The sequence below is a fragment of the Kitasatospora aureofaciens genome (assembly GCF_019192735.1).
Classification (GTDB): Bacteria; Actinomycetota; Actinomycetes; order Streptomycetales; family Streptomycetaceae; genus Kitasatospora; species Kitasatospora aureofaciens_A.
Genome location: NZ_JAHTKP010000046.1, coordinates 1 through 57,671 on the forward strand (window position 1 = coordinate 1; position 57,671 = coordinate 57,671).

A 57,671-nucleotide genomic window follows, 5' to 3' on the forward strand; every position below is an offset into this window, starting at 1 on the left:
CGCCGCTGCTGTCCGGCCTCGTCCGTGCGACGCGGGCGGGTTCGCCTGCCCGTCGTACGGTCGGTCGGTCCGCCGCCGGCGACCAGAACGCGCTGGCCGCGCGTCTGGCCGCGTTGAGCCCGGACGAACGGCGGGAGACCGTGCGGGACCTGGTCCTGTCGCAGGCCGCCCTGGTGCTGGGCATGTCCGGGCCGGGCAGCCTCGACGCGGAACGTTCCTTCCGCGAGGTCGGCTTCGACTCGCTCACCGCCGTCGAACTGCGCAACCGGCTGAACAACACCACGGGCCTGCGCCTGCCGGCCACAGCGGTCTTCGACTACCCGACGCCGGCGGCACTGGCCGGGCTCGTGCTGGCCGAGTTGGTCGGTGAGGTCGATGCCGAGTCGGTGGGTTCCGCGCTCCCGGCGTCCGGCCGCGCACCGGTTGATGACGATCCTCTGGTGATCGTCGGGATGGCGTGCCGGTTCCCGGGTGACGTGTCGTCTCCCGGCGAGTTCTGGGAGTTGCTCAAGTCGGGCGGGGATGCCATCGGGGAGTTCCCCGTCGACCGGGGCTGGCCCGCGGACGTCCATGACCCGGACCCGGACGCGGTGGGCAAGAGCGTCTCGGGTGAGGGCGGATTCCTGTACGACGCGGGGGAGTTCGACGCGGAGTTCTTCGGGATCAGTCCGCGCGAGGCGGTCGCGATGGATCCGCAGCAGCGGCTGATGCTGGAGACGTCATGGGAGGCGCTGGAGGACGCCGGGATCGACCCGAACACGCTGCGGGGCAGTGCGACGGGTGTGTTCGCGGGCCTCTTCTACCACGACTACCTGCCGTCGCATTTCGTGCCCGAGGAGGTCGAGGGGTACCTCGGCACGGGTGGCACGGGCTCGGTCGCCTCGGGTCGGGTGGCGTATGCACTGGGGCTGGAGGGGCCGGCGGTGACGGTGGACACGGCGTGTTCGTCGTCGCTGGTGGCGCTGCACCTGGCCTGCCAGTCGCTGCGCTCGGGCGAGAGCACCCTGGCGTTGGCGGGTGGCGTGACGGTGATGTCGACGCCCGGCACGTTCATCGACTTCTCGCGCCAGCGCGGCCTCGGGGCGGACGGTCGCTGCAAGGCGTACGCCGAGGCCGCCGACGGCACCGGCTGGGGTGAGGGTGTCGGCGTCCTGGTGGTGGAGCGCATGTCCGACGCGCTGCGCAACGGGCACGAGGTGCTCGCGGTCGTGCGCGGATCTGCCGTGAACCAGGACGGAGCGTCGAACGGTCTGACGGCCCCGAACGGTCCGTCGCAGCAGCGGGTGATCCGGGCGGCGCTGGCCAACGCGGGTCTGGCCGCGGGTGATGTGGACGTGGTCGAGGGTCACGGGACGGGCACCAAGCTGGGCGACCCGATCGAGGCGCAGGCGTTGCTGGCGACGTACGGCCAGGGGCGGCCGGAGGACCGTCCGCTGCTACTCGGTTCGGTGAAGTCGAACATCGGCCACGCCCAGGCGGCAGCCGGCGTGGCGGGGATCATCAAGATGGTCGCCGCGATGCAGCACGGTGTGGTGCCGGCGACGCTGCACGTGGATGCGCCGTCCTCGCACGTGGACTGGGACGCGGGTGCGGTGCAGTTGGTGACCGAGGCGACGGCCTGGCCGGATGCCGGGCATCCCCGGCGTGCGGGTGTGTCGTCGTTCGGGTTCTCCGGCACCAATGCGCACGTGATCATCGAGCAGGCACCCGACCAGGATGCTTCAATCTCCGGTGCCGACGGTGTGGCGTTGCCTGTCGTGCCGTGGGTGGTGTCGGGCCGGTCTGCGGCTGGTCTTGCCGGTCAGGCCGAGCGGCTGGCGGAGGTCGTTCGGCAGCAGGCGGATGTGGACGTCGCCGATGTGGGTTGGTCGCTGGCGACGTCGCGCGCGGCACTGGAGCACCGGGCTGTGGTGCTCGGCTCGGATCACGACGAGCTGGTGGCCGGACTTGAGGCGCTGGCCGAGGCTCGTGAGGTTCCGGGCGTGGTCTCCGGAACCGTGGGTGGTGCGGGCAAGGTCGGGTTCGTGTTCACGGGCCAGGGCGCCCAGCGCAACGGCATGGGCCAGGGCCTGTATGCCGCGTTCCCGGTGTTCGCAGAGGCGTTCGACGCGGTCTGCGCCGGGCTGGCCGAGCACCTGGACGGTTCCCTCGGGGCCGTAATCCGCGGCGAGGGTGAGGAGTCCTGGCCAGGTGCGGGCAAGATCGACGAGACGGTATGGGCCCAAGCGGGGCTCTTCGCGGTCGAGGTGGCGCTGTTCCGGCTGCTGGAGTCGTGGGGAGTGAGCCCCCAGGTGGTGGCCGGTCACTCGATCGGTGAGCTGGCCGCCGCGCACGTGGCCGGGGTGTGGTCGCTGGAGGATGCGTGTGCGGTGGTGGCTGCTCGCGGCCGGCTGATGCAGCAACTGCCCACCGGCGGCGCGATGGTGGCTGTTGAGGCGACCGAGGATCAGGTCGTCGAGGCGATCGCAGGCCGCGCGGGCGTGGGCATCGCCGCCGTGAACGGCCCCAGGGCCGTGGTGATTTCCGGTGTCGAGGACGAAGTGCTCGCGGCGGCCGAGGAGTTGGCACAAGGCGGGGCTCGCACGAAGCGTCTGCAGGTCTCCCACGCGTTCCACTCCCCGCTGATGGACCCGATGCTGGAGGAGTTCGCACGCGTCGCCGCCTCCGTCAGCTACCGCGCGCCCAAGCTGACCATGGTCTCCGCCCTCACTGGCCGGCCGGTGACCGAGGAGGTCACCGACCCCGCGTACTGGGTGAAGCACGTCCGTGAGGCCGTCCGCTTCTCCGACGCCGCGCAGGCCCTGCGCGTCACCGGCGTACGGACGTTCATCGAGATCGGCCCCGACGGCGTGCTGTCGGGCATGGGCCCCCAGACCCGCACCGACGCCGAAGACGACGCGGCCACCGAGGCATGGCTCCCCCTGCTGCGCCGAGGCCGCGACGAACCCCGCGCGCTGCTGACCACGCTGGCGAAGGTGTTCGTGAGGGGTGTGGCCGTCGGCTGGGACAAGATCTACACGGGCACCGGCGCCCAGCGCGTCGGCCTGCCCACCTACGCCTTCCAGCGGCAGCGCTACTGGCTGACCGCGGCCGCCGGAAGCCGCGCCGAGGACCTCGGCCTCGGCACCCCCGCCCACCCTCTTTTGGGCGCAGCCGTCGAGCTGCCGGCGACCGGCGGCGTGGTGTTGACCGGGCAGCTGGCCCTGTCCGCACAACCATGGCTGGCCCAGTCGCTCGTGACGGGCCGCGTGGTGGTACCGGCCGCTGCGCTGGTCGAGATGGCGGTGCGGGCCGGTGACGAGGCCGGCTGCGGCCGGGTCGAGGAACTGACCGTCGAGATGCCGTTGATGCTGCCGGAGCGCGGTGGCGTCCGCATCCAGGTGACCGTCGGGGAGGCCGATCCCGCCGGGCGGCGGGAGGTCGCGCTGTTCGCGCGCGCGACCGAAGGGGAGTGGGTGCGGCATGCGTCCGGCACCCTGGCCCCGGACGGAACGGACGAATCGGACGGCGACGCTGTCGCGGACACTGCGGCGTGGAGTGTGCAGTGGCCGCCGGCGGGTGCCGAGGCGGCCGACGTGGACGCGCTGTACGAGCGGCTGGCGGCTTCCGGGCTCGGGTACGGGCGGGCGTTCCGCGCGGTACGGACGGCATGGCGGCGCGGCGACGAGGTGTTCGCGGAGGTGGCGCTCGCCGAGGGGACCGAGGTGTCCGGATTCGGGGTGCACCCCGTCCTGCTGGACGCCGCGCTGCATCTCGTCGGCCTGGAACAGGCAGCCGGTGAAGGCCCGTTGCTGCCCTTCGCATGGAGCGACGTGACGGTGCACGCGTCGGGCGCGATGGCGGCGCGCGTGCGAGTGGCGCCGTCGGCCTCGGGCGAGGGCGTGTCGGTGGCCCTGGCCGACCAGGCCGGGCAGCCGATCGCCTCGGCGGGATCGGTGGTGCTCGGGCCGCCGGCCGACGGCACCCTGGAGCAGGCCGCAGGGGTGGCCCGCGACGGGCTCTTCCGGGTGGACTGGGTTCCGGTCGCCGCGACGGAGGCGGCCGGGGAGCCGGGCCGTCCGTGGGCGGTACTAGGCGACGACGGCGACCTGGCCGTGCCCGGTGCCGCGGCGTACGCGGACGTGCCGGATCTAATCGCTGCGGTGGAAGCGGGCGCAGCGGTGCCCGACGTCGTGCTGGTCTGCTGCGTCCCGGGCCCCGGAACCGCCGGGGAAGGCCCCGAGGACGAAGACGAGAACGTCCCGGCAGCGGCTCGGGCCGCCGTGCTGCGCGTGCTGGATGCGCTACGGGACTGGCTGGCGGCCGGCGCGCTGGACGGATCGCGGCTGGTCGTGGTGACCGAGCGCGGCGTGTCCGCGGGTCCCGGCGCGAGCGTGCGGATGGACAGCGCGGGCGTCATCGGGCTGGTGCGTGCAGCAGCCGGTGAGCATCCGGAGCGGATCGTGCTGGCGGACGTGGAGGCGCTCGCGGACTCCGGGCCTCTCGTCGTGGCCGGAACGGCGCTGGGGGAGCCCGAGTTCGCGGTGCGCGACAGGACCGTACGGGTGCCGCGCCTGGCGCGTGCGGCCGGCGTGAACCACCACGGCGTACCGGGCGCCGCCCACGACGTAGCGGCCGCCCGCGACGTACCGGCCGCCACCCGCGCGGCCACGGTCCTCGTGACCGGCGCCTCCGGCGCACTGGGCGGCCTGGTCGCCCGGCACCTGGCGGCGACCGGACAGGCCGAACGGCTCCTGCTGGCCTCCCGCCGCGGCACAGCCGCCGCCGGCATGCCCGCCCTGGCCGCGGAGTTGGCCGGCGCCGGGACGAGCGTGCAGGTGGTGGCGTGCGATGTCGCCGACCGCGAGCAGCTGGCGGACGTTCTGAACGGTGTGCCGCTCACCGGGGTGGTCCACACGGCGGGCGTTCTCGACGACGGTGTCATCGGCTCGCTCACCTCCGACCGGGTCGAGCAGGTCATGCGACCCAAGGCCGATGCCGCCTGGCACCTGCACGAGCTGACCCGCCACCTGGACCTGGACACCTTCATCCTCTTCTCGTCGGTGGCCGGCGTCTGGGGCACCCCGGGCCAGGCCAACTACGCGGCGGGCAACACCTTCCTGGACGCCCTGGCCGCCCACCGGCGCCACCGGGGTCTGCCCGCCGTATCGCTCGCGTGGGGCCCCTGGGAGCAGGGCATGGCCGGCGACATCACCGATGCCGACCGCCGGCGGATGGCCCGCCAGGGCCTGAAGCCGCTGCCCGCGTCCGAAGGGCTCGCCCTGCTCGACGCGGCCGCCCACGCCACCGACCCCCTGCTGGTGACGGCCCGCCTCGACCTGCCCGCGCTGCGCCGTCCCGGGAGCGTCGTCCCCGCTCTGGTGACCGGGCTCGTCCGCCCCGGTCGGCGCACGGTGGGTAGGCCCGGCCCGGAGGCCGGGAAGAACCTCCTGAACCAGCTGGCCGCTCTCCCGCCCGAGCAGTTCGAGGGCGCGGTCCTGAACCTGGTCCTGACCCAGGCGGCCCTCGTGCTCAACCGGCCCGGCGCCGAATCCATCGAGGCCGCCCGGTACTTCCGCCAGCTCGGCTTCGACTCGCTGACCGCGCTGGAGTTCCGCAACCGGATCAGCGGCGCCCTCGGGCTGCGGCTGCCCGCCGCGGTGGTCTTCGACTACCCCACGCCCGCGGAGCTGGCCCGGTACCTCCGGGACCGGATCGCCGAGCAGGAGATCGACTACGAGCCGGTGCTGAACGAACTCGACCGGCTCAAGTCCCTGCTGACCGCGATCGCCCAGCGGGGCGGCCAGAAGGCGAAGATCACGAGCCGTCTCGAATACATCCTGGAGGAGTTCCGCGGTGCGGACGCGAACAGCGCGCCCGCCGACGAGGACGTCCCATCCGACGAGGACATCATCGAGGCGACGGACGACGAGATCTTCGACCTCATCGACAAAGAGCTGGGGATCTGACAACGAGCTGGGGATCCGCGTGGTCGGGCACCAGCGGCAAAGCCGGCGGACTCAACGGACCGGTAGCTCAACGGGACTGGCAGCTCAACGGGACTGGCAGCTCAACGGACCGGTAATCGGTAGAGGAGTGACGTGATGATTTCCGCGGAAGGGCGTACGCCTGCGGATCCGGGTGACGACGCGGGAGTCTCCCCCAGGGAGGAGGCGCTGTGGCTGTTCGAGTCGCTGGTGCCGGGCACTCCCGTGAACAACCTGTCCGCGGCGTTCGCCGTCGCGGGGCAGGTGGACCCGCTGCGGCTCGACGCGGCGCTGGCCGTCGTGCTGCGGCGCCACGAGGCCCTGCGCACCGTCTGTCGCAGCGACGGCACCCGGCTGGTCAAGCGCGTGGTCGGCCCGGACGAGTTCCGGCTGGACCTGGTGCAGGTCGTGCTGACGGGCGAACCCACCGAGGCCGACCTCGCGTCGGTGACCGCCGTGCCGTTCGGTCTGGACGGTGGGCCGATGCTTCGAGCGGTGCTCTTCCGCTCCCCGGACACGGACGTCCTCTGCGTCACGGCGCACCAGTTGGTCTTCGACGAGGTGTCCGCCTCGGTGCTCCTGGCGGACCTGGCGTCCGCGTACGAGCATGCGAACGAGAAAGACGACGACGGAGTCACCCCCGTGCCCGGCTGGACCGAGCCCGCCCCGAGCCAGGAGAGCCTCGCCTTCTGGCGCGAGGAGCTGGCGGGCGCGACCACCGGCACCATGGAGCTGTCGTGCACCGAGCCCGAGCCGGACCGGCCGACGCTGGCGGCGGCGCAGCTCGACCGCACCCTGCCGGGTCGCACGGTGGCCGCGGCCCGCCGCCTCGCCGAGGACCTCGGCGTCCCGGAGTCCGCGGTCCTTCTGGCCGCCTACTACGTCCTGCTGGAGGCGCACGGCGCCGGGCCCGACCTGCTGGTCGGCTTCCCGGTCGACGCCCGGCCGGAGCACGCCGCGCGCACGATCGGGTACCACGTCACCCATGTGCCGCTCCGGCTGCGGGTGGACCGGGAGGAGAGCGTCCGCGACCTGGTGCGCCGCAGCTGGGAGCGGCTGCGCGCGGGTGTGGCGCACGCCGACGTGGCCGTGGACGCGCAGGCGGACCTCATGCCCGCGGCGCGAGACGGCCGGCGGTCCCTGCCCTTCCGGCACGTGTTCGACCACCGGACCGGGAGCGGCCCCGCCGCGTTCACCCTCGACGGCCTGACGGCCAGGCCGTTCCCCGCTGCGAGCGGCTTCGGCAAGTTCGACCTGCACCTCTGTGCCACCTCGACGGACGACGCGGTCTCGCTGCGGGCCGTCTACCGGACCGAGCTCTTCGAACGGGCCCATGCCGAGCTGCTGTTGGCGCGCTTCGAGGCGGTGCTGTGCTCGCTCGTGGACGACCCGGACCGCGCGGTCGGGGACGTCCGCTGGTGGAGCGACCGGGACCACGAGATCGTCGGGGCGGCGAACGACACCGCCCGGTCCGTCGAGCCCGCCTCGGTCCTCGAAGCCGTCCACGAGCAGGTCCTGCGGTCGCCGGACGCCGTCGCCGTCGTCGAGGGCGACCGTTCGGTCGGATACCGGCAACTGTGGAGCGCGGCCCACGCCATGAGCGCTCTCGTGCGGGGCGCCGGCGTCCGGGCCGGGGACGTGGTGGCGATAGCCCTCCCGCGCGGGCCCGAGCTGGTCGCGGCGGTCCTCGGGACCTGGCTGGCGGGCGCGGCGTACCTGCCCGTCGACGCGGCCCACCCCGAGGAGCGGATCCGCGGCCAGCTCTCCGACTCGGCCGCGAGGGTGCTCGTCGCGACCGCGGACGCGGCCGGGGACCTCGCGCGCTTCGCCGACGACGGCCTCGTCGTGCTGACCGCGCCGGCTGTCGAGCTCGCGCCGGATCCGGGGACGGCCGACGCCCGGCCCATGGCCGTGGACCTGGCGGCCTGCGCGTACCTGATGTACACCTCGGGATCGACCGGCCGGCCCAAGGGGACCCTGATCGACCATGCGGCCCTGGCCAATGTGACCGCGCACTTCGCCGAGCAGTTCGGTGCGTCGGCAGGTGACACGACGCTGTGGACGACGACGTTCGCGTTCGACATCTCCGGCCTCGAACTGTTCGTGCCGCTGATCTCCGGCGGCCGCCTGGTGGCCGCCCCCGACCGGGCCAGGAGCGACGGCCGGGTCCTGCGGGAGCTGATCGAGCGGTACGGGGCGCGGTTCGTCCAGGCGACGCCGACGACCTGGCGGCTCGTCATCGACCGCGTGGAGGACTGTCTGCGCGGCCGCAGCGTCATCATCGGCGGTGAGCCCGTGCCGGTGTCCCTGGCCCGGCGGCTCGTGGCCGCCGGCTGTGTGCTGCACCACGCCTACGGGCCCACCGAGACGACCATCTGGTCGACGTCACGCGTCCTCAGGGACGAACCGGAGGGCCGCCTCGACGTCGGCATGCCCATCCGCAACACCCGGGTCCACGTGGTCGACCGGCACGGTCGCGATCTGCCGGTCGGTGTCCGCGGCGAGCTCTGCATCTCGGGCGTCGGCGTGGCGATCGGTTACCACGGCCGACCGGACCTCAACGCGGAGCGCTTCGGCGAACACCCCGAGCACGGACGCTTCTACCGGACGGGCGATGTGGCCTGCTGGCGTGCGGACGGCCTGATCGACCTGTTCGGCCGGAGCGACCGTCAGGTCAAACTTCGCGGGAACCGCATCGAACTCGGCGAGATCGAGGCGACCCTGCTGGCCCACCCCGAGGTCGGCGCCGCCGCGGTGATCATGGTCGGCGACCCGAGCGCGGACGCCGTGCTCATCGGCTGCCTGGAGCCGGCCGCCGGCCCGGTCGACACCGGGAGCGTCTGGACGCACGCCCGCGCCCACCTGTCCCGGTCGATGCTCCCCGGGGACCTCGTGACGGTCGACTCGATGCCGATCAACGCCAGCGGGAAGGTCGACTACCCCGCGCTGCAGCGGATGTTCGCCGCCCGGCGCACGGTTCCGGCTCCGGCCCGGCCCGAACCGGACCACCCGGACCTGGGCCACCCGGACCCGGACGACCTGACGGCCGGGCTGACGGAGCTGTGGCGAAGCATCCTGCAGGACGAGAACCTCGACGCCGACACGGACTTCTTCGCGTCCGGCGGGAACTCCATGCTCGCCGCCCTGGCGATGCAGGAGTTCCAGAACATGAGCGGCGTGTCGATCAGCCTCGCCGAGATGTTCGAGCGGCGCACCCCGCGGGAACTGGCCGCCGCCGTCCGGGACTCGGCGCGACGGGAACCGGCAGCAGCCGGCTGACGGGTACGGTCGGCTGACGGGTGCTGGGGCGTGCGCGCTCAGAGGCCCTGCGGGATGTCCCGCAGGGCCTGCGCCGCCGCCACTTTGCCGAAGATCACTGGTCGCCGTGCCCGTCGGCGCCGAGATAGGCGAGGACGGCCCGGACCCTGCGGTTGGTGTCGTCGTCGTTGGCGAGCCCGAGCTTGGCGAAGATCGTGGTCGTGTACTTGCTGATGGAGCCCTCGCTGAGGAAGAGCTGGTTCGCGATCGCCGTGTTGGAGAGCCCTTCGGCCATCAGCGCGAGGACCGAGCGCTCCCGTTCGGTGAGGGTGGCGAGGGGATCGGCCCGGTTGGGCCGGCCCAGCAGCTTGGCGACGACCGTGGGGTCGAGCGCGGTGCCGCCGTCGGCGACGCGGTGGACCGCGTCCATGAACTGCCCGGCGTCCAGGACGCGGTCCTTGAGCTGGTAGCCGATGCCGCCGTGCCCGTCCGCGAGAAGCTCGCGCGCGTACAGCTGTTCCACGTGCTGCGAGAGGATCAGCACGGGCAGCCCGGGGATGGCCCGGCGGGCGGAGAGCGCGGCCTGGAGGCCTTCGTCGGAGAACGTCGGCGGCAGCCGGACGTCCACGATCGCCGCGTCCGGCCGGTGGCTGACCAGTGCGTCGAGCGTGTCCGGTCCCGTGTCGACGGCCGCGACGACGGTGTGGCCGTACGCCTCGACGAGGCGCACCAGCCCGTCGCGGAGCAGGAAGAGGTCTTCGGCTACGACAATTCGCACGGCACCGCCACAGTGATACGAGTGGGTCCTCCGGCCGGGCTTTCGATCTCCAGGCGTCCGCCGAAGGCTGTCATGCGGCGCTCGATGCCGCTCAGCCCGGACCCTGTGGATGCGGCGGCTCCGCCGATTCCGTCGTCGCTCACGGTAGCAGTGAGCGTCCGTGCCGCGTAGCTGAGTTCGACCTTGACCCGTTCGGCGCGGGAGTGCTTGGCGACGTTCGCCAGCAGTTCCGCGACGGAGAAGTAGACGGCCGACTCGACGGGCCGTTCGGGCCGCGCGGGCACCTGGCTGAGGACGTCGACCACCACGGAGGCGTCGAGGGCCAGGGCCCGGACGGCGTCGACCAGGCCGCGCTCGGCGAGGACGGGCGGGTTGATGCCGCGGACGAGCGAGCGCAGCTCGGCGAGCGCGGTGGCCGACGTGGCGCGGGCCTCGGCGAGGATCGCCTTCGCGGCCTCGGGGTTGGTGTCGACGAGCTGCTCGGCGGCGCCCATCGACATGCCCATGGCCACCAGCCGGGCCTGGGCCCCGTCGTGCAGGCCCCGCTCGATGCGTTCCAGTTCGGCGGCCTGGGTCTGGGTCAGGTCCGCGCGGATGGCCTCCAGTTCCTCCACCCGCCGCCCGAGCCGGGTGCTCGGGACCGGCCCGAGGAACCGGCGCGCCAGGGGGCCGAGGATCCGCCACGCGAAGGGGGCGCCGGCCAGGCCGGCAAGGATCACGGCGATGCCGTAGCCGGTGAGACCGGGCGTCAGCGCCATGTAGCCGCCGTAGCCGAGCGCGAGCAGCGGCAGGGCCGCGACCGGCAGCACGGTGACCGAGGCGGCCAGGGCCCACAGTCCGTCCCAGTGCAGCTGCGGGTCGTGGAACCGGGCGTGCACCTTGGCACGGCGGCGGGCCTCCGACTCGGACTTGTGGTACTCGTGGCCGTCCCACCAGAAGCCCGTGGCCATCCTGGTGACCGGCGGGACCGGGCGGTAGGCCACCTGGATGTCCAGGTCCAGCCACTTCGCCGCGCACCGGCGCGCGGCCTTGGCGAGCGCCCGGCTGGTCAGCGGGTGCACGACCCAGAGGGACACGGCGACCCAGAGGACCACCACCAGGGTCTCCCCGAGGGTCGCCAGCGCGCGGACGGCCAGGGGGGCGGACAGGCCCTCGGACCAGGAGTAGGCCAGCGCGGAGCCCCCGACCGCGACGGGCACCGCGACCAGGGCCATCACGCAGGTGAGCCCGGTCAGCACGACGGACCGGTACAGCCCGAGCCCGATCTCGATGCTCCACCGCAGGGGATTGCCTCCTGGAGGTGTCCTCATCTGCCATTCCTTCCGCAATGGTGATCATTGTGTCAGCCGGGACTCGATCGCTGGCCGGTACCGCCGAACGTACGCCGGGCGGTCCCGCACCGGGTACCCCGGTACGCCCCGCGGGCGGTGGGGCTAGCCCCACTCGCGGCAGCCCACGGACACCACGTGTCCAGATGCCGAATGGCCGGATACCGAAGACGGTCCGGCCATCTGAAGGGCAGAGCAGGTCCTCAGGACTTCACTTCTTGGGGAAGGCGGCGCTCAGCGCGGCACCGCGGGTGATGACGGCGACGCCGATCATGGCCAGGGCGGACAGGCCCTGGATCACGGCGTACCACGCCGGGCAGAGACCGGGGATCAGGTCGACGCCGATGATCGCGATCGGCATGATCGTGGAGAGGGTGCGCACCCGGTCGAACGCCTTGTACGACCCCTGCGAAGCGCGGACGGTCATCCGGTGGATCAGCGGGGCGACCGCGAGCAGGATCGCTCCGCGGATCCACATGAACGGGGTCGCCTCGTGGCCGGTGAACGCCATCACGGCAACCGTTCCGAGGACGATGGCGCTGACGGCACCGAAGAGCGTGATGCACTTCTTCACCGTGGCGAATGCCTCCTGGGTACGGGAGTCGCCGAGCTGCGCCGTCGCGGTCGTCATGTCGCTGGTGTTCGCCATGGTCCTTCTCCATCCGTGTCGTTGTGGTACCGACACTACGGATCGCCCGGTCGGCCCGACATGGGTCTGGCCGTACGGGTGGGTGGGGCCAGACCCACTCCTGGGCCGGTGGCCGGCTTCGGCGGTTCCAGTGTTCAACTGCCGCACGCCCCATGATGATTGGCGTTGTTACGATCCTGCGCAAGACCAGGGCCGGGTGCTCTCCCCCGTAGCACCCGGCCCTTCCCTTTTCGGCGCGAAAGCTGCTGGTCGACCGGGGACGACAGGCCGGAGAAGAACAGGAACCCCAACCCCAGAAATGAGGGTGATCATGAACGACAACGGTGGACCCAACGTGTTCCTCGCCGGCGCCCCGGCGCTCACCGGTGCGGAGCAGCTGCGCTACGTGGCGGATCTCGATGCGGCCAAGGTGAAGGTCCCGCTCGGCAACCGCTACGAGCACTTCGAGGCCAGTACCGAGACCACTCTCGTCGACGACCGCGAGCTGCGGGTCTTCGTCTGGACCCACAGCACGTACGTGGCCGAGTGACCGAGTGACCGCGCGACCGGGGCAGCGGCCCCGGTCGCCGAACGACCCGCACACCGAAGCCGTGCACCGCCCGGGGCCCCGGACGGTGCACGGCTTCCGGCGCCTTTCCTCGACGTTCGTCCTCCGTGGAGGAGGGCCTGCTCGGCCGGGCCGAGGAACAGCAGCCGAGGAACAGTAACGGCCCCGCAACTGCCCAGACTCGCTGGGCCGTTGCGGGGCCGTGGGGGAGGAAGGCAGCGCCGGCGCCTCCCTGGCCGAGGCGGGCCGTCAGCCGGCGGTCCGAGCGCGTTCGTCCTGGAAGTGCTCGACGAGGACCTGCATGACTTCCTTGCTCCGGTCGCTGATGAAGAAGTGCCCGCCGTTGAACACGCGGAGGTCGAACGACCCCGTCGTGTGCCCGGCCCAGGCCTTCGCCTCGTCGAGGGTCGTCTTGGGGTCGTTGTCGCCGGTCAGCACGGTGATCGGGCAGTCCACGGTGACCTCGGGCGCACAGCGGTACCCCTCGACCGCCGTGTAGTCGGCCCGGAGCGCGGGCAGCGCGGCCCGCATCATCTCCTCGTCCCCGAGCAGGGCCGACGCGGTGCCGCTCAGCCGGCGCACCTCGGCCAGGATCGCGTCGTCACTGCGGAACGTGTTCTCCTCCCGGTACGTCGAAGGCGCGCGGCGCCCGGAGGCGAACAGCCGCACCGGGCCGTGCCCGTCGGCTTCGAGACGGCGGGTCAGCTCGAAGCCGATGACGGCCCCCATGCTGTGACCGAGGAAGGTGAGCGGGAGTTCCGGCTGGCGTCGGAGCACCTCGTAGAGGCGGTCGACGAGGACCGTCAGGTCGTCGATGGGCTGTTCCATCCGACGGTCCTGCCGTCCGGGGTACTGGATGGCGAGAACGTCGACATCGGGGCTCAGTGCCGCCGAGACCGGAAGGTAGTAGGACGCCGAACCGCCCGCGTGCGGGAGGCAGACCAGCCGGGCGGCCGGGTTATCGGCAGGGTGAAAACGTCGGCACCACAGTTCATCTCCGGGCGAAGGCCGAGACATGCCACTCCAGAAGGTAGTCATATCGGATCGTTGAGAGAAGCCCGAACATAGCGAATTGCCGGAACGTCGGCAAGGAGATGGGGACGGGCCGCCGCCCGCGGATATCCGCTCAACTGTGAGAATGACGCAGTTGAACGGCGACCGGGCGGCGGTCCGGCTGGTATTCGTTTAAAGCGAGGGAGCGTGGCTGCCTGTTGCGTCGTCCCCATGATCCCGGTTACTGTTCCGAAATACGCGGCAACATTGAGAGGTGACGTACGTGGGGCACAAGTTTTCCCTGGTCCTCAGTCGGGAGATCACCGACGAGGAATCGACGATCCTGCAGGATGCGGGTTTCGCCGGCGCGGCTTTCTCGACCGATGCGCTTCCGACCGATGCGGAGGTCGCGGTCACGAGGATCGACTTCGACGATGATGCCGCACCCTCCCTGGCCGAGGCGATCGAGTCGGCTCTTGAGACGGTGAAGACGGTCTCGGACCTCACCGTTCCCGGCCTCAGCGTCCCGGCCGTGCCGCAGGCACCGGCCGAGGAGGCTGCCGCCGAGGAGGCGTAGCCGTCCGTCGCGAGTTGACGGACCGCCAGGACGGCGGACTGCGCGAACGCAGCGAAGCTCCGGTTGAAGGGTGACCTTTGAGGTCGCCCCGGCCGGAGCTTCGCTGCGTTTCGGTATCGCTGGGCGAGGCCGGCCGCTGCACCGGCTCGCGGCTCTCCGGGCGGCTCGGCGCCCGACACCCCAGTCCCCGTACTAGGGGACCCCTAAGACCGCGGGCGGCAGCTTCCAGGGCGGAGTGGGGGCTGTTAGCGTGCAGTTCCAGGTAATCCGATAAATGGCCTGAACAGCCATTGACTTACGGGGGTCGGTGCGACGTATCGGGCCGCCTTATCGGCTCTTCGGCTGCGGATCGAGCTGGAACGGGCAGCTTCAGCCTCACCGCTGCAAATAACTCGACGGGGTTGTCATGGGGGTGCAGTATGGGCCTTTTGGCTCACAGTGTAATGCCGACCATAATTGATGATCACTGGGATGGCGGGCCGGAGATCGTTCCGGTTCCGATCATGCAGATTCTGCCCGGTGATTCACCGCGCCTGAAAGGCGAGGACAAGGTCCACGTCCTGCGGCTGGCGGCGATCGAGAGTCCGCTGCCGCCGATTCTGGTCGACCGACGGACGATGCGGGTGATCGACGGAATCCATCGCCTGATGGCAGCCTCTCTCAAGGGGCTGAAGGTGATCGACGTCAGGTTCTTCGACGGCAGCCGCGAGGAGGCGTTCCTCAGGGCGGTCGAGGCGAACGTCGAACACGGTCTCCCCCTGTCGCAGGCCGATCGCACCGCGGCCGCGCTGCGGATCCTCAAGTCGCACCCCGCCATGTCGGATCGCGCCATCGCGAAGTCGACCGGCCTGGGGGCCAGGGCTGTCGCAGAACTGCGTCGCTCGTGCGACTCCGTGCCACCGTCGAACTTCCGCGTGGGGCGGGACGGCAAGGTCCGTCCGCTGAACGGCGCGACGGGGCGGCTGCGGGTGGCGGAGCTGATCAGGGAGAACCCGGAGGCTTCGCTGCGTCAGGTGGCCAGGTCGGCCGGCGTCTCGCCCGCGACGGCGCTCGATGTGCGCCGGCGGCTGGAGCGCGGTGATGAACCCGTCCCCTGTCAGAAGAACACCGCCAGTGCCGCGGTGGAGTCCCCGAGGGATTCCCTTCCGGTCCAGACCCCGTCCGTGGTGGGGCCCCCTTCGACCGTCACGCTCGAAAAGCTCATGCGCGATCCGTCGTTGCGGCAGAGCGAGTTGGGCCGGCGGCTGCTGCGGATGTTCAAGGAGAACGTGCTGGGCGCCAAGGACATGACGGACATCTGCGCCTCGGTGCCGTCGCACTGCATCGAGTTGATCATTCAGTTGTCCCGCCAGAACTCGCAGATCTGGGAGGACTTCGCCCACGAGCTGAACCGGCGGGCCCGGATCGTGAGTCCCGAATAGGGGCGACCCGGCTCGGGTGGGGCCGAGCCGGCATTCCGAGGGGTGCGGTGGTCTACGAGGGGGCGGAGCGCCTGCCGATCAGGGCGAGGAACGCGTCCAGCGCGGCCTGGTCGACGCGGAGGTTCCCGGCCGTGATCCGGTGATGCGCCAGCACGGAGGTGACCTCGCTCAGCGCGTTGTCGTTGCCGGTCACCACGACGTGGCCACCTTGACGGTTGACACCGCTCACGCCGGGCAACTGCGCCAGAAGGTCATGGTTGAACGGCGCGGAGGGGCGGAACTGGATCCGCTGCCCGCTCCGGACGCGCTCCAGCAGCCTGGCCGGCGTATCGGTGACGGCAACACGGCCCTTGTCCATCAGCGCGATCCGGTCGCACAGCCGCTCGGCCTCCTCCCATAAGTCGGTGACCAGCACAATGGTGACGCCACTGGCGCGGACGGCTTCGATCAGTTCCCAGGTGTCCTGCCGGGACTGCGGGTCCAGCCCGGTGGTCAGCTCGTCGAACACCGCCACCTGCGGGTTTCCGGCCTGTGCCAGAACAGCGGCAAGAAGCTGATCCCGCCCTCCGGACCGGCTGTCGCACCCGCTCCCGGTGGTGAGCCCGAGCGCGTCCATGAGCTGCCGCCAGTGGGCGGGGTCGCGATAGAAGGAGCTGTAGAGCGAGAGCGCCTCCGCGATCTGCAGACGGTCGGGTGCCCGGCCGTTCTGCAGCCGGGCATCGATCTGCTGCGTGATCTCGGCCCGCTCCAGCCGGGGATCGCAGCCGAGCACGGTGATCCGGCCGCCGTCCCGGTTCCGCAGCCCCTCGATGCATTCCACGATCGTGGTCTTGCCCGCACCGCTGGGCCCGAGAATCCCGAAGATCTCGCCTTCCTCGACGGTGAAGGACACATCATCGACTGCCACGAGGTCACCGTATGTTTTGTGCAGGTTCTGCACGTCAATCACCACGGACATCCTTTGTCCTTTCGACTGCCTGTCAGCTGCGGCGTCTTCCACCTGGAAAAGGTACGGTCTGGCCACCCTGCCAGCCACCCCGCTATGCCCCATGCGCAGTGGGCCTACCCCCACCCGATTTCCGTAGGCCGCGCGTGTTCGATTTTCAGACGCGAATTAATATCGCACCGAATGATCGATTCCGGGCACAAGTTGGCGATCGAATCGGGTGTGAGCCGCATGGTCGGTATGACCGTCCTGCGATCGGACGCCTTGTGTCGATAGCGTGATCGAGAACCCCTGACTGTTTGGCAGGTACCCCTCATTGGTGGGCGGCGTGCATAGGGGGTGGGGTGGCCCGACCCCTATGGGGTGCGCAAGTGGATTCTGCCCTCTGCTCGCGCGCCCTACTGTCGAGGAGGAATCACCCTGGACCGACCGCCGGAGGTGCCGTGAGCAGCATGCAGTCCCCAGCGGCCGAGCGGCCGACGGGCATGCCCGCCGTGGCCCGGGCGCGGGGGCACGCGACGGCCCTCGGGCGGTTGGCCGTGCTCGCCGCCCTGGTCCCGGCCGCGCTCGGACTGCTCGCCATGACCCTGGTCGGCCTCACGCTCTGGTTCGTCCCGCTGGACGGTACCGCCGACGCCCTCCTCGGCCTCGCCCTGACCGCCGCCGGCCTCGGCGTGGCGGAGCGGATGCTGCGGCTGCACGGCTACTGGACGCGCGCCCTGCTCGGCCCCACCGAGCGGGCCGGGTCCGCCCACCGGGTCGAGCAGGTGACCGAGGTCCCGCCGGACGCTCCCGAGGGCCAGGCCCCCGAGCTGCGCCGGATCGAACGCGACCTGCACGACGGCGCCCAGGCCCGGCTGCTCGCGGTGAGCCTGCGCCTCGGCGCGGTCGGGGCGCTCATCGACCGCGACCCGCAGGCCGCGAAGAAGCTGGTGACGGAGACCCAGGAGAACGTCACGCGGGCCCTCCAGGAGCTGCGCGACCTGGTCCGCGGCGTCTGCCCCCCGGTCCTCGCCGAGCGGGGACTGGTCGACGCGGTGCGCGCCCTCGCCCTGGACGTCCCGCTGAGGGTCGCGGTGCGGGCCGACGTGCCCGGCCGGGCCGAGTCCCCGGTCGAGTCGGCCGTCTACTTCGCCGTCAGCGAGGCGCTTGCCAACGCCGTCAAGCACGGCGACGCCCGGCACGCCACCGTCGAGTTCTCCCACACCGCCGGGCTGCTGCGGGCCGAGGTGGCCGACGACGGCCACGGCGGCGCCGACCCCCTGCTCGGCAGCGGGCTGCGGGGCATCCAACGCCGCCTCGCGGCGTTCGACGGTACGCTCACGCTGAGCAGCCCGCCCGGGGGACCGACCCGGCTGACCATGGAGCTGCCGTGCGTGTTGTCCTCGCCGAGGACCTCCACCTCCTGAGGGACCTCCGCCTCCTGAGGGACGGGCAGTCTCCTGAGGGACGGGCAGTCCCTTGTCCCTTCGCTCCGTTCGCGAAGCGGTACGGAACCAACCGCCACAACCCCACGGCAATGCGCCTAAGCGGGGCTTTAGTGCCCCGCGCGATCATCGGACGGTACGAAGGGCCCGGCACGTCGGGCCCGCAGTGCCGGAGATGATCCGAGGGGATGTCATTGTCACGCTTCGTCACCTTCACCGAGCTCGTGCGGGCGCGGGCCGCCGAACTCGCCGACGCGCCGGCCCACATCTTCCTTCGGGACGCCCCGGGCGGGCTGCTCGCCGAGACGCTCACCTACGCCGAGCTGGACCGGGAGGCCCGCCGGATCGCCTCGGTCCTCCAGGCGCACCGCGCCGAGGGCGAGCCCGTCCTGCTGCTCTACCCGTCGACCACCGAGTTCCTCAAGGCCTTCGTCGGCTGCCTGTACGCCGGCGCGGTGGCGGTCCCCGTGCCGCTGCCCGGCTCCGAAGGCGACGACAAGCGGCTGAACCGGACCGCGGCGGTGCTCCGGGACGTCGGCACCCGGCTGGTGCTCACCGACACTGCCGGCGCGCCCGAGGTCGCCCTCTGCCTGGCGGGCTCCTACAACGCCGGCGTGGTCTGCCTGGCGACCGACACCCCGGGCCTCGGCGACCCCGAGGACTGGCGGGAGCCCGCCGCCGCCGACCCGGAGGACCTGGTCTTCCTCCAGTACACCTCCGGCTCGGTCTCCGACCCGCGCGGCGTGATGGTCTCCCACCGCAATCTGCTGGCCAACCAGCAGGCCCTCCAGGAGGCGTTCCGGACCACCCCCGAGGACCGCTTCGGCGGCTGGCTGCCGCACTACCACGACATGGGCCTCATCGCCCACCTGCTGCACCCGATCTGGCTCGGCAGCTGCTCGGTGCAGATGACGCCCACCGCGTTCGTCAAGCGGCCGTTCCGCTGGCTCCGGGCGATCCAGGACTACGGCGTGACCGTCGGCGGCGGCCCCAACTTCTGCTACGACCTGTGCGTACGCCGGGTGACGGACCAGCAGATCGCCGAGCTGGACCTCTCCCGGTGGCGGCTCGCGCTCAACGGCGCCGAACCCGTCCGCCAGACCACCCTGAAGGCATTCGCCGAACGCTTCGCCCCCGCCGGACTGCGCCCGGAGGCCGTGTACCCGTGCTACGGGCTCGCCGAGGCCACCCTGATCGTCTCCGGCGGCGTCCCCGGGGCCGCGTACGCCGCGACGGCCGTCGACGCCACCGAACTGGAGCGCGACCGCTTCACCCCGGCCGACCCGGACCGGATCGAGCAGCCCTTCCGCACCCTCGTCGGCTGCGGCCGGGTGCGGGGCTTCGACCTCCGGATCGTCGACCCGGTCGCCCACCGCGAGCTGCCCGCCGGGGCGATCGGGGAGATCTGGCTGCGCGGCGACAGCGTCGCCCAGGGCTACTGGCAGCGCCACACCGAGACCGCCGAGACCTTCGGGGCCACCCTGAGCGACGGTGAGACCGGCTTCCTGCGCACCGGCGACCTCGGCGTGCTGGCGGACGGCGAACTGTACGTCACCGGGCGGCTGAAGGAGGTTGTCATCCTCAACGGCCGCAACGTCTACCCCCAGGACGTCGAGTGGGCCGTGCGCGGCCTCCACCCGGGGTTCGGCCTCGGCGCGGCCTTCCCGGTGCAGGCGGGCCGGGAGCAGCTGGTCGTGGTCCAGGAGGTCAAGGGCATCTCCCCGGACACCGACGCCACCGAGCTGCGCCGGCTCGCCCAGCGGATCCAGGCGATGCTCGGGCGCGACTTCACCGTCCCGGCCGGCAACGTGCTGCTGGTGCCGACGGGCACCGTCCGCCGCACCACCAGCGGCAAGGTGCAGCGCACCCTGATGCGACGGCTCTTCCTGGACGGCGAGCTGCGCGGCGACTACGAGGTGCTCGACCCGACCGTGCGCGCCCTGACCCGCGGCTGCGACGACCTGCCCGGCGACGACCTGCTGAGCGAGAACCTGTTGGGCGAGGACCTGCTGAGCGCCGGCCGGGGGCTGCGGCGATGACCGCGCTGCTGTCGCCCGCCCCGGCCCGCGCGCGGGTCGCGCAGATCGAGGCCGCGCTCGGCGACCCGACCGAACCGGGCAACCCGTACGGCTACCGCGGCCTGCTCGCGGCCGACCGTGCGGCCGTCCCGTTCGCGGCCGTCGAGGACCTGCTGGACGGGCTCGGCGTCAGCGCCGAGTACGTGCCGCAGCACCTCGGCGGGCGGCTGGACTCGATCGAGACACTGGTCCGGGTGATGCGGCCGCTGTTCCGCCGGGACGTCGGGCTCGGCATGGGCTACGGCATGCACACCTTCATGGCGGCCTCCGACGTCTGGATCACCGGCACCCCCGCCCAGCAGGAGTGGCTGGCCGACCTCCTGCTCGGCGGCGCGCGGGCCGCCATCGCGCAGCACGAGACCGCGCACAGCAACGACTACGTGCGCAGCCAGGTGGCCGCGCGCCGGGCGGGCGACGGCTTCCTGCTCACCGGCTCCAAGCCGATGATCAACAACCTGAGCCGGGCCGAGGCGCTGGTCCTGTTCTGCCGCACCGATCGCGAGCCGGGCAGCCGCAGCCACTCCGTGCTGCTGCTCGACCCGCGGCAGCTGCCGGCCGGGCGGGCCACCGTGCTGCCCCGGCGCCACGCCGTCGGGCTGCGCGGCTGCCTGTGGACCGGGATCGCCTTCGACGACTGCCCGGCGCCGGAGTCCGCCCTGCTCGGAGCGGCCGGCAGCGGTGTCGAGACCGCGCTGCGCTCCTTCCAGATCAGCCGCACCGTGATCGCCGCCATGGCCCTCGCGGCGGTGGACACCAGCCTGCGCACCGCCGTCCAGTTCGACCTCGACCGCCGTCTCGGCGGGTCGTACGGCTCCTGGACCGACCCGGCCAAGATCGACCAGGCGCTCGTCGGCGCGTTCGTCAACCTGCTGCTGTACGACGCGCTCGCGGTGGTCGCCGGCCGGGCCCTGCACCTGCTGCCGGAGCAGACCAGCGTCTACTCGGCCTCGCTCAAGTACCTGCTGCCCAAGGTGCTCACCAAGACCATGTACGACCTGTCGGTCGTGCTCGGCGCCGGGATCTACACCCGGGACGGCAACCTCGGCATCTTCCAGAAGCACGTCCGCGACGTCCCGGTGCTGAGCCTCGGCCACGCCGGGACGGTGGCCTGCCAGGCGACCGTCATCCCGCAACTGCCGTGGCTGGCCCGCCGTTCGTGGTTCGCCGAGCCGGAGCCGCCCGCCGAGCTGTTCCGGCTCGGCACCGACGTGCCGCCGCTCGACCACGCGCGGCTCAGCCTGGCCTGCGGCCGGGACAGCGTCAGCGCCGCGCTGGTGGCGGTCGCGGACGGCGCTCCCGGGGGATCGCCGGCCGACCGGGCGCTGCGCACCCTGGCCAGCCGGCTGGTCGGCGAGCTGCGGGACCTGCAACAGCGGGTGCTGGCGCTGTCCGACGCGGACTGGGCCGGACCGCGCGGCGCGGTCAGCTTCCCGCTGGCGGACCGGTACGCGCTGCTGCTCGCGGCGGCCTCGGTCGCGGGAGTGTGGCAGCACAGCCAGGGTGGGCGGGATCCGTTCCTGGCCGACCCGTGCTGGGCGGCCATGGCGCTGCACCGGATCGCCAGACAACTCGGCACCCCGGTGGGGGAGTTGCCGCCGGAGTGCGGGACCAGGGTCCGGCACGAGCTGCAACTGCGCTTCGCCGACCGGCGCAGCTTCGACCTCTACAACACCCCCGTCCCCGGCTGACCGACGGTGCCCGGGCCGCTCGCGCCCGCCCAAGATCCTTCATTACCCAAGGAGTTCAGCGATGACCGCTTCCACCACCCGGGACGCCGCGCGGCCGGGCCTGGTCCCGCACGGCTGGCTGCTCGACCGGATCGCCCTCTACCTCAAGCGCCCGGCCGAGAGCATCGACCCCACCGTCCCGCTCGCCGAGTACGGCCTGGACTCGGTCTGCGCGCTCAGCCTCTGTGGCGACCTGGAGGACGAGTTCGGCCTGGAGGTCGAGCCGATCCTGCTCTGGGACCACCCGACGGTGGAGAGCCTCACCGCCCACCTGGCCGAGCTGCCGGACCCGCTGCGCGGACGGTCCTGATGGCCCAACACAACCAGGTGGCGCAAGAAAACCAGGTGGCGCAGCCCAGCCAACTACCGCAGCCCAGCCAACTACCGCAGCCCAGCCAACTACCCGAGCACGACCGGGACATCGCCGTCGTCGGACTGGACTGCGCCTTCCCGTCCGCCGTGGGCCCGGAGGCCTACTGGGAACTGCTGATGCGCGGCGGGGAGGCCGTCGGCGAGGTGCCGCAGGCCCGCTGGACCGCCGACGACCTGCCCGGCGCCGTGCGCGACGCGCACCGGACGGCGCTCATGCGCGGCGGCTTCCTCGCCGACGTCGACTGCTTCGACAACGACTTCTTCGCGCTGGCCCCGCGCGAGGCCGCCGCCATGGACCCGCAGCAGCGGCTGCTGCTTCAGTGCGCGTGGCGGGCCCTGGAGGACTCCGGCCGCTCGCCGGTCGACCTGGCGGGCACCGACACCGGGGTGTTCGTCGGGGTGATGGGCGGCGAGTGGGGCCGGCTGCGGATGGCCGACCCCGAGCAGGTCAGCCCGCAGCTCGGCGCGGGGAGCAGCGCCGGCATGGCGGCCAACCGCATCTCGTACCACCTGAACCTGACCGGGCCGAGCATGGCGGTGGACACCGCCTGCTCCTCCTCGCTGGTCGCCGTCCACCTGGCCGGGAACGCCCTGCTGTCCGGCGAGTGCGACACCGCGCTCGCCGGGGGCGTGAACCTGCTGCTCAGCCCGGCGCTCGGGCTCGTCTACAGCCAGCTCGGGCTGGTGTCCCCCGACGGCCGCTGCAAGCCGTTCAGCGCCGACGCCGACGGCATCGGCCGCAGCGACGGCGTGGGCCTCGTGGTGCTGCGCCGGCTGGCCGACGCGGTGGCCGACGGCCAGCGGATCTATGCCGTGATCAAGGGCACCGCCGTCAACCAGGACGGCCGCAGCAACGGGGTCACCGCGCCCAGCCGGTGGTCGCAGCAGAAGGTGCTCCAGGCGGCCTACCGGCGGTCCGGCGTGACGCCCGAGCAGATCTCCTTCGTGGAGGCGCACGGCACCGGCACGGCGCTGGGCGACGCGATCGAGTGCGCGGCCCTGGGCGCGGTGCACGGGGTCGAGCGGGAACGGCCGTGCGCGATCGGCTCGGTGAAGGGCAACCTCGGGCACACCGAGGGCGCCGCCGGGATCGCCGGACTGATCAAGACGGTGCTGGCCCTGCACCACCGGATCGTCCCGGCCAGCCGCTTCGCCGACCGCGAGAACCCCCAGCTGCGGCTCTCCGAACGCGGGCTGCGGCTCCTCAAGTCCCCGCTGCGGCTGCCCCCGGGCCCGGTCCTGGCCGGGGTCAGCAGCTTCGGCATGGGCGGCACCAACGCCCACGTCGTCCTCGCCGGCGCACCCCGCGCCGCCGGGCGCGCCGCGCCCCGGCAGAGCGGCGCGGTCGGCGTGTTCACGGTGACCGCCGACAGCCCGGAGGCGCTCGGCCGCAACCTCGCCGCCCAGGCCGAGGCGATCGCCCGGCGGCCGCGCGGCAGCGTGGCCGCGCTGTGCCGGAGCAGCAACCGGGTGAAGACCGGGCTGCCGTACCGGTACGCCGTCACCGCCCGGGACACCGAGGAACTGGCCGACCGGCTGCGCCGGGCCGCCGACGACAGCGCGGACGGCGCGGGCGGGTACGCCCAGCGGCCGTGGACCAAGCCCGTGGTGGCCTTCCTGTTCACCGGCCAGGGCAGCCAGTTCCCGGCCATGACGGCCGGGCTGCACCGGGAGTCCGCCGTCTACCGGCGCCACCTGGCCGAGGTGGACGCGGCGCTGGCCCCGCACGTCGGCGGTTCGATCCTGGACCTCGTGCTGCGCGGCGACGAGGCCGTCCGGGAGACCGGTCCCGCCCAGCCGGCGCTGTTCGCGGTCGGCTACGCGCTGGCCGCCACCCTCGGCGAGCTGGGCGTGCAGCCGGCCGCCGTGATCGGCCACAGTGTCGGCGAGTTCGCGGCGGCGGTGGTCGCAGGCGTGCTCGACCTGGGCCCGGCCGCCGAACTGGTCGCCACCCGCGCCTCCCTGATGCAGCAGCTGCCGGCCGGCGGGGGCATGCTCACGGTCCACGTCGCGCCCGCCGACCTGGCCGAACTGCTCGCCGCACAGCCGGAGCTGACGGTCGCGGCGGTCAACGGTCCCGCCGACGTGGTGCTCTCCGGCCCGATCGCCGAACTGGACCGCGCCGAGCGGGTGCTGGCCGGGCGCGGGGGCCGCACCGCACGGATGAAGGTCTCGCACGCGTTCCACTCCCCGCTGATGGCCCCGGCCGTCGAGGCCTTCCGCGCGGCGGCCGCGACGGTCCGCCCGGGCGTGCCCCGGCTGCCGATCGCCTCCACCCGCTACGGCGCGATGCTCGGCGACCGCCCGATGGACGCCGACTACTGGGCGCGCCAGCTGGCCGAGCCGGTGCTGTTCGCCGACGCGCTCGACGCGCTGCTCGACGAGGTGGCGCCCACCCACCTGGTGGAGATCGGGCCGCGCCCGCAGCTGCTCCCGCTCGCGGGCCGCTCCGGCCGCTCGGCCGGCGTGGAGTTCCTGCATCCGTCGCCGGGCCCCGAGGCGACCGGCCGGGACCTGGCCGAGGTGGTGGCCGCGCTCTACCGGGCCGGGCTCGACCCCGAGTGGGGTGCGCTCTACCCGTCCGACCTGCGGGCGTCCGAGCGGCTGCGGCCGTACGTCTTCGCCACCGGGAACCGCTACTGGGGCTGCGCCCCGGCCCCCCGCCCGGCCCCGGTGCGGACGGTTCCGGAGCCGGCCCGGGCAGCCCGGACGGCGCCCGCACCGGCTCCCCGGACGGCCGACCCGGCCCTCGCGGTCGTGATCGAGGCCGTCCTCCAGGTCGGCGGCCACCCGCCGGAGCTCGTCGTGCCGGAGGCCCGGTTCTACGAGGACCTGGGCTTCGACTCCGTGATGATCATGCAGCTCAAGGACGGCGTCGAGGCCCGGCTGCCGCAGGCCGGCGAGGTCTCCATCCACCAACTGCTGCCCGCCCTGCGGACGATCGGCTCGCTGGCGGAACTCTACGGCGAACTGGTCACCGCCAAGGCGGCATGACCCGGACGAGGGGAGAAGGAGCGCACCATGACCCGAATCGACGACCCGGCGGGGGCCTACCTCGCCGCGGTCGGCACCGCCCTGCCCGGCGAACCGGTGGACAACGCCACCCTGGGCAGGCTGCTCGGCGTGAGCGAGGAGTGGATCGACATCTTCGTCGGCACCAGGGCCCGGTACTTCGCCTGGGACCTGGAGACCGGCGAGGTCCGGCGGACCCTCGTCGACCTGTGCGCCGAGGCCGGGGCCCGGGCGCTGGAGTCGGCCGGTCTGGAGGCCGCCGACATCGAGTTCGTGGTGCTCTCCACCGCCACCCCCGACACCCTGCTGCCGACCACCGCGACCCAGGTCGCCGACCGGCTCGGCCTCGACCACCTGCCGGTCTACCAGCTCCAGGCCGGCTGCTCGGGTGCCGTGCAGGCCCTCGACCTCGGCCGGAGCCTGCTGGCCGGCGGCGCCGGCGCCGGCCTCGTCCTCGGCGGCGACGTGACCGCGCGCCACCTGGACGTCCGCCGCGACCCGGCCCGGATGCCCACCGAGGAGCTGGTCAACTACGTGCTGTTCGGCGACGGCGCGGGCGCCGCCGTGCTGACCGCCGAGCCGCTCGGCGAGCGGGTCGCGGTGCGCGGGGTCCTCAACAGCTTCGCCGGGCTGGGCCGTCCGGCCGGCCAGACGGTCGACTGGTACGGCGTCAGCGACCGGCACTCGGAGCGGCCGATGCTCGCCGAGGACTACAAGGCCATCGAGGAGAGCGTCCCGGCGATGGCCGTGGAGATCTTCTGGGAACTGCTCGACCGGGTCGGCTGGAGCACCGCCGACGTCGACCACCTGCTGCCGCCGCAGCTCTCCGAGCGGATGACCGCGCGCATCGTCGAGCACATGGCGATCCCCTCCGTCCACGAGGTCAGCTGCGTCAGCGACACCGGCAACACCGGCAACGCCCTGCCGTTCCTGCAACTCGAACGACTGCTGCCGCAGCTCGCGGACGGGCAGCGCGCGATCGGGGTGACGGTCGAGTCCAGCAAGTGGATCAAGACCGGGTTCGCGCTGGAGAAGGTCTGAGGCCCCACATGACACCACCACTCGACCGGCTCCGCGCCCTGCGCGCCGGTGGCGGCCTGGCTGCCGCCTACCACGAGGTCCCCGGCCTGCTCGCCGAACTGCTCGACGACGCCGACCCGGCCCGCCGCACCGCCGACCTGTGCCGGGCCGGCCGGCTGCTCGCGGGCGCCGACCCGGAGGCCGTCCTGCGCCACCATCCGGACACCCCCGCCCTCACCGTCGCGATCACCGGCCAGTCCACGGTCGGCGAACTCGTCGACCCGCTCACCGCCGAACTTGCCCGGCACGGACTGCTGCTGCGTCCGCTCCTCGGCGACTTCGGCGGCTACCTGCGCGACCTGACCGACCCGGCCGGCCTCTTCCACCCCGCAGGACCCGTCCACCCCGCAGGACCCGTCCACCCCGCAGGGCCGGACCTCGCCCTGTGCCTGCTCGACGCCGAGACGGTCTTCGCCGAGGTCCCCACCCCGTGGCAGCCCGAGGACGTGGCCGCCGCGGCCGACCGGGTGCTCGGCCGGCTCGCCGGGCTGGTCGCCGAGTACCGGCAGCTCTCGGCCGGCACCCTGGTGCTCAACACCGTGCCCCTGCTGCGCACCCACTCCCACCAGCTGGTCGACCACCGCTCCCGGGCCCGGCTGGGCGCCGTCTGGCGCGAGTTCAACGCCGGGCTGCTGCGGCTGGCCGAGGACCACCCGTCGCTGGTCGTGATCGACCTGGACCCGCTCGTCGCGGACGGCGGACCGGCGTACGACCCCAGGCTCGCCGGCTACGCCAAGGCGCGGCTCTCGACACCGCTGCTCGCGGCCTACGCCCGGGAGATCGGCCACCTGGCCCGCGCCCTGCGGGGGAAGACCCGCAAGTGCCTGGTGCTGGACCTCGACCACACCCTGTGGGACGGCGTGCTGGCGGAGGACGGCCCCGAGGGCGTCGCGGCCGCCGGCACCCTGCGCGGCGAGGCCTTCGGCGGCTTCCAGCGCCACGTCCGCCAGCTCGCCTCCCAGGGCGTGCTGCTCGCGGTGAGCAGCAAGAACGACGAGGCGCAGGTGCTGGAGACGCTCCGCGACCACCCCGATCTGGTGCTGCGCGAGCCGGACTTCGTCCGGATCAACGCCAACTGGTCGGACAAGGCGGGCAATCTGCTCGACATCGCCGACCGGCTCGGCCTCGCGCCGGACGCCCTCGTCTTCGCCGACGACTCACCGGCCGAGCAGGCACAGGTCCGCCACGGCGCGCCGGGGGTCGCGGTGCTGCCGCTCGACGACGAGCCGGCGCTGCACCCCGTGCGGCTGCTCGCGGACGGCTGGTTCGACGTGCCCCGGCTCACCGACGAGGACCGCGACCGCACCGCGCAGTACCGGATGGAGGGGCAGCGCAGCCGGCTGCGCGAGGGCAGCGGCTCGCTCGCGGAGTTCCTGGCCCAGCTGGGCGTCACCGTGGAGGTCGGCCCGCCGAGCCCGCACGAGTACCCGCGGCTGGCCCAACTCACCCAGCGCACGAATCAGTTCAACCTGACCGGAATGCGGCTCCAGCCCGCCGAGCCGGCCCTGCTCGCGGACGACCCCGAGCGGCTGCTGCTGGCCGTCCGCTCCGCCGACCGGTTCGGCCCCAACGGGCTGGTCGGCGTGGTCCTCGGCCGCTACACCGAGGACCGGCTGCTGCTGGAGAACGTCTGGCTCAGCTGCCGGGTGCTCACCCGGGGCGTCGAACAGGCCTGCCTCGCCGCCCTGCTGGCCCACGCCGCCGCCGAGGGGCTGGGGGCCGTGGACGCTTACTACCGACCTACCGTGAGAAACCACCGGGTGCGGGACTTCTACCCCGCGCTCGGTTTTACCGAGCTTGCTCGTGAAGGGGACCAGGTGTACTACCGCCATGACCTGACGGAGCGTCCGGACGCTCCCGGTCACATCCGCCTCGACCTGCGCGTGGACCGGCCGAGGCCGAGCCATGCGTGAACCGGACAGCCTGGAGGCGTTCCTGCGGATGGTCGGCGAGGAGCTGGACCTGACGGTGGGTGACGGGGACGCCGACCGCGACCTCGCCGACCTGCCGGGCTGGGATTCGATGAACCTGCTGCGGCTGGTCACCCTGCTGGAGGCGGATTCCGGCCGCCGGCTCCCGGTCCGCGCAGTCCTGGAGGCACGCAGCCTCGCGGAGATCCACTCGGTTCTGGAGCGACAGGCATGACCGACCCGGGAAACTCCACGCTCGGACCGCCGGTCGGCCGCCCCATCCAGGTGGTCGCCCGCGGCGAGGTCTGGGACCGGGTGCGCGCCGACCTGGCCGCGTACGGCACCGTCGTGGTCCACGCCAAACTCGCCGACCTGGAGCCCGATCTGCCGACCGGCGAGGAACTGCGCGCGCTGCTCGGCCGGGACTGGTCGCGCTACATGGACCTCGCCCACCCCGACGTGCGGCACCGCTACGCCGCGTCCAGGGTGCTGCTCAAGCTCGCGGCGGGCGCGGTCCTGAACGGCGACCCGAACGCCCTGGAGCTGGCGTACGGGCCGACCGGACGGCCGTACCTGCGCGGCTGCGACCAGGTGGACATCAGCCTCAGCCACACCGAGGACCTGCTGCTGGTGGGCATCACCACCCGCGGCCTGATCGGGGTGGACGCGGAGCGGGCCGACCGTCCGATGTACCAGCGGGGCCTGGGCCGCCACGTGTGCACCCCGTACGAGCTGGTCACGCTGGCCGCCCAGCCCGAGGAGGAGCGCAACCCGGCCCTGGTGCGGCTGTGGACCCTCAAGGAGGCGTACAGCAAGGCGATCGGGCAGGGCATGCAGTTCAGTTTCACCGAGTTCGGCTTCGGTCCGGACGGCCGGCCGGTCCGGGCGCAGCGCCCCGACGGCAGCACGGGCACCGGCGACGAGTGGGGGTTCCACACCTTCGCGCTGGACAGCGGGTACTGCATCAGCGTGGCGGTCTACGACGCCGGCTTCGGCACCATCGGAGACATGGATATGACAACCATGCTCGACCAGGACTGCGTGGAGGCGATCGAGGGGGCGCTGCGGAAGGGGGACGGTGAGGTGCGGGCGTGACGCGGGCCCGGTCAGGTCGGCGGCTGCGGCTGTGGGAGCGGCTCGCCGGCCGCGGCCGCCGGCCCCTTCCGGAGCAGGCCCGCCATGGCCACGTTGTACCCGGCCTGGAAGCGGCTGGTCGCCTCCAACTCCTCGGTGATCTCGGATATGTGACGCCGGCAGGTGCGCACCGACATGCCGAGGCGGCGCGCCACCATCTCGTCCTTGTAGCCCCGGGCCATCAGCCTGATGATCGACTGCTTGAGGTCGCCGGTGGTCGGTGTGGCCTTCGGGGTGTCGTAGACGAACGGGGTCGCGCTGTCCCACAGGTGCTCGAACACCGCGCACAGGAAGGCCACCATGGTCGGCTCGCGGACGATGGCGGCGCCCGTGGCTTCGTCGTCGCCCTGGGTGCGCACCGGCAGGAACACCGTCTCCCGGTCGTAGACCAGCATCCGGTCGATCACCTGGTCCGCCGTGCGGATCTCGGCGCCCAGCGCGGTGACGTCGCGGACGTACGCCTTGGTCGCGAGGTCGCTGCGGGCGGTGTGCTGGTAGATGGTGCGCATCAGCACCCCGCGCTCCAGCATGCCCTCGGCGGACTTGCGCGCGGCCGGCAGCAGTGTGGAGGGGCGGGCGCCGCCCGGCTGGACGGTGAGCACCTCCTTGCGGCAGGTCTGCCCCAGGTGGTCGAGCATGTTCTGGATCGCGTCGACGTCGGTGACCACGTCGAAGGCCTCGAACCGGTTGCGCAGGCGACGCCCCTCGAAGTACAGCGGGGTGAGTGACAGCAACTTGCCACGTATGTCGGTTACCGCTTGCCTGAGGTCGCGGATGTGATGCTCCGCCGGGCCGACCAGGTCGGCGGCGGCCACGTCCGGACTGACCGGGACCAGGACGTTCGGGTCGCCCGGCCTGGGCTGCAGCAGGCGCATCAGCCGCAGGACCTGCTCGATGCGGTTGACCTCGGCCTCGTCCAGCCTCAGCGCGGAGGCAATGGCATTCCGGTCGAACCGCCCTAATTCAACGGCGTGTCCATAGGCGGTGGCACTCCGATCGTCCAGTTCGGCAAAGCCGCTCTGGAGTTGTGGGTGTTCGAACACTCTGAAGCCCCCCGTCGGAATGCAGGTTCCTGCCATGCAACTTTACGCCATCGAGATCCGCTCGGACGGGGTGCTGCCGGCGGGGCAGAGTAGGGCCCGCGGCAAGCCGCGCACGGCTGCGGGGCCGTTGCTTGCCGCAGGTTCCAACCTGTTCCGACTGCTTGGGGGAAAAGATGAAGAATTCAACCATCAGGCTTCGAGTATCTGCCCAGAGCGTTCTGCTCGCGGTGGGTGTCGCCGCCCTGCTCGGGCTCGGCCCCACCTCGGCGTTCGGCGCCGGTGTCCACAGTTCTGGCGACGACCGCTGGGGCATCAGCACGCCCACACAGCCCGGCGTCCAGGGCAACCACTGGGGCATCAACAAGGAGCTGTTCATCAAGGCCGACGACCGCTGGGGCCGCGCCCTCAAGGACCACGACGAGCTGAAGGACCGCGCCGAGCCGAAGGACCGCTCCGAGAGCGACGACCGCTGGGCCTGATTCTCCGAAGTTCCGTCAGGCCGGCCGGGGGCGCGGGGAGTACCCGACGCCCCCGGCCGGCTACCCGACGTTCGAAGGGAGCCGGCGGTCGGCGTCCGCCGGCCGGTCGGGCTGCCGGGCCGGCAGGGCGATCGCGGTGAGCAGCACCCCGCCGGCCGTCCCGAACCGCCCGTCGAACCAGGTCGGCACGCCGGTGGCGCGGACCGCGCGGTCCAGCAGTAGATTGGCCCGGAAGGTTCGTGTCACCGGATCCACGGTCACAAGGGCGTCCTCGAACCCGAGTTCACGGCCCGTCAACGGGAACCACGTCTTGTAGACGGACTCCTTGATGCTGAACAGCAGCCGGTCCCAGCTCACTTCGGCGGCGGACCAGCTCAGCCGCTCGATCCAGGCGCGCTCCTCCGGGAGCGAGATCGAGTCCAGGACCCGGTCCGGGAGCGGGGCGTTGGGCTCGGCGTCGATACCGATCGCGGAGACCTCCGCGCGCGGGGCCAGCACGGCCGCCCGGTAGCCCGCGCAGTGCGTCATGCTTCCCACCAGCTGCTCCGGCCAGCGCGGCGCGCCCCGGTGGCCGGGCAGGATCGGCACCACCGGCAGGCCCAGCCGGCCGAGCGCCTGGCGCGCACACCAGCGGACCGTCGTGAACTCGCGCTGCCGGCCGACCACCGCGTCGCGGACGTGCCGGGCCTCGGCGGGGAAGAGCGGGATCTCCCGGTCGATCGTGGACTCGACGGCGACGGCCGCGGCGGGCAACAGCGTGCTGATCATGACATCCTCCGAGCGCTTAGAGGTGCGTGTCCTCACCCTCGCTCCGGCGCTCTCGCCACCGCCAGCAGCCACCGGCCCGCGCGTCCGCGCGGCCCCCGCCACCGCCCGGGGCCTCCCAGTCGACTGCTACCCGCGGCCCGGCCCGCCGCCGCCCAGCCGGTGCCCTGTCATCCGCTCGGGCCCGCTTGCCATGCGGTTGTCATAAGGGGGTGGCAGGGGTGTCCGCCGGCCCGACGAGTACCTGCTGCACCCCACCCCGCACCCTTCCCGGGACGTGCCCCGCCCGGTCTTCCGGGCCCACTAGGGGTATGCCGGTGGCGTAGGGGGAAGTTGTTGCCGTGCAGCTTCCGGTCGGCATTCGGCCGGCGGCCCGGCCGGTGCGTGCTGCATAGACTCGAACCGCCGGCGGATCAGTTTCCGGCTGGTAACTCTCAACCGCGCCCGCGACGTTCCGGTGATCGCCGTGATGCGGGCGCGCTGACCGCGACGCGGACAAAGCCGGGGGCTCAAGAGTGCTGATCGACCGTGAACGAGAACTGGCCGTACTGGAATCCGCACTCGCGGACTGCCTGCGGGGAACCCCCGGGATCGTCCTGATCGAGGGCGCGGTCGGCTGCGGAAAGAGCGAGCTCGTCGAGACGGTCGCCGAACACGCGGCCGCCTCCGGCGCCGTGGTGCTGCGCGCCATCGGCACCGCCGTCGAACACGACCTCCCGCTCGGCGTGCTCGGCCAACTGCTCGCCGCCGCCCCGGCCGGGGCCCTGCCCGACCCGGCGACCGCACCGGACCCGTCCCGGATCGACGTGATGCAGTCGCTGTGCGCCGCCGTGCACCGGCTCGCCGAGACCGCGCCGGTGGTCATCTGCGTCGACGACCTGCACCACATCGACGACCTGTCCTGCCAGTACCTGCTCCACCTGGTCCGCCGCACCCGCGCCGCCCGCGTCCTGCTGGTGTGCACCGAGTCGGTCCACGAGCGTGCCGACGACCCCGTCTACGCCACCGAACTGCTGCGCCAGCGCAGCTTCGTCCGGATCCGGGCCGAGCGGCTGCGCCCCGAGGCGGTGGACCGGCTGGCCGCCGTCGAACCGGCCGCAGGCCCGGCCGACGGCAGGACCCCGCTGCCCGCCGACGCCGCCGGCGGCAACCCGCTGCTGCTGCGCGCCCTGATCGAGGAGCACCGGGCCGGCGGCCGCACCCCCGAACTCGGCGGCGCCTTCACCCAGGCCGTCCTCGCCTGTCTGCACCGCTGCGGCCCGGCCGCGCGCCGCCTCGCCGAGGTGCTCGCGGTACTCGGCGAGCTCGGCTCGCGCGAGCCGGCCGTCCGCCTGCTCGGCAGCACCGACGGCGCGGTCGTCCGGGGCAGCGCCGCGCTCGACGCCGCCGGCATCCTGGACGGCTACCGCTTCCGCCACCCCGTCGCCCGCCAGGCGGTGCTCGACCGGATGGACCCGGACGACCGGACCGCCCTGCACCGCCGCGCCGCCGAACTCGCCTACCGGGACGGCGCCCCGACCGCCGCCGTGGCCGCCCAGCTGCTCGCCGCCGGCCCCACCGACCTGCCGTGGGCGGTGGCGGTGCTCTCGGCCGCCGCCGAGCAGCTGCTCGCCGACGGCGCGACCGACCGGGCCGCCGCCTGCCTCGAACTCGCCTACCGCGGCCGGGCCGACGACGAGCAGCGCGCCCAGTTCCGCACCATGCTCGCCGCCATCATCTGGCGGACCAACCCCGGCGCCGCCGAGCGCGCCCTCGCCGAACCGCTGGAGACCCTGCGGGCCGGCCGGCTCGGCCCGGCCCGGCTCGGACCGCTCGCCCGGCTGCTCACCGAGCAGGGCCGGATCGACGAGGCCGGCGAGGCCCTGGAGCGGCTGGCCGCCGGCCGCGAGGCCGAGCGCGCGGGCCGGCCCGCCCGGCTCGGCCGCGGCGCCGACCCGCTGGACGGCCTCTCGGCCTTCCCCTGGTGGGCCGGCTCGGCCCAGTCGTGCGCGAGCGCCCGGCCCAATGAACCGCTGCCGGCCCGGATCTCGGCACCCGCCACCCTGTGGGCGATCCCCGAGTACTCGGCGGACGGCGTGGCCGGGGTCGCGGCCGAGACCTTCCTGCGCGGTGCCACCCTCGGCGACGGCACCGCCGCCCCGATCGTGCAGGCCATCCGGGCCCTGCTGGCCACCGACGGTCCGGCCCGGGTCCTGCCCTGGTGCCAGGTGTTCCTGGAGGAGGCCGTCCGGCGCGGCGCACCCGGCGTGCAGGCCACCTTCACCGCCCTGCACGCCGAGGCCCTGCTCCGGCAGGGCGACCTGACCGGCGCGCAGCAGCAGGCCGAGGCCGCCCTGGACCTGCTGCCGGAGCGCGGCGGCAGCGTCTTCGCCAGGGGCGTGGCGGCCACCCTGATCCGGGCCGCCACCGCGGCCGGCCGCCACGACACCGCCGCCCGCGAACTCAGCCGCCCGCTGCCCGAGGGCCTGGCCGGCAGCATCCACGGCATCGCCTACCTGCGGGCCCGCGGCCAGTACCACCTCGCCACCCACCGCTTCCACGCCGCACTCGGCGACTTCCTCGACATCGGCCGCACCCTCAAGCGCTGGGGCCTGGACCGGCCGCTGCTGATGCCCTGGCGCACCGGCGCGGCCGAGGCGCTGATCCGGCTCGGCGAGGCCCCGCAGGCCACCCGCTTCGTCGCGGACCAGCTCGCCCACCGGGACGCCGCCCATCCGTGGATCTCCGGCCCCACCCTGCGCGTCCGGGCGTCCCTGTGCGAGCCCCGGGAGCGGCTCGCGCTGCTCGCCCGTGCGGTGGACGAGCTGCACGACTCCGAGGACCGCCACGAACTCGCCCGGGCGCTGGCCGACTTCGCCCGGGTCCTGAGGGAACTCGGCGACGGCAATCGGGCCAACATGGTCAACCGGCGGGCCTGGCAGCTCGCCAAGGAGTGCGGCGCCGACGCGCTGTGCGAGCAGATCGCCCCCGGCCTCGGCGCACCCGGCGGGCCGTCCGAGGACGCCCGCTCCGGCGCCGTCGACCTCGCCGAACTCCACGCCAGGCTCAGCGACTCGGAGAAGCGGGTGGCGATGCTCGCGGTGCACGGTCACACCAACCGCGAGATCGCGACGAAGCTCTACATCACCGTCAGCACGGTCGAGCAGCACCTCACCCGGGTCTACCGCAAGCTCAACATCACACGCCGTCAGGAGCTGCCCGCGGAGCTGCACCTGCTCGGCTCGGGCGGCCGGGTGTGATGGTCCGGCAAACCGTATGGCAGGAGTATGGCAAGGAGCTGAACATCCAGTACCGGGGATGATAGGAATCAGTCGGTCACGGTGCGTGGGCCCGGCAGATCTCCGGGCAACGCGCCCGCCGCCGTTGCCGAACCAGCCGTCTGCCGGGGAGGCTCGGTGCGATGCCGCGCCTACCCACGGAGACGCTATGACGACGCAGTCCATGCCGACGGACGCGGTCCTGCCCGAGCTGCTGCGCACGGACATGCTGGCCCGGGTCGAGGAGCGGATGCGGGGCCTGCTGCACGCCGAGCAGGCCCGGTGCCGGGCCGTCGACCCCCGGGCCGCGGGCATGTGGGAGGCCCTGGTGGACCTGGTCACCTCCGGCGGCGAGCGGATCCGGCCCACCGTCCTGCTCACCGGCTACCTCGCGGCGGGCGGCGACCCGGCGGCCGAGTCCGCCGTCGACGCGGCAGTTGCCCTCGAACTCCTCGACACCTGCTACCTGATCCGCCGTGACGTCCGCGAGAACGCCCTGCTGCGGCACGGCGCCCCCACCCTGCACGTCCGGCACGCGGCCGAGCACGAGCGCAACGGCTGGGGCGGCGACGCCCGGGGCTTCGGCGTCGGCATGGCCGCCCTGATCGGCGACCTGGCGACGGCCCTCGCCGACCGGCTCGCCGCCGACCTGCCGGACGCCGCCCGGCAGGTCTGGCACGACCTGCGGATCGGCCGGCTCGGCGGCACCTATGTCGACTCCACGCTGTCCAGCAGCTACCTGGCCGACCCGTGGCCGGGCGGCTGCATCGCCGGCTGCGCCCGCGGCTGCGGCAGCGGCTGGTACGCGCTCCAGCACCCGCTGCTGATGGGCGCCGCCCTGGCGGGCCGCGGCGACCTGGCGGTGGTGTACCAGGACTACGCCCGCCCGCTGCACGCCGCCTGGCGGGTGCGTGGCTTCCTCAGCGGCGGCTGGGACCGCGACTGGTACGGCGACCTGCTGCGGGAGGTGCTGCTCGGCGCCGAGGACCGCGACCGCGCCGAGCGCACCATCGGCCACCTGCTCGACCGCGCCGGCCGGGTCGTCGCCGGCGCGCCCTTCGCCTCGGCCTGGCGCACCGAACTCGCCGCCCTGGCCACCCGCTTGGTCGCTGCCTGAGGCGTCGTCCCGCCCGGCCTCCGGCTGGGCCGGCGTAGCTCGGGAGCCGTCGTCCCGCCCGAGCCTCCGCCCGTTCGTCGGTATCGCCCGGTCCACTCCTGGGCGCGCCCCCGCCCGAGCCGCCCTACAGCGTGCGCGGGGTGCCCGGGCGGAGCGTGGTGAGCCAGCTGCGCAGGGCCTCCTTGCGGACGCCGCCGCGGTCGTCCCGGGGCAGTGCGCGCGCCAACTCCAGCCGCGTGGGCAGGAAACCCGCCGCGACGCCCCGGGCGGCGAGGTGCTCGCGCAGCTCCACCAGGCCCGGCGGCTCCGCCTCCGTCGTCGGGACGATCACCGCGCAGGGCAGCTCCCCGTGCTCCTGGTGCAGGTAGTCGACGACCGCCGCCTCCGCCACCCGGGGATGGGTCAGCAGGGCCTCCTCGACCTCCGCCGCCGGGACCATGAAGATCCCGCCCGCCCGCTCACCGGCCCGGGCCAGCACCTCGACCCCGCCGAGGCCGTCCGCGCGGCCCAGGTCCCCGGTGTCCAGCCAGCCGTCCCGCTCCCAGGGGACGACCGGCGCCGGTTCCCCGTGCCGCCACATCGCCGCGGCGACCGACGGCCCGCGCACCAGGAGCGGAGCCGTCTCCCGCCCGCCGACCGGGCAGGGCGCGGCCGGCAGGACGGAGATCTCCAGCCCCGGTACCGGGCGCCCGTCGCTCTCGCCGGCGCGCTCGGCGGGCGTCTCGCCCCGGGCGATCGTGCCCAGGCCCACCTCCGGTGACCCCCACACCGCGTGCACCGGGGCGCCCAGGGCCGCCGGGAGCTCGGCCAGCAGCGGCGCGGGGGTGCGGGTGCGCCCGCCGGAGAGCGCCAGGTTCAGCGCCGCCAGCCGTCGGGGCCGCTCCCGCTGCGCCGACAGCACCTCCGACCAGTGGTCCGGCCCCGCGTACGCGAGGGTGACCCCGGCCTCGGCCATCAGGTCGAGGCTCGTGCCCGGATCCCAGACGTCCTGGTAGACGGCGGTGCCGCCGAGCGCCAGCGGCCAGTACACGGTGAACAGCAGGGAGGCCAGCGAGGTGAGCGGCAGCGAGGAGTAGATCACCTCGCCGCGCTCCGGCCCGGTCCCGGCGGCCGGGCGGCGGGGGGCGATGTTCGCGTAGAGGGTGTTCGGGGTGTGCAGGGTGGCGGTGTAGCGGTCGCCCAGGCCCATCACCGTGATCATCAGGCTGATCCGGTCGGCCCGGTCGGCGCCCAGGGACGGCCCGTCGCCGTGGCGTCCGTGCTCGTGCGGGACGCGCCGGAAGTACCCGGCGAAGTCCAGCGCCCCGGTCGGCGCGGCGTCGCCCAGGACGACCCGCTGGCGCAGCCAGGGCAGCCGCGGGGCCATCTCGGCCAGGGCCTCCGCGTGCTCGAAGCCCTCCCACCGGTCGGGCACCACGCAGATCCGGGCCCGGGAGGCGGCCAGGATCCGCTCCAGCCCGTGCGCCCGCACGGTCGGGAGCACCGGGACGGCCGGGGTGCCGGCCCGCAGGCAGGCCAGCGTCAGGGCGGCGGTCTCCCACCAGCCGGGCAGCTGGATGGCGACCGGGTCGCCCTCGGCCAGCCCGAGCGAGCGCAGCGCGGCCGCGAACCGGTCGACGGTGTGCGCCAGCCGGGCGTAGCCGACGGTGACGGTGCGGTGCCCGGCGGCCCGGTGGCGGCGGTGGGCGATGATCGCGGGCCGTTCGGGGTCGAGCGCGGCCGTCCGGTACAGGTCGTGCAGGAAGGTTTCGGCGCGCCACCACCCGGCCGCGCGGAACCGGGCGGCCACGTCGTCGGGCGGGCGGATCGCGGTGAGGGCCTCGGGGGCGAGCGGCGGGGGCTGGTCGGGCAGCCGGTCCCCGGTCACGGCCATCGGCCCACCGACCAGGCGACCTGCACCCGGGAGGTACAGCCCAGCCGGCGCATCACCTCGCGGACGTGGTTGACCACCGTCCACTCCGAGATCTTCAGCCGGGCCGCGATCTGCCGGTTCGTCAGCCCTTCGGCGATCAGCATCGCGACCTGGACCTGCCGGGGCGTCAGCGGCTGGCGCTCGGGCTCGGCGGGATCGGCCCCGGCCCCGATCGCGGGCGCGGGGGCGGCGAGCGCCTCCAGCACCGCGCCGGCCGGGGCGAGCCGGCGGCCCTCGTCCCAGGCGGCGGCGAAGTCCGCCGGGCTCAGCCGGGCGCGCAACGTGGCGACGGTCTCCGCCAGCGCCACCCGCCGCGCCTCGTCCGGGCGGCTGCCGAGCGCCCGCCGCAGCGCCTCGGCGGCGGCGAGCAGCCGGAGCACCCGGGGCTGCTGGTGAGCGGCGGTACGGGCCAGCAGCAGCGCGAAGTGCTCCAGGGTGCCGGGCAGTTCGGTCCGTTCGCCGAGCCCGTCGGCCACCCGCAGGCTCTCCCGCAGCGCGCTGTCCGCCGCCGCCGGGTCGCCCGCCTCCTCGGCGGCGGCCGCGAGCTCGCGCAGGGCGTCGGCGACGCCCCGGCTGTGCCGCAGCCGGCGGTGCGCGGCCAGGCCCTCCTCCAGCAGGCCGGCGGCCTTGCGGTGCTCGCCACGGGCGCGCAGCACCCGGGCCAGTTCGACGGTGGCCTCGGCGGCCGGGTGCGCGGCGCCCAGCGAGACGAGCGCCTCGCGGGCGGGTGCGAGCGCGGCCTCGGCGGCGGTGTGGTCGCCGAGCCGCAGCAGGGCGGCGCCGAGCCTCGCGGACACGGCGGCGGCCTGTCGGCGGTCGCCGAGCCGCCGGGCGGCCTCCAGGGCGAGGCGGTGGTGCCGGACCGCTGTCTCCGGCTCGCCGAGAGCGCTCGCGAAGCGGCCCGCGAGATCGGTCAGCCGGGCCCGCAGCGGCTCGGGCAGGGACGGGTCGGTTCCCAGCCGGTCGCACCAGTCGCGGCCCTCGTGCAGCCGCCCGGACAGCAGCCAGGGGCGGCGGCAGGCCAGCAGCAGCCCGGCGGCGCCCTCGGTGTCGCCGCGTTCGTGCAGCCGCCGCAGCGCGGCCAGCAGGTTGGCGCCCTCGCCGGTCAGGGTGCGCAGCCAGTGGTCCTGCTCGCTGCCGGTGAGCCGGGGCTCGACGGCGGTGAGCAGCCGGCGGTACGCCTCGGCGTGGCGGTCCCTGGCCGCGTCCGCGCGGTCGGTGTCCGCCAGGTCGGCCAGGCAGGACGAGCGGATCGGCTCGGGTACCGCGAACCGGGGCTCGCCCTCCTCCTTGCCGGTCACGGTGAGCAGGTGGCGGTCCAGCAGGACCTCCAGCGCCGTCTCGGTGTCGGCGCCACCGGCCGGGGCGGCCCGTTCGGCCATGGGAAGGCCGAACCCGCCGTCGAAGACGGCGAGTTGTTCGAGCAGTGCGTGGTGGTCGGGAGGCAGCCCGCGCCGGCTCCAGGCGGCCAGCGCGGCCAGCGAGCGGTGCCGCTCGGGTGCGTCGAGCGGGCCGCCGCCGAGCAGCGCGCCGCGTCGGCGCAGCCGGGCGAGCAGTGTCTCCGCCGAGTAGAGCCGCAGCTGCCGGGCTGCCAGCTCCAGGGCGAGCGGCAGCCCTTCCACCAGTGTGCAGATCCCGGCGACGACGGCGGCGTTCTCGGCGGTGAGAGCGAAGGCGGGGTCGATGTCGTGCGCCCGCCGGACGAACAGCGCGACGGAGGGGAACCGGAGCAGTTCGTCCGGCTCCTCCTCGGCCGCCGCCCCGATCTCCGGTACGGGGAGCGGGCGGACCGGCAGCAGCCGCTCGCCCGACACCCCCAGCGGCGACCTGCTGGTCGCCAGCACCACCAAGTCCGGTTGTCCGGCGAGGACTTCGGCGATGGCCTTGGCGAGCGCGCGCCCGTGGCCGTCGCAGGTGTCGAGGCACAGCAGCAGACGGCCCTTCCCGTCGTCGGCGAGCCGCAGCGCGGCGGCCTCCCGGCGGACGGTCTCGGGCAGGCTCTCCCCGGGCACGGCGGCCAGGTCGACGGACCACGCGGCGGTGAAGCCGGCGGTGGCGGGCGCAGCGGCCGCGGCGAGCCGGCTCTTGCCGACACCCGCCGGCCCGGTGAGGGTGAGCAGCCGTAGTGACGGATCCGCCAACCGGGCGTCGAGGGTGAGCAGTTCGCGCTCGCGTCCGATCAGCCGGGCCGCTCCGGCGGAGCGCGGCGGCGGCGACTGCGCCGCTCGGACCGACATCCAACCCTGTTGCGTTGCCGGCATTCCCCGCCCCCGCCCTGTTTGTCCCCTGGTCCACCAAGGCCCCTGGCCGTACCACCCTCGCTGCTCCGGCTTAAGCGCGGCTAAAAGGCCGGCTCGGGCAGCGGCCGGCGCTCGTGCAGACGCCAGACGCCCGGGCGGACCTCCAGGCGGTGGCCGGGGCCGGACCGGGCGGTGCGCAGGGCACGGCGGGCGAATGACTCCAGCCGGCGGTCGTGGAGGGTGCGGGCGAGGTCCAGGCAGGCGGTGAAGCGGGTGTGTGCCCGGGCGTGGTCGCCGGCCGAGAGCGCGTGGAACCCGAGGGCGCGCAGCACGTCGAACCGGGCCCGCGGGTCGCCCGGGCCGGGGTCGGCCGCGAGCGCGGCGGTGAGCAGGGCGTCGGCGGCGGCGCCGTCCCCGGCGTCCATCCGCAGTTCGGCCAGGCCGACCAGGGCCCGGCTCAGCTCCGTCCGGTGGCCGGTCTCCTCGGCGATCCGGCGGGCCAGCCCGTAGTGCTCCTCGGCTTCCTCCAACCGCCGTTGCTGCCAGGCGAGATCGCCGAGCGAGCGGAGCGTCCGGGCCTCGGCCGCGCGGTCGCCGCAGCGCCGGGCCGCGTCCAGCGCGAGCGCGTGCGTCTCGGCCCAGGCGCCCCAGGCGGCGTGCGTCTCCAGGTGGCCGTCCAGCGCCGCCACCAGCCGTACGGCGGCGGTCCAGCGGCCGGCCCCGTGGGCCTGCCGGACGGCGCGGACGAGCGCGTCCCGCTCGCGCGTGAACCAGGCGGCGGGCTCGTGCGGCTCGTCCCCGGAGGGCCGGGCGTGCGTCAGTACGGCGGCGACCTGCCCGGCCGCGCGGGCGTACTCCGCGCACAGCCGCTCGATCGCGTCCCCGATGTCCTGCGGGCTCTCCTCCTCGGCGAGTCGCTCGACGGCCAGTACCCTCAGCAGCTCGGGGAGTTGGCAGCCCGCCCGGTCGCCGGCGACCAGCAGCCGGTCGTCGACCAGCCCGTCCAGCAACCGGGTGGTTCCGGCGGGGGAGAGGCCCAGCACCGCACCGGCCGCCGCGCGTCCGAACGGGCCGGCCGGCAGCAGTCCGAGCAGCCGGAAGGCCCGCCGCAGCTCGGGCCGGGCATCCTGGTACGCCCGCAACAGCGGGGCGCGGGTGTCGAGTTCGCCGATCCGCAGCTCGCCGAGCCGGAACCGCTCGTCCCGCAGCCGGTCCACCAGCGAGGCGACGCTCCAGTGCGGACGGGCCGTCAACTGGGCGGCCGCGACCCGGACGGCGAGCGGCAGCCCGCCGCACAGCTCCAGCAGTTCGCGGACGGCGGCGGGCTCGGCCGCCTCCCGCTCAGGGCCCACCGCCGCCGTGAACAGCAGCCGGGCCTCCTCCGGGTCGAGGGCGTCCAGCAGGACCGGCCGGATCCCGCCGAGCCCGGCGGGCAGCCGGCGGGCGGTGACGATCGCGCTGCTCCCGGCGGTGGTCGGCAGCAGCGGTCGCAGCTGCGCCTCGGAGTCGGCGTTGTCCAGCACCAGGAGTAGTTGACGATCCGTCAACTGCTCCTGCCAGGCGTCGTGGAGCTCGCCCGCCCCGGCGCCGTGCGCCAGCCGCACCCCGCGCCGTCGTAGCAGCGTGGAGATCGCCTTCGTGGCGGGCAGCGGGCGCCCCGGCTCGGGCTGGAGGTCCAGGAACAGCCGGCCGTCCGGGAAGTACGGACCACTGCGGTGGGCGACCTCCAGGGCGAACGCGGTCTTGCCGACGCCCGGCTGCCCGGCCACCGCGACGAAGGACCCGGCCGGGGCGTTCCGCAGCAGCTCCTCGACCTGTGCGAGGGCGGCCCCGCGGCCGGTGAAGACGGGGTCGGCGGCGGGCAGCGCCGTACCGGCCGCAATGCCGAGCGACGCCGTCCCGTCGGCGTCCTCCCGGACGGTCTCGGCGCTCCCGGTCTCGGCGGCCGTGCGCAGCAGCCCGGGATCGCCGGCCAGGATCCGCCGGTGCAGCCGTTGCAGCGGCGGACCGGGCTCGATCGCCAGCTCGGCCACCAGCATCTTCCGCAGCTCGGCGAAGGCCTGCAGGGCCTCCGCCTGCCGCCCGGCCCGGTACAGGGCCAGCATCAGATGGCCGTGCAGTTCCTCGCGCAGCGGGTGCTCGGCGGCCAATGACCGCAGCTCGGCGATCAGCTCGTGGTGCCGGCCGAGCTCCAGGTCGGCCCGGATCCGCTGGTCCAGGGCGGCGCCGCCGGCCTCGGCGAGCTGGGCGGCGGCCCCTTCGAGCAGCGGCCCGTGCGGGGTGTCGGAGAGCAGCGGGCCGCGCCAGAGCGCGATGGCCCGGCGCTGGAGGTCGGCGGCGCGGCGGTAGCGGCCGTCGGCCATCGCCTCCCGGCCGAGCCGGTACAGCTCCTCGAACGCGGTCAGGTCGAGCAGGTCCGGCGTGAGGGAGAGCCGGTAGCCCGGGGGCTGGGTGTGCAACAGCTCGCGGCCCCGGGCGGGGTCGACGGCGTCCAGCAGCTTGCGCAGCTGCGAGACGTAGACGTGCAGGGTGGCGGTGGCCGTGCGCGGCGGCTCTTCCCGCCACAGTTCGGTGACCAGGCTCTCGACCGACACCACCTGGTTGGCGCGGACCAGCAGGGTGCCGAGGACCACCCGCAGCTTGGCCGCTTGCGGGGTGTGCAAGACTCCGGGGCCCGCACTGCCCTCGATCTCCATCGGTCCCAGGATCCGGAACCTCACCGGGTCCACCCCTCGTGCTCTCTGCCGCCGTGTACTCGGCGGTGACGGCGACCCGCCGGCCGGCGCCGGGTCAGAAGTCCTGCACCACCGTGGTGCGTGCCTCGGCCACCGTCCGCCGGTTCTGGGTCAGCGTGAGGGTGACCGGGACGGTCGGCCGCCCGGCCGCGTCCCGCCCGATCGGCCCGGGGACGGTCGCGCAGCGGACCGGCAGGTCCGCCTCGGCGTAGCCGCGGAAGTGCACCTCGCAGGAGGCCAGCATGGCCCGCTCGGGGACCAGCCCGACGGCGCGTCCGGCGGTCACCACCGAGGCCTGCCGCAGGGACTCCATCAGCAGCGTGCCGGCCAGGTGGCCGTCCGCGGTGGCGCCCAGCACCGGGTTGTCCCGGCGCAGGAGGACCCAGGTGCTGAGCCGACCGTGCGAGGCCTGGGTCGGCTCGCTCACCACCACGTTCGCCGCCGAGTCGCGGCCGACCGCGCCGGGGTCGACCGGCCGGACCGGGCCGGCCGGCTCGTCCGCCAGCTCGGGCGTGGCCTGCACCGCCCACCGGCTGTGCGCGACCTGTCTGCGGTGCAGCCCGGGCATGACGAAGACCAGGCTCGCGGTGCCCGTCGCGCACGGCACGTCGTCGAGCGACACCTCCAGGTGGAAGTCCATGCCGCGCGGCACCCCGTTGACCGTGTTGGCGGGCGTGGCCCGCAGCTCGGTGGTCATCCGGGCCGGGCCGCGCCCGGCGCGCCAGGCGGCCACCTCGGTCACGCCGAGGCCGAACCGGTAGAACAGGCCGGGCCGGTCCTCGGGCACGCCGAAGTACTGGTGCCCGACGAACCCGCCGATCTCCTGGACCGCCTCGGTGACCAGCTGCGGGTCGTGGAAGTGGCCCGGCCCGTCGTTGAACAGCGGGTGGGCGCTCGGTGTGTCCCCGGTGAGCAGGAAGCGCTCCTCCCGGCTGCTCGGCGCCTCCAGCAGGAAGTGGTCCCAGGAGGGCGGGCAGTGGATCAGGTGCCGGGTGGCGTGGCCGAGCAGCCCGTGGTCCAGTCCCGGACCGACGATCGCGGTGCTCTCGATGGTCATGACGGCTCCTCACCCGGGGGGTCTGGTGGCCGCGGTGTCGACAGGCCTCGCTCCAGCATGGCCGCACCGGGTGGTTGTGAACATCCGGTGACGGTGGCAGCAAGCTGCGCGGCCGGTTCTCCCGGGTCGTGCCGGTCGCGCTTCACCGGGGCTTTAGCAGGGCACAGGGGGCGGTCCCGACAGTGGAGGGCGAGGCGGTGGCCCCGATGCCCCGACGGGGAGCCCGTCCCTGCCTCGTTCCGGGTCCTTCCCCCGGCCCGGAACGAGGCAGCGTTTCCTTCGGCTCGTGCGCTCACCGCAGCCGCACCGGCCGTTCGCCGGCCCGTCCGTCCGCCGCCGGCACGCGCTCCGGCCCGGAAATTCGGAGGAGCCGACTTCGATCGCCGGTTAGGGTGATCGCGTTCGCGGCACGCGTTCGCCGCCTGTGTTCGCCGCACGTGGATGCGGTCGATCACGCGGACGCAGTCGATCACGCGGACGCGGCCGATCATGCGGGCTCGACCGACCACGCGGGCTCGACCGGAACGAGGGGTGCTGACCATGACGAGCGGGACCGAGACCCCGGGCCTGGCCGAGCTGCTGGAGCGGTACCGGCCACAGGGCCCGGCCGAGACGGCGGACCACGAGCGGCTCCTGGGCCTGGCCGGCGAGCCGGACCCCTGGGACCGCGCGACCCCGCTGCACTTCACGGCCTCCGCCCTGATCGTCCACCCGAGGACCCGCCGGGTCCTGCTGCGCTGGCACGTCCGCCAGCAGGCCTGGCTCCAGGTCGGCGGCCACGGCGATCCCGGCGAGACGCTGCCGCTGGAGATCGCATTGCGGGAGGGCCGGGAAGAGACCGGCCTGACCGACCTGGCGCCCTGGCCGGACGCGTCCCTGGTGCACCTCGCCGTCGTACCGGTGCCGGCCTCGCCCCGCGAGCCCGCGCACGAGCACGCCGACCTCCGGTTCCTGCTGGCCACCGGAACGCCGGACGACGCGCGGCCGGAGAACCCGGCCTCGCCGCTCGAATGGCTCTCGGTGGCGGAGGCACGCGCGCGGACCACGGAGGAGAACTTCCGGGAGACCCTCGACCGTGCGGGCCGGCTGCTGGACGCCTGACGCACATTCTTCTTCGGCACACACTTCGAGGTGGATCAGGGTGGATCAGATGCTCAAGGGCCAGACGCTCGTCTTCGACGCCGACGACACGCTGTGGGAGAACAACGTTCTCTTCGAGCGCGTCATCGACGGCTTTCTGAACTGGGTTGCCACGCCCGAGGATCGGAGCCGTACCCGGACGCTCCTCGACGAGATCGAGGCGAAGAACGCGGTGTCCCTCGGGTACGGCGCGGAGATGTTCCGGCAGAGCCTCGCGGACTGCCTGGAAGCCGTCCACGGCCGAATCCCCACGGCCGAGGACAAGGCCCGGATCGAGGAACTCCTGACCCCGTTGACGAATCGCGGGGTCGAGCTGATCGAGGGCGTCGAGGACACCCTCGTGGCCCTCGCCGAGAACCACGAACTGCTGCTGCTCACCAAGGGAAACCTGGCGGAGCAGCAGCGGAAGGTGGACGCCTCCCGGATAACCCACCACTTCCGCAGCATCCACATCGTCGCCGAGAAGAACGTGGACACGTACCGGCAGCTCACCGCCGACCTCGACCTGGACCCCGACCGGACCTGGATGATCGGCAACTCGCCCAAGTCCGACATCCTGCCCGCACTCCGGGCCGGCCTGAAGGCCGTCTACATCCCGCACGAGCACACCTGGGTGCTGGAGCACGAGGAGTTCCGCCCCGAGGACGCGACACTCGCGCTGCGCCGCTTCGCAGAGCTCCTGGAGCACTTCTGACCTTGTCCCGGGGTGTGTCGAGGGGCGCCAGGACAGGGGGCGCGGCGAGGCTACCGCCGGGACTCGCCGGGATAGGGTCGGCGGCATGCGCCTCAGCACAGTGATCCTTCCCGTCCACCGGTGGAGCGAAGGGCAGAAGGTCTGGAAGCGGGCGGAGGACCTCGGATTCCACGCCGCCTACACATACGACCACTTGTCCTGGCAGTCCTTCCGGGACGACACCTGGTTCGGCGCGATCCCCACCCTGACCGCCGCCGCGACCGTGACCGAGCGGATCCGCCTCGGCACCCTGGTCACGTCACCGAACTTCCGCCACCCCGTCACCCTGGCCAAGGAGTTGCTGACCCTCGACGACATCTCGGGTGGCCGGCTGACGGTCGGCATCGGCGCCGGCGGCACGGGCTTCGACGCGACGGTGCTGGGCCAGGAGGAGTGGTCCGCGAAGGAACGGGCCGACCGCTTCGGCGAGTTCGTCCCCCTCCTCGACAAGGTCCTCACCCAGGATGCGACGACGGAGCAGGGCCACCACTACACGGCCGTCGAGGCCCGCAACATCCCCGGCTGCGTCCAACGCCCGCGCGTCCCCTTCTACGTCGCCGCGACCGGCCCCCGGGGGCTCCGTGTCGCCGCCCGCCACGCCCAGGGCTGGGTCACCTGCGGCGACCCGGCCGACCCCGACGTCCCCGCCGAGCGCGCGCCGGCCGTCATCGCCGAGCAGCTGGCGAAACTCCACACCGCCTGCGAAGCCGAGGGCCGCACCCCCGACTCCCTCGCCAAGGTCCTCCTGCAGGGCTTCACCGCCGAACGTCCCCTCACCTCCCTCGACGCCTTCGTCCACTGGGCCGGCACGTACCGCGAGCTGGGCATCACCGACCTCGTCCTCCACTGGCCGGTCCCCGACTCCGTCTTCGCCACCGACCTCACCGTCTTCGAACGCATCGCCACCGAGGGCCTGTCCCAGCTGAGTTGAACCGCGCGCCGGGCCGCCGGGTGCCATCAGCCCCACTCGGCGCCGCCCGGCCGGCTCCGCTCACACGAAAGCCCCGGACCGTCGAACGTCGAACGATCCGGGGCTCTCCCACACTCCGCTTCCTCAGCCGATCCTCTGGCCGTACACGTGGTCGACCGTCATGGTGATGAGCACCCGCCGGTCGGACACCATCACCGCCCGGTACTCGTCCCAGTCCGGATGCTCTCCGGCCGCGGTCCGGTAGTACGTCACCAGGGCCTCCACCTCGGGCCCGTCCGGATCACTCCCCGGCCCGGTCAACGTCACGACCCCCTCGGCCGTCGCCCACGACATCCCGTCCGCCTCGGTCACCTCCAGCGCCGCCCGCGCATCCCGCCGCAGGTTCGCCGTCTTCGCCCTCCCGTCGGTCGTGGAGATCAGAATGACCCCCGCCCCCCGGTCGTAGAACGGCAGAACGGGCGAAAGCTGCGGACGCCCGTCCGCCTTGATCGTGGCGAGCACCCCGAGCCGGCTCGCCTCCAACAGCGCATGCGGGTCGAACGATGTGGCAGTCATGGCCCCATCGTCCCCCTTCACACCGATGTGAAGGTCAACCCCGAACCGGCGTTTCGCCGCCGGTTCGGGAGGGTGAACGCGGCCCTCACGCCTCGTCGGACGGCGGCCGCGGCCTCCAGGAGGACGATGCCCAGGCCCTCCGCCTCCAGGCCCGCCTGGCACGGCATGGCGAACACGTCGGCCGCGGCGTAGTAGCGGGCGGTGTCGGCGTGGGCAGTCGGGCGGGGCGGTGGCGTCATGACAGGCAGGTCGAGACCTGGTGGTCGGGTTTCCCCTACCTACGGGCGGGAGGTGCCGGCGCGGGTTGGACGCGGGGCGACCGGCAGGAAGGCCCAGGCGTAGACCGCCTGGGCGCCGATGAGGAGGAGGACCGGTGCGAACCCGGCGAGCAGGAACAGCGCCGGAAGGAGGTTGGTCAGCAGCGCGAAGAGGGTCCGCACGCGCCTGCCCCGCAGCGCGTGCGGGGCGAGAAGGAACAGGAGCACCAGGGCTGGGACCGTCACCCAGAGGATGAACATTCCGATGAACGCGGCGTAGCCGCCCGGATCCCCCTGGTAACACCCGTCGTCGACGCGGCACGCCGGCGCCTGCGCCATCCCGATCAGCATCGGTACGAACAGCGGCGTCGCGCAGCACGCGATGTAGCGGGCGGTCGCCTGCGCGAGCCACCACATCTCCGCGCGAATGCGCGTTGCGAAGTGGGGACGGGCACAGCGGCCCAGCAGGACCAGCAGCATCGGAATGCCGAAGACCAGGCCGATGGGCGCCAGCTGCTCCGGACCGTATCGGTACAGAAACTGCCCCACCCCGAGGACGGGCTGCACCAGGAAGACGGCCAGGACGGGCGCAGAGAAGACGCGCTCGACCGCTCGCCCGGGCGGTACGACGATCACCGTTCCGGTGTCCTCAACGGCTGCCACAGGTCCTCCCCGGAATGAATTGAACGCGTTCAAGGCTAGTTGAACGCGTTCAAAATAGGCCCCTGCGGGCCCCTCGGTCAACGCCGGCCGGGGGAGGTCGTCGGATCGAAAATCCGCGAAGCTACCATGTGGGCAACACCCTCAGCTCGAAAGATGGACTTGTGACTGTCAACGACGACGTGTTCACGGACTGGAAGAACCGCGAGGAGATCGCGGAGTCGATGATCCCGATCATCGGTCGACTGCACCGGGAGCGGGACGTGACCGTCCTCCTCCACAGCCGGTCGCTGGTGAACAAGTCGGTGGTCAGCATCCTCAAGACGCACCGCTTCGCCCGGCAGATAGCCGGCGAGGAGCTCTCGGTCACCGAGACGATGCCGTTCCTGGAGGCCCTGACCGCCCTGGACCTCGGCCCCTCCCAGATCGACATCGGCATGCTCGCCGCGACCTACAAGGCGGACGACCGCGGCCTCTCGGTGGCGGAGTTCACCGCCCGGGCCGTCATCGGCGCCACGGGCGACAACAAGCTGGAGCGCCGGGACGCCCGCGACGTCGTGCTGTACGGGTTCGGCCGCATCGGCCGCCTCGTGGCCCGTCTGCTGATCGAGAAGGCCTCGGGCAACGGCCTGCGGCTGCGCGCCATCGTCGTCCGCAACAGCGGCGGCGACGACCTCGTGAAGCGCGCCTCCCTGCTGCGCCGTGACTCCATCCACGGCCAGTTCCAGGGCACCATCACCGTCGACGAGGCGAACAACAAGATCATCGCCAACGGCAACGAGATCACCGTGATCTACTCCGACGACCCGACCAAGGTCGACTACACGGAGTACGGGATCAAGGACGCCATCCTGATCGACAACACCGGCCGCTGGCGCGACCGCGAGGGCCTGTCGAAGCACCTGCGCCCCGGTATCGCCAAGGTCGTGCTGACCGCGCCCGGCAAGGGCGACGTCCCGAACATCGTGCACGGCGTCAACCACGACACGATCAAGCCGGACGAGCAGATCCTCTCCTGCGCGTCCTGCACCACCAACGCGATCGTCCCGCCGCTGAAGGCGATGGAGGACGAGTACGGCGTGCTCCGCGGCCACGTGGAGACCGTCCACTCGTTCACCAACGACCAGAACCTGCTGGACAACTACCACAAGGCCGACCGCCGCGGCCGCTCGGCACCGCTGAACATGGTGATCACCGAGACCGGTGCCGCCTCGGCCGTCGCCAAGGCGCTGCCGGACCTCCAGGCGAAGATCACCGGCAGCTCGATCCGCGTGCCGGTGCCGGACGTCTCGATCGCCATCCTCAACCTGCAGCTGAAGCGCGAGACCAACCGCGAGGAGGTCCTGGACTACCTCCGCAACGTCTCGCTGACCTCGCCGCTGAAGCGCCAGATCGACTTCACCGACTCGCCCGACGCGGTGTCGAGCGACTTCATCGGCTCGCGCCACGCCTCGATCGTCGACGCCGGCGCCACCAAGGTCGAGGGCGACAACGCGATCCTCTACCTGTGGTACGACAACGAGTTCGGCTACTCCTGCCAGGTCATTCGGGTCGTCCAGTACGTCTCGGGCGTCGAGTACCCGACCTTCCCGGTCCCGGCTGCCGCAGTCTGACGCACGGGCCTGAGCCTGACGCGGCGGTGGGCGGCGACCTTTCGGGGTTGCCGCCCACCGCCGCTTGCCTTGCCCACCCTGATCGGGGGGTGGGCGGCTGCCGACCGAGGAATCAGTAGACCGGTCTTTATAATCTTTGGAACCGGGGCTGGGCAGGGGCGGTCGGGGCTGGGTGGGGTGAGCCTGCGTGGGCCCGAGGTGCGAGGCAAGGCTGCCCGGGCCCGTCCGGGGGCGAACGGCTATCTTGATGGGTCACGGACATCGGGAGGGGAGCGGGCGATGGGCAAGGTCGGTCTGCGGGTGGCTGCCGGGGTGGCGGTCGGTGTGCTGGTGGGGGTGCTCGGCGGGTGTGCGTCGGACGGCTCGGAGGCTGCCAAGGGGGCTGCGGGCAGCGCGAGTTCGGGATCGAGTTCGGCGCCATCGGCAAGTGCGGCGGGTAACGTCTCGGCCGCCGCCGCCGCCGCCTCCGCGCCCGCGCCTGGCGTCGTCACGCCGTCCGCGGGCGGTACCGGTGCGCCCGTTCCGCCGCCGGCGGGGGCCGGGGCCGGTACGCCCGGGGCGGACTCGGAGGCGGTGCTGCTGGACGACAAGGTGGTCCTGCAGGTGCTGCCGGACGTGAAGGCGATGGCCGGGTGGGAGGAGGAGAAGCGACGCGTCGACACCGCCGACCACGCCACCACCTGCACCGCGAAGGCGCCCTGCACGGGGAAGCCGCTGAGCGGCTCGGTCCGATTCTCCTCGGGGGACCTCGTCACCCGGTTCATGGTCGACACCCTGCCCACCCGGGACGCGGCGAAGGACCGCCTCAAGGAGACCTGTGCCTCGTACGGGAGTGGGCCGTTCAAGACCGTGGGCGTGGCGGTGCTGGGCAGCGAGAGCCAGGCCTTCCAGGGGCAGCTGGCCGGCAGCGAGGGCGTCGGCATCGTGCTGCGGTCGGGCACCGTGGTGGCGAGCGTGACGACCGAGGGCGGGCCGGTGGACGTGGTGGCGACCCGGCGGTTCGCCGCGATGCTGGTCAAGCGGATCGAGCAGGCGCAGGCCGGGCGGACGCCGGACGCGGGGCTGGGCCCGATCTGACGGTCCGGTGACCGGGTGGACAACGAACAGGCAACAGCGGACAGATAACAGAATCTGTTCTCTGAAATCTGTTATCTGTCCGCTGTCATCTGTTATCCCCCTCGTCAGGCCACGTGCGGGCTGCGCGAACGGATGTCGGGCGCGCGTGATATGTACTGCATCTGGGTGGCCGTGTGCGGCCATGCGAGAGATACCGATGACGTTCGAGGGGGACACCCGATGCCGCTTTTCCGTCGCCGCTCCGGCGATGACGCTCCGCAGGGCCAGGCCGGCCGCCGCGGACTCGGGTTCGGGCGCGGCAAGCGGGCCGCCGAGCGGGCCGCGGCCGTCGGCCCCACCGCGGTGCTCGACCCGGCCTACGGGGACGACGCACTGCGGCTGATGCTCGGCCAGGCCGCCGTCGGCGACTGGTCGTCCCTGCGCCCCGCCCTCGCCGCCGTCGAGGACGAGGCCGACCTGACGTGGATCCTGGGCGCCCTCGCCGACGTCGACGGCGTCGAGGAGTGGACCGCCAAGGCCGTCGCCGAGCGCCCCGACGACACCCTGCCGCTTCTGCTGTCCGGCGCCCGGCACATCACCTGGGCCTGGGAGGCCCGGACCGGCGCCCGAGCCAAGCACGTGACGGAGGAGCAGTGGCGGCTCTTCCACGAGCGGCTGGACATCGCCGAGGAGCAGCTGCTGGAGGCCGCCGAGCGCGAGCCCGCCCGGCTCGCCCCCTGGTACTTCCTGCAGATCAGCGCTCGCGGCGCCTCGCTCGACCCGGAGGCGGCCACCTGCCGCTTCGAGGCCGCGCTGCGCCGCGCCCCCGGCCACCCCGCCTCGCACCGCCAGCGCCTCCAGCAGCTGTGCGCCAAGTGGGGCGGCTCGCACGACGAGATGCACGACTTCGCCCGCTCCTCGATGCTCGCCGCCCCCGAGGGCAGCCAGCTCGGCGAGCTGGTCGCGCTCGCGCACCTGGAGCGCTGGCTCGACCTGCCGGACGGCGAGGACCACGCCTACCTCACCAGCCCGACGGTCCTGGCCGAGCTCCAGGAGGCGGCCTTCCGGTCCGTCCTGCACCCCGGCTTCACACAGGTCCGCGGCTGGCAGGGCGCGTTCAACACCTTTGCGATGGCCTTCTCACTGGCCGACCAGCGCAAGACCGCGCACCTGCTGTTCGACGCGCTGGACGGCCTCGTCACCGAGTCGCCCTGGCACTACCTGGCCGGCGACCCGGTCGAGAACTTCCGCGCCCACCGCGACCGCTGCGCACGCTGACGCCCAAGCGGCCACCAAGCCCCACCACGCCCGCCTCCCGGAGCCGGGCGCCAGACCCTCCTCACCCACAAGCGATCGAAAGAGCCTCCGGTGTCCCCATCCGAGAACCCGACGAGTGCGCACACCTTCCAGGTGGACCTGCGCGGTCTGGTGGACCTGCTCTCCCACCACCTCTACTCCAGCCCGCGCGTCTACCTGCGCGAGCTCCTGCAGAACGCGGTGGACGCGATCACCGCCCGGCAGAAGCTCGACCCCGCCGCGCCCGCCCGGATCACCGTCCGCGCCGACGACGAGCTGACCGTCACCGACACCGGCATAGGCCTCACCGAGGCGGACGTTCACACCTTCCTCGCCACCATCGGCCGCAGCTCCAAGCGCGACGCCGACGGCGGCCTGGACGGCGCCGGACTGGCCCGCGCCCGCGGCGACTTCATCGGCCAGTTCGGCATCGGCCTGCTCGCCTGCTTCGTGGTCGCCGACGAGATCACCGTCGTCACCCGCTCCGCCGCCACCCCGGACGCCCCGGTCGTGGAGTGGCGCGGCAGCTCCGACGGCCGCTACACCATCCGAACCCTGCCCGCCGAGGCCAAGCCGGAGCCGGGCACCACCGTCACCCTCGCCCCGCGCGCGGACGCCGCCGAGTGGACCCGCTCGGGCCAAGTCCTGGCACTCGCCCGGGACTTCGGCAGCCTGCTGCGGCAGGAGGTGACGGTCGTCGACGCCAACGGCACCGAGCACCGGGTCAACCGGACCCCGCCGTGGGCCGAGCGGCACAGCTCCCCGCTCGCCCGGCGCGACGCGCTGGCCGAGTACTGCCGCAGCACGTTCGACTTCACCCCGCTCGACGCCATCGACCTGGACCTGCCGCTGGTCGGCCTGCGCGGCGTCGCGTACGTCCTGCCGGACGCCGCCCCGCCCTCGCGCCGCTCCGGCCACCGGGTGCACCTCAAGGGCATGCTGCTCTCCGACCAGGCCGACGAACTCCTGCCCGACTGGGCGTTCTTCGTCCGCTGCGTGGTCGACACCGACGGCCTGCGCCCGACCGCCTCCCGCGAGGGCCTGTACGCGGACGAGACGCTGGCGGCCGTCCGCGACGCGCTCGGCGTACGGATCCGTGACTGGCTCGCCGGGCTGTCCGCGAGCGACCCGGCGATGCTGCACCGGTTCCTCTCCGTGCACTATCTGGCCGTCAAGCAACTCGCCCGCTACGACGACGAGTTGCTGCGGATGCTGCTGCCCTGGCTGCCGTTCGAGACCAGCGACGGCCAGATGACGCTGGACGAGTTCGTGCGCAGTCACCCGGTCGTCCTGGTCGCGGGGACCGACGACGAGTTCCGTCAGGTGGCCGCGATCGCGAGCGCGGCCGGGCTCGGCGTGGTCAACGGCGGCTACACCTACGACCGCGACCTGGTGCACCGGCTGCCCGAGATCCGGCCCGGCGTCTCCGTCACGGACCTCGACCCCGGCATGGTGACCGCGCACCTGGACGCCGTCGACCCGGCCACCGAGCTGGCCGCCGCCGCGTTCCTGACCGTCGCCCGCGAGGTGGTCGGCCGGTTCGACTGCGACGTTGCCCTGCGCAGCTTCCACCCGACCAGCGCCCCGGCGCTGCTGTTCGACAACCGGGAGGCCCGGCACGAGCGCAGCCGCGCCCAACTCGCCGAGGAGGCGGACGGGTTGTGGGCGGACATCCTGGGCTCGCTGCGCGCCGAGGTGCCCCGCGCCCAGCTCGTGCTCAACCACCTCAACCCGCTGGTCCGCCGCGCTGCCTCGATCACCGGCCGGGACCTCGCCGTCACCGCCGTCGAGGCGCTGTACGGACAGGCCCTGCTGATGACCCGCCGTCCGCTGAAGGCGAGCGAGAGCGCGCTGCTCAACCGTTCGTTCATCAGCCTGCTCGACCACGCCATACTCGGCCACGAGGCGGCCGAGGGCCGCGGCCCCGGCACCGACCCGAAGGAGGCGTGATGCTGGACACCCCCGACGCGGTGATGGCCGCGCTGCGCGAGAACGACACCCGCCCCTACGGCCGCCCGCGGACCGTCACCGCCGAGGAACTCGTCGACGCCGCCGAGCAGTTCGACGACACCGGGGTGCGCTCGCTGGCCCTGCTGGAGCTGATGGAGGCGTACCAGTACGACGGCGAGCGCAGCAAGTCGCCGGTGGTCTTCGCCCGGGTGCTCAAGCTCTGGGACACCGACCCGGACGGCTTCGGCGAGTGGGCCAGGGAGCAGGTGTTCTGGCGCTTCAAGTGGGTCGCCAGCTCCCTGCTCGGTACCCCCGACGTGCCGCTGGAGGCGATCCGCCGCTGGCACAGCGAGATGCGGGACCGCTACCGCGCGGCCGGCTTCGGCCTCCAGCCGTACTACGCCCAGCGCTTCCACCTGGCCGCGCACACCGGCGTCGGCACCGAGGACGCGTACGAGCTGTGGACCGCCCGCCCGCGCACCGAGCTGAGCGACTGCCACGCCTGCGAGATCCGCTCCCGCGCCGCCCACCACGTGCGCGCCGGCGACGACGCGCGGGCCCTGGTGGCCTGGCGCCCCGTCCTCGGCGGCCAGAGCACCTGCTCCGAGGAGCCCTACCTCAGCCACGCCTCAGCCCTGCTGCCGATGCTGCGCGAGGGCCGCCTGGACGAGGCCCGCTCCAGCCACCTGGTGGGCTACCGGTTCGTCCGCGGCAAGGCCGGGATGGCCCGCCCGGTCGGCCAGCACATCGAGTTCTGCGCGCTCTCCGGCAACGAGCCGCGCGGCCTGGAGATCCTCTCCGAGAACCGCGACCTGTTCACCCTCACCGGCGACCCGGGCGGCCGCCTCGACTTCCTCACCGGCGTCGAGGTGCTGATCGCCGCCCTGGCCCGCCAGGGCCACGGCGACCTCGCGGTCAGTGGCCCGCCCGGCAGCGGCTGGACGGTCGACACGCTGCTCGCCCACCTCCGGAGCGAGGCCGGCGCGCTCGCCGACCGCTTCGACGCCCGCAACGGCACCGACGCGGTCGGCGCCCGCCGCCGTGCCCGGCTGGAGCGCGAGCCGCTGCTCGCCGAGCCGCTCGCGCTCGGCGTCCGCTCCGCCGCCGCGCCCGAACTGGCCGGAGCTCCGGCCGTCGTGCCCGCGCCGCGTCGCGCCACCGAGCCGGAGCCGGAGGACTTCGCGGCCCTGGTGGTCCGCGCCCGCGAGCTCGACCTCGTCGGCCACCCGGACGCGGACCGGCTCTGGCGGCGGATCGCCGAGCGCTTCGAGGCCGACGGTTACGTGCACGAGGAGGGCACCGCGGCCGGCACCGCCGGGCGCCTGCGCGCCGAACTCGCCGAGCAGCGCGCCCACGCAGCGTTGGACCGGGACGACCACACCGGAGGCAAGGCCGAACTGCTCGCCGCCGCAGACCTGTTCGAGCAGGAGGGGCTGCTCGGCCAGGCCCTCATGGTGCGCACCCGCACGCTCGTCGTCGAACTCGGCGAGGTCGACGGCGTGGCCTCCGACTGGCCGGCGCTCGACGAAGCACTGGGCCGCGCCCGGGAGTTGCACGCCGCGGGCGGCATGAGCGACGACGACTACCTGATCGTGCTCCAGTGTCGGGCCTTCGCCGCGCACCACGACCTGGTCGCTGCGCTGCCCGAGCCGCCCGCCGAGCTCGTGGCACGGTTCGGGGAGGTCGTCGGCGCGTACCGGACGGAGAGCGTCGCGCTCGGCTCGCCCAAGCGGGCCGCCACCGCGCGCCAGTACGCCGCCGATGCCGCCGCCCGGCAGGGCCGGATGGCCGAGGCCGCGGCCGAACTGCGGGAGGTCATGGCACAGTTGGACGCCGCCGAACTGCCCTGGCAGACCCCGCGGGTGCTCGGCCTGCTCGGTCAGGTGCTGCTGCAGAGCGGCGAATCCGCCCAGGCCGTCGAGGTGTTCCACCGGGCGCTGGCCGAGGCCGCCCGCTGGGGCGACGACTCCTACCCGTTCGCCCCGACCTACATGATGCTCGGCCATGCGAGCGCCCACACCGGCGACGAGGGCGCGGCGATCCGGGCACTCTCGGAGGCCGCCGCCCGCTTCGACCGCAAGGGCCGGGCCGCCGCCGAGGAGGCCGCCCAGGTGCGGCTGCAGCTCGCGGACCTGCTGCGCGGCAACGGCCGGGCGGCCGACGCGGTCGCCGTGCTGGAGTCGGTGCTGCTCGACGCGGCCGCCCCCGAACTGGACGAGCGCCTGCTCGCCCAGGTCCGGCTCGACCTCGCCCGCGGGCTGTTCGAGCTGGAGGAGTACCGGGACGCGGCCGAGGAGTACCTGCGCCTCGCCGACGAGGTCGAGGAGTGGGAGGACGGGTCCACCCTCACCGTGGTCGCTTGCGAGGCATCCCTCGCGCTGGCCAGGGCGGACCGCTGGGAGGCCGCCGACGCCTCCCGCGAACGCGCCCTTGCGGCGCACGCCGAGGCGCCCCAGTGGGACCAGATGGCCGCGACGCTGCGCGACTTCGCCCGGCTGGTGATGCGCGAACAGGGTCCGGACGGCCTGGAGAGCGCGCTCGCCCGGCTGGCCGAGGCGGACGCCGTCGGGGCGGCCGCCGAGCAGGCCGGGGCCTCGTACAACTCGTGGTTCCTGCGCGGCGGTTCGCACTACGAGCGGGCGCGCTGCCTGGCCGTCGCCGGGCGGTACGAGGAGGCGCTGGCCGAGGTCGAGCGGGCCGTCCCGGTGTACGAGGAGGGCGGCGAGCAGGCCGAGTCGCCGCGCGCCGAGGCCGTGCGGCTGGCCGCGCTGATCGAGGGCACCGACCTTGGGCGGACGAAGGCCGCGACGGACCGGCTGACCGCCGCCATCGCGCGCTGCCGCAGCGTCGGGCTGCCGGAGGCGGCGGAGATCCTGGCCGACCTGCGCGAGCGGATCGCGGCGAGCGAGGGCTGACGGCGTGTGCGAGGGGCGGGCCCGGTGTGCGCCGGGCCCGCCCCTCGGGCGTTCGGGTGATCAGGGGTGATCAGCAGTCGGGGTGATCAGCAGGGGCCGTCGTCGGCCCAGACGCCCCACTGGCCGCTGGCGCTCGGCACCTCGTTCAGCGTCCACCACTTGGCGTGGTACTTGTGGCCGTTGTACGAGACCTTGTTGCCCGCCGTGTACGTGGTGCTCGCGCTCCACGCCGGGTCGGTGCAGGTGCCCGGGGTGGTCGGCGGAGTGGTCGGGGGAGTCGTCGGCGGCGTGGTGGGGGGCGTGGTGGGCGGGGTCGCGCCGGCGAACTTCACCGTGTACTTGGTGAAGTCCCAGTAGTTCTGCGCCACGCTGGAGCAGGAGCCGGACAGCCCCGGGTCGACCGGGCCCGGGCACTGGCGGTCGCGGTTGACCGACCAGTAGGTGTACCGGGCCAGGTTGTGCGCGGTGGCGAAGTCCAGCACGGTCTGGAAGTCCGCCTGCCGGAAGTACTCGGCGGCGTCGGTGCGGCCGTTCATCATCGACACGCCCTCGTGGGCGTACGCGGTGGCCTCGGACCAGCCGAAGGTGGTCTGCAGGATCTGGTTGAACTTCACCAGCGCGTCGGTCTGCGCGGCGGCGCCGTTGAACCCGCCGTCGAACGGCATGATCGAGAAGTTGTCCGGCGTGAAGCCCTGCGACTTGGCCTCGTTGAGCATCTGCGTGCCGAACCAGCCGGTGCCCGAGGTGGTCCCGGCGG

Annotated in this window: 39 protein-coding genes and 1 pseudogene (1 of these 40 running past the window's edge); 25 read left to right on the forward strand and 15 right to left on the reverse strand. The window is 73.4% G+C overall.

From position 1 onward, the window contains the following. The first annotated feature begins 140 nt into the window (after window positions 1-140). Both KV557_RS31015 and KV557_RS31020 read left to right on the forward strand, forming a co-directional pair. Window positions 141-5,948 carry an SDR family NAD(P)-dependent oxidoreductase gene (locus KV557_RS31015; RefSeq protein WP_308130159.1) on the forward strand — a complete coding sequence of 1,936 codons (5,808 nt, stop codon included), beginning with the start codon at window positions 141-143 and terminating at the stop codon, window positions 5,946-5,948. 135 nt (window positions 5,949-6,083) lie between these two features. Further along, window positions 6,084-9,245 carry a non-ribosomal peptide synthetase gene (locus KV557_RS31020; RefSeq protein ID WP_218204877.1) on the forward strand — a complete coding sequence of 1,054 codons (3,162 nt, stop codon included), beginning with the start codon at window positions 6,084-6,086 and terminating at the stop codon, window positions 9,243-9,245. 94 nt (window positions 9,246-9,339) lie between these two features. Here KV557_RS31020 and KV557_RS31025 read toward each other — a convergent pair whose 3' ends face one another. From KV557_RS31025 to KV557_RS31035, 3 genes are all read right to left on the reverse strand, one after another. Further along, the gene (locus KV557_RS31025; RefSeq protein ID WP_218204878.1) at window positions 9,340-10,002 is read right to left on the reverse strand and encodes a response regulator transcription factor; all 663 of its coding nucleotides are present in this window, start codon (window positions 10,000-10,002) and stop codon (window positions 9,340-9,342) included. Then, window positions 9,987-11,312, reverse strand: coding sequence for a sensor histidine kinase (locus tag KV557_RS31030; protein WP_218204879.1), 1,326 nt, complete (start codon window positions 11,310-11,312; stop codon window positions 9,987-9,989). The genes KV557_RS31025 and KV557_RS31030 overlap by 16 nt, the downstream gene beginning before the upstream one ends. Before the next feature lie 229 nt (window positions 11,313-11,541). After that, a complete protein-coding gene (locus tag KV557_RS31035; RefSeq protein ID WP_256178216.1) occupies window positions 11,542-11,979 on the reverse strand; it encodes a hypothetical protein in 438 nt (145 codons plus the stop codon). A gap of 310 nt (window positions 11,980-12,289) precedes the next feature. On the opposite strand from KV557_RS31035, the gene KV557_RS31040 reads away from it, so the two are divergent. Then, window positions 12,290-12,508, forward strand: a complete 219-nt coding sequence (locus tag KV557_RS31040) for a DUF5988 family protein (protein WP_218204880.1) — start codon at window positions 12,290-12,292, stop codon at window positions 12,506-12,508. Between the two features lie 267 nt (window positions 12,509-12,775). Here the strand turns inward: KV557_RS31040 and KV557_RS31045 are convergent, their stop codons facing one another. Continuing rightward, window positions 12,776-13,564 (reverse strand): thioesterase II family protein, encoded by a 789-nt coding sequence (locus KV557_RS31045; RefSeq protein ID WP_308130160.1) that lies wholly within the window; start codon window positions 13,562-13,564, stop codon window positions 12,776-12,778. Between the two features lie 229 nt (window positions 13,565-13,793). On the opposite strand from KV557_RS31045, the gene KV557_RS31050 reads away from it, so the two are divergent. Then, a complete protein-coding gene (locus KV557_RS31050) occupies window positions 13,794-14,096 on the forward strand; it encodes a hypothetical protein (RefSeq protein WP_218204882.1) in 303 nt (100 codons plus the stop codon). 503 nt (window positions 14,097-14,599) lie between these two features. After that, window positions 14,600-15,517 (forward strand): ParB/RepB/Spo0J family partition protein, encoded by a 918-nt coding sequence (locus KV557_RS31055; protein ID WP_218204883.1) that lies wholly within the window; start codon window positions 14,600-14,602, stop codon window positions 15,515-15,517. Between the two features lie 52 nt (window positions 15,518-15,569). Here KV557_RS31055 and KV557_RS31060 read toward each other — a convergent pair whose 3' ends face one another. Further along, entirely contained in the window at window positions 15,570-16,517 is a 948-nt protein-coding gene (locus KV557_RS31060; protein ID WP_308130161.1) for an ABC transporter ATP-binding protein, read from the reverse strand. Between the two features lie 398 nt (window positions 16,518-16,915). Between KV557_RS31060 and KV557_RS31065 the strand changes: the two genes are divergently transcribed. The 9 genes from KV557_RS31065 (at window position 16,916) to KV557_RS31105 (ending at window position 29,164) form a co-directional block, all read left to right on the forward strand. Next, window positions 16,916-17,872 (forward strand): sensor histidine kinase, encoded by a 957-nt coding sequence (locus tag KV557_RS31065; protein WP_218204884.1) that lies wholly within the window; start codon window positions 16,916-16,918, stop codon window positions 17,870-17,872. Window positions 17,873-18,078: 206 nt separating this feature from the next. Beyond that, window positions 18,079-19,929: a fatty acyl-AMP ligase gene (locus KV557_RS31070; RefSeq protein ID WP_218204885.1), complete on the forward strand. Its 1,851-nt coding sequence runs from the start codon at window positions 18,079-18,081 to the stop codon at window positions 19,927-19,929. Next, window positions 19,926-21,656: an acyl-CoA dehydrogenase gene (locus tag KV557_RS31075; protein ID WP_218204886.1), complete on the forward strand. Its 1,731-nt coding sequence runs from the start codon at window positions 19,926-19,928 to the stop codon at window positions 21,654-21,656. The genes KV557_RS31070 and KV557_RS31075 overlap by 4 nt, the downstream gene beginning before the upstream one ends. Before the next feature lie 61 nt (window positions 21,657-21,717). Next, window positions 21,718-22,005, forward strand: a complete 288-nt coding sequence (locus KV557_RS31080) for an acyl carrier protein (protein WP_218204887.1) — start codon at window positions 21,718-21,720, stop codon at window positions 22,003-22,005. Between the two features lie 35 nt (window positions 22,006-22,040). Then, on the forward strand, window positions 22,041-25,061 hold the full coding sequence (locus KV557_RS31085; protein ID WP_308130162.1) for a type I polyketide synthase: 3,021 nt from the start codon (window positions 22,041-22,043) through the stop codon (window positions 25,059-25,061). A gap of 27 nt (window positions 25,062-25,088) precedes the next feature. Beyond that, window positions 25,089-26,120 (forward strand): 3-oxoacyl-ACP synthase III family protein, encoded by a 1,032-nt coding sequence (locus KV557_RS31090; protein WP_218204889.1) that lies wholly within the window; start codon window positions 25,089-25,091, stop codon window positions 26,118-26,120. 8 nt (window positions 26,121-26,128) lie between these two features. Then, the gene (locus KV557_RS31095) at window positions 26,129-28,072 is read left to right on the forward strand and encodes an HAD-IIIC family phosphatase (RefSeq protein ID WP_218204890.1); all 1,944 of its coding nucleotides are present in this window, start codon (window positions 26,129-26,131) and stop codon (window positions 28,070-28,072) included. Further along, window positions 28,065-28,304 (forward strand): acyl carrier protein, encoded by a 240-nt coding sequence (locus KV557_RS31100; RefSeq protein WP_218204891.1) that lies wholly within the window; start codon window positions 28,065-28,067, stop codon window positions 28,302-28,304. The genes KV557_RS31095 and KV557_RS31100 overlap by 8 nt, the downstream gene beginning before the upstream one ends. Continuing rightward, on the forward strand, window positions 28,301-29,164 hold the full coding sequence (locus KV557_RS31105; RefSeq protein WP_218204892.1) for a 4'-phosphopantetheinyl transferase family protein: 864 nt from the start codon (window positions 28,301-28,303) through the stop codon (window positions 29,162-29,164). The genes KV557_RS31100 and KV557_RS31105 overlap by 4 nt, the downstream gene beginning before the upstream one ends. Before the next feature lie 11 nt (window positions 29,165-29,175). On the opposite strand, the gene KV557_RS31110 is transcribed toward KV557_RS31105, so the two are convergent. Then, window positions 29,176-30,246: a hypothetical protein gene (locus KV557_RS31110; RefSeq protein WP_308130163.1), complete on the reverse strand. Its 1,071-nt coding sequence runs from the start codon at window positions 30,244-30,246 to the stop codon at window positions 29,176-29,178. Between the two features lie 173 nt (window positions 30,247-30,419). On the opposite strand from KV557_RS31110, the gene KV557_RS31115 reads away from it, so the two are divergent. Next, window positions 30,420-30,725 (forward strand): hypothetical protein, encoded by a 306-nt coding sequence (locus tag KV557_RS31115; RefSeq protein ID WP_218204893.1) that lies wholly within the window; start codon window positions 30,420-30,422, stop codon window positions 30,723-30,725. A 60-nt stretch (window positions 30,726-30,785) separates the two neighbouring features. Here the strand turns inward: KV557_RS31115 and KV557_RS31120 are convergent, their stop codons facing one another. Continuing rightward, the gene (locus KV557_RS31120; protein WP_218204894.1) at window positions 30,786-31,493 is read right to left on the reverse strand and encodes a 4'-phosphopantetheinyl transferase family protein; all 708 of its coding nucleotides are present in this window, start codon (window positions 31,491-31,493) and stop codon (window positions 30,786-30,788) included. 512 nt (window positions 31,494-32,005) lie between these two features. Here KV557_RS31120 and KV557_RS31125 point away from each other — a divergent pair. After that, the gene (locus tag KV557_RS31125) at window positions 32,006-34,729 is read left to right on the forward strand and encodes an AAA family ATPase (RefSeq protein WP_308130164.1); all 2,724 of its coding nucleotides are present in this window, start codon (window positions 32,006-32,008) and stop codon (window positions 34,727-34,729) included. Window positions 34,730-34,916: 187 nt separating this feature from the next. Next, on the forward strand, window positions 34,917-35,864 hold the full coding sequence (locus KV557_RS31130; RefSeq protein WP_256178217.1) for a polyprenyl synthetase family protein: 948 nt from the start codon (window positions 34,917-34,919) through the stop codon (window positions 35,862-35,864). A gap of 124 nt (window positions 35,865-35,988) precedes the next feature. Here the strand turns inward: KV557_RS31130 and KV557_RS31135 are convergent, their stop codons facing one another. From KV557_RS31135 to KV557_RS31150, 4 genes are all read right to left on the reverse strand, one after another. Continuing rightward, entirely contained in the window at window positions 35,989-37,737 is a 1,749-nt protein-coding gene (locus tag KV557_RS31135; protein WP_218204895.1) for an AMP-binding protein, read from the reverse strand. Further along, window positions 37,728-40,013: an ATP-binding protein gene (locus KV557_RS31140; RefSeq protein ID WP_218204896.1), complete on the reverse strand. Its 2,286-nt coding sequence runs from the start codon at window positions 40,011-40,013 to the stop codon at window positions 37,728-37,730. The genes KV557_RS31135 and KV557_RS31140 overlap by 10 nt, the downstream gene beginning before the upstream one ends. Window positions 40,014-40,117: 104 nt before the next feature. Then, window positions 40,118-42,712 carry an AfsR/SARP family transcriptional regulator gene (locus tag KV557_RS31145; RefSeq protein WP_256178218.1) on the reverse strand — a complete coding sequence of 865 codons (2,595 nt, stop codon included), beginning with the start codon at window positions 42,710-42,712 and terminating at the stop codon, window positions 40,118-40,120. Between the two features lie 94 nt (window positions 42,713-42,806). Then, a complete protein-coding gene (locus tag KV557_RS31150; RefSeq protein WP_218204898.1) occupies window positions 42,807-43,808 on the reverse strand; it encodes an AfsA-related hotdog domain-containing protein in 1,002 nt (333 codons plus the stop codon). A gap of 540 nt (window positions 43,809-44,348) precedes the next feature. Between KV557_RS31150 and KV557_RS31155 the strand changes: the two genes are divergently transcribed. The 3 genes from KV557_RS31155 to KV557_RS31165 all read left to right on the forward strand — a co-directional run bounded on the left by KV557_RS31155 (window position 44,349) and on the right by KV557_RS31165 (window position 46,612). Further along, the gene (locus tag KV557_RS31155; RefSeq protein ID WP_218204899.1) at window positions 44,349-44,909 is read left to right on the forward strand and encodes an NUDIX hydrolase; all 561 of its coding nucleotides are present in this window, start codon (window positions 44,349-44,351) and stop codon (window positions 44,907-44,909) included. 49 nt (window positions 44,910-44,958) lie between these two features. Continuing rightward, window positions 44,959-45,642 (forward strand): HAD family hydrolase, encoded by a 684-nt coding sequence (locus KV557_RS31160; protein WP_218204915.1) that lies wholly within the window; start codon window positions 44,959-44,961, stop codon window positions 45,640-45,642. A gap of 85 nt (window positions 45,643-45,727) precedes the next feature. Then, window positions 45,728-46,612, forward strand: coding sequence for an LLM class flavin-dependent oxidoreductase (locus tag KV557_RS31165; protein ID WP_218204900.1), 885 nt, complete (start codon window positions 45,728-45,730; stop codon window positions 46,610-46,612). A gap of 123 nt (window positions 46,613-46,735) precedes the next feature. Here KV557_RS31165 and KV557_RS31170 read toward each other — a convergent pair whose 3' ends face one another. The 3 genes and pseudogenes from KV557_RS31170 to KV557_RS31180 form a co-directional block, all read right to left on the reverse strand. Further along, window positions 46,736-47,167 carry a PPOX class F420-dependent oxidoreductase gene (locus tag KV557_RS31170; RefSeq protein WP_218204901.1) on the reverse strand — a complete coding sequence of 144 codons (432 nt, stop codon included), beginning with the start codon at window positions 47,165-47,167 and terminating at the stop codon, window positions 46,736-46,738. Between the two features lie 101 nt (window positions 47,168-47,268). After that, window positions 47,269-47,361: pseudogene (locus KV557_RS31175) on the reverse strand (glycosyltransferase family 4 protein); the annotation flags it as partial. 84 nt (window positions 47,362-47,445) lie between these two features. Next, entirely contained in the window at window positions 47,446-48,087 is a 642-nt protein-coding gene (locus tag KV557_RS31180) for a hypothetical protein (protein ID WP_218204902.1), read from the reverse strand. A 161-nt stretch (window positions 48,088-48,248) separates the two neighbouring features. Here KV557_RS31180 and KV557_RS31185 point away from each other — a divergent pair, with 161 nt between their 5' ends. The 5 genes from KV557_RS31185 (at window position 48,249) to KV557_RS31205 (ending at window position 56,914) form a co-directional block, all read left to right on the forward strand. Further along, window positions 48,249-49,697, forward strand: coding sequence for a glyceraldehyde-3-phosphate dehydrogenase (locus tag KV557_RS31185; protein WP_218204903.1), 1,449 nt, complete (start codon window positions 48,249-48,251; stop codon window positions 49,695-49,697). A gap of 279 nt (window positions 49,698-49,976) precedes the next feature. Then, window positions 49,977-50,774: a hypothetical protein gene (locus KV557_RS31190; protein WP_218204904.1), complete on the forward strand. Its 798-nt coding sequence runs from the start codon at window positions 49,977-49,979 to the stop codon at window positions 50,772-50,774. Window positions 50,775-50,993: 219 nt separating this feature from the next. Next, window positions 50,994-52,031 carry a hypothetical protein gene (locus tag KV557_RS31195; protein WP_256178219.1) on the forward strand — a complete coding sequence of 346 codons (1,038 nt, stop codon included), beginning with the start codon at window positions 50,994-50,996 and terminating at the stop codon, window positions 52,029-52,031. A gap of 90 nt (window positions 52,032-52,121) precedes the next feature. After that, on the forward strand, window positions 52,122-53,999 hold the full coding sequence (locus KV557_RS31200; protein WP_218204905.1) for an HSP90 family protein: 1,878 nt from the start codon (window positions 52,122-52,124) through the stop codon (window positions 53,997-53,999). Next, window positions 53,999-56,914, forward strand: coding sequence for a hypothetical protein (locus KV557_RS31205; RefSeq protein WP_218204906.1), 2,916 nt, complete (start codon window positions 53,999-54,001; stop codon window positions 56,912-56,914). The genes KV557_RS31200 and KV557_RS31205 overlap by 1 nt, the downstream gene beginning before the upstream one ends. A gap of 86 nt (window positions 56,915-57,000) precedes the next feature. On the opposite strand, the gene KV557_RS31210 is transcribed toward KV557_RS31205, so the two are convergent. Then, window positions 57,001-57,671, reverse strand: partial view of a carbohydrate-binding protein gene (locus tag KV557_RS31210; RefSeq protein ID WP_218204907.1) — the 3' portion only. The gene runs 529 nt beyond the window's last position; 671 of the gene's 1,200 nt are visible here — the last part of the coding sequence; its start codon lies off the right edge, out of view; its stop codon occupies window positions 57,001-57,003.

Excerpts from the sequence above, each read along its gene's own strand:
- KV557_RS31020 (WP_218204877.1), top strand. The coding sequence starts at position 6,084 with ATGATTTCCGCGGAAGGGCGTACGCCTGCGGATCCGGGTGACGACGCG.
- KV557_RS31195 (WP_256178219.1), top strand. The coding sequence starts at position 50,994 with ATGCCGCTTTTCCGTCGCCGCTCCGGCGATGACGCTCCGCAGGGCCAG.
- KV557_RS31045 (WP_308130160.1), bottom strand. The coding sequence starts at position 13,564 with ATGACTACCTTCTGGAGTGGCATGTCTCGGCCTTCGCCCGGAGATGAA.
- KV557_RS31070 (WP_218204885.1), top strand. The coding sequence starts at position 18,079 with ATGTCATTGTCACGCTTCGTCACCTTCACCGAGCTCGTGCGGGCGCGG.
- KV557_RS31170 (WP_218204901.1), bottom strand. The coding sequence starts at position 47,167 with ATGACTGCCACATCGTTCGACCCGCATGCGCTGTTGGAGGCGAGCCGG.
- KV557_RS31090 (WP_218204889.1), top strand. The coding sequence starts at position 25,089 with ATGACCCGAATCGACGACCCGGCGGGGGCCTACCTCGCCGCGGTCGGC.
- KV557_RS31115 (WP_218204893.1), top strand. The coding sequence starts at position 30,420 with ATGAAGAATTCAACCATCAGGCTTCGAGTATCTGCCCAGAGCGTTCTG.
- KV557_RS31040 (WP_218204880.1), top strand. The coding sequence starts at position 12,290 with ATGAACGACAACGGTGGACCCAACGTGTTCCTCGCCGGCGCCCCGGCG.
- KV557_RS31075 (WP_218204886.1), top strand. The coding sequence starts at position 19,926 with ATGACCGCGCTGCTGTCGCCCGCCCCGGCCCGCGCGCGGGTCGCGCAG.
- KV557_RS31130 (WP_256178217.1), top strand. The coding sequence starts at position 34,917 with ATGACGACGCAGTCCATGCCGACGGACGCGGTCCTGCCCGAGCTGCTG.
- KV557_RS31100 (WP_218204891.1), top strand. The coding sequence starts at position 28,065 with ATGCGTGAACCGGACAGCCTGGAGGCGTTCCTGCGGATGGTCGGCGAG.
- KV557_RS31140 (WP_218204896.1), bottom strand. The coding sequence starts at position 40,013 with ATGTCGGTCCGAGCGGCGCAGTCGCCGCCGCCGCGCTCCGCCGGAGCG.
- KV557_RS31190 (WP_218204904.1), top strand. The coding sequence starts at position 49,977 with ATGGGCAAGGTCGGTCTGCGGGTGGCTGCCGGGGTGGCGGTCGGTGTG.
- KV557_RS31150 (WP_218204898.1), bottom strand. The coding sequence starts at position 43,808 with ATGACCATCGAGAGCACCGCGATCGTCGGTCCGGGACTGGACCACGGG.
- KV557_RS31065 (WP_218204884.1), top strand. The coding sequence starts at position 16,916 with ATGCAGTCCCCAGCGGCCGAGCGGCCGACGGGCATGCCCGCCGTGGCC.
- KV557_RS31030 (WP_218204879.1), bottom strand. The coding sequence starts at position 11,312 with ATGAGGACACCTCCAGGAGGCAATCCCCTGCGGTGGAGCATCGAGATC.
- KV557_RS31120 (WP_218204894.1), bottom strand. The coding sequence starts at position 31,493 with ATGATCAGCACGCTGTTGCCCGCCGCGGCCGTCGCCGTCGAGTCCACG.
- KV557_RS31145 (WP_256178218.1), bottom strand. The coding sequence starts at position 42,712 with ATGGAGATCGAGGGCAGTGCGGGCCCCGGAGTCTTGCACACCCCGCAA.
- KV557_RS31165 (WP_218204900.1), top strand. The coding sequence starts at position 45,728 with ATGCGCCTCAGCACAGTGATCCTTCCCGTCCACCGGTGGAGCGAAGGG.
- KV557_RS31205 (WP_218204906.1), top strand. The coding sequence starts at position 53,999 with ATGCTGGACACCCCCGACGCGGTGATGGCCGCGCTGCGCGAGAACGAC.
- KV557_RS31055 (WP_218204883.1), top strand. The coding sequence starts at position 14,600 with ATGCAGATTCTGCCCGGTGATTCACCGCGCCTGAAAGGCGAGGACAAG.
- KV557_RS31160 (WP_218204915.1), top strand. The coding sequence starts at position 44,959 with ATGCTCAAGGGCCAGACGCTCGTCTTCGACGCCGACGACACGCTGTGG.
- KV557_RS31080 (WP_218204887.1), top strand. The coding sequence starts at position 21,718 with ATGACCGCTTCCACCACCCGGGACGCCGCGCGGCCGGGCCTGGTCCCG.
- KV557_RS31035 (WP_256178216.1), bottom strand. The coding sequence starts at position 11,979 with ATGGCGAACACCAGCGACATGACGACCGCGACGGCGCAGCTCGGCGAC.
- KV557_RS31105 (WP_218204892.1), top strand. The coding sequence starts at position 28,301 with ATGACCGACCCGGGAAACTCCACGCTCGGACCGCCGGTCGGCCGCCCC.
- KV557_RS31135 (WP_218204895.1), bottom strand. The coding sequence starts at position 37,737 with ATGGCCGTGACCGGGGACCGGCTGCCCGACCAGCCCCCGCCGCTCGCC.
- KV557_RS31155 (WP_218204899.1), top strand. The coding sequence starts at position 44,349 with ATGACGAGCGGGACCGAGACCCCGGGCCTGGCCGAGCTGCTGGAGCGG.
- KV557_RS31095 (WP_218204890.1), top strand. The coding sequence starts at position 26,129 with ATGACACCACCACTCGACCGGCTCCGCGCCCTGCGCGCCGGTGGCGGC.